We start from the raw sequence: 57,671 nt of genomic DNA on the forward strand, positions 1-57,671 counted from the left end.
CGGCGCGGGCCGCCGCGAGGTCCGCTGGTCCCGCGACCGGGTGGACCCCCGCGGCGGGCAGGTCGGAGGGGTCGAACCCGTCCGCATGGTGGGCGAGGACACGGACCTCGTCGTCGCGGGGCGGCAGTGGCAGCGTCACCTTCACCAGGAAGCGGTCGAGTTGCGCCTCGGGAAGCGGATAGGTGCCCTCGTGTTCGATCGGGTTCTGGGTGGCGAGGACTGCGAAGGGGGCCGGCAGCGGCCGCGGGACGCCCGCCACACTGACCTGACGCTCCTCCATCACCTCCAGCAGGGCGGCCTGCGTCTTCGGCGGAGTCCGGTTGATCTCGTCGGCCAGCAGGAGGTTGGTGAAGACCGGGCCCTCCCGGAAGGTGAACTCGGAACTGCGGTTGTCGTACACCAGCGAGCCGGTGACGTCGCCGGGCATGAGGTCCGGGGTGAACTGCAGGCGCTTGGTGTCCAGTGCCAACGCGGTCGCGAGCGTGCGGACCAGCAGCGTCTTCGCGACGCCGGGCACCCCCTCGAGCAGTGCGTGTCCCCGGCACAGCAGGGCGATGACGAGCCCGCTGACCGCCGCGTCCTGACCGATCACCGCCTTGGCCACCTCACCGCGCAGCGCGATCAGGGACCGGCGGGCCGTCTGCGCGTCCGGTGGTGCCGGCTGCTCTCCCGGACCCGGCGCCGCGGCGGACGACGATGCGGTCGAGGGCGGGGGGGCTGTCGTCGGCGCGTCGATGCGCGGGGATGTCACCGTATGCCTACCTGTCGATCGAGCTCGTCGAGCGCGTGGGCCAGCGCCAGCAGCGCCGCGTCCTGCGTATCGCGTCGAGGGGCGCCGACGCCGGCCCGGGGAACGCCGGCCCGGGGAACGCCCGCCGCGGCGGTCCGCTCGGATCCGCCGTCGCGATACCGTCCGGCCCCGCCGGATGCCGCCCGCTGTCCGTTCTCGGCCGGGTAGCGGCCTGACTGGTACCAGTCCCTGGCCCGCCCGAGGTGACCGGGCGGTCCGGCGGTCTGCGGCGGCATGCCCGAACCGTACAGGAGCGATCCGATCTCCGAGGGTGACCGTCCCGTCTGCTCGCTGGCAGTGGTCACCAGAGCGACGGGATCGGGGCTCAGGGAACCGGCGGGGGTCCAGATCAGGGGCAGGCCCATCCGTTCGGCCAGCCGGACGCGCGTCCCGGCCCGCAGCGCGTCGGCGGTCCTGTCCCGGGCGTGTGCCGCCGCGTACAGTCGCCCGCGTCCCTCGACCGTCTCGGCCGCCCGGACGACCACCGGAAGGGGCTCCGGCACCGGCGGCCCGAGCCGCCGGCCACGCCACAGCGCCAGCAGCGCCAGGACGACGACGATGTGCAGAAAGGTCCACCAGAAGGCGGACGGCAGCAGATCCATCATGCTTTTCGTGCCGACCCCGCCGGCCCCACCCGCGTCGGGTGTGATCCAGGACAGTACGGGTTGCCGGGCGAGCAGGCCGAGGGCCAGCGCCGCGTTCCCCGTGCGGCCGAGGTGTTCGTTGGTGAGGAACCCCGCCGAGCCGAGCAGTACCAGCCGCCCGCCACCGGCGCGTGGTGAGCCCGATCGGGTGGGGGTCAGCACGGCGAGGCGTGCCTCGCCGTGCGGGTCGCCGTAGCACAACGAGACCGCCATGTCGCCGAGACCGGCTCCGTCGCCCTGGCGGGTGAAGGTCTCGTCGGCGCCGATCGAGGTTGTTCCGGCCGTGGTCGCCTCGGGCAGGAGGCACCGTGGATCACTCTGCTCGCCGCTGGGCGCGGAGCCTGCTGTGACCACCCCGACATTTAGGGCACCGAGCACCGTGGCGTCCGGCGCCACGAGGACGACGTCGGCGCCCTGCCAGACCCGTCCGAGCAGGGCGATCAGCTCGTCATGGGTGAGCCGTCCCGGATGGACGACGACCAGCGTCGCCCTACCGCCCGCCCCGGCTGGACCGACCCCGCCGCCCAGACCACCGGGGTTCGGCCCCTGCTGCCGGCCGCCGGAAGGGTTGTCCGTGGCGGAGACGATGATCCCGCGTGCCCGCAGGATCTCGGCTAGGGCCCGGGTTCCTCCGGGCTCGGCGGAGGCCACGTCCAGGTAGGCCTGGCCGTCGGGCCGCCCGGCCAGCGCCGAGACGACCACGTAACAGAGGACCAGGACGCCGAGGACGGCCACCACGAGGATCCCGCGGCGCACCGCTGGGGGCCTGGGACCGCTGCGCAACGCGCTCGGCGACCCCCGCCCGGACCGGCCGCCGGCCGTCCCGCCGCCACCGAGATGGTCGCCGGTGATCGCCGGGGCGCCGGGGATGGTCATGCCGGGACCGCGAGGGTGCCGGTGCCGCCGGTGCCGCCGGTGCCGTCTGTGCCGTCTGTGCCGTCTGCGCCGTCTGTGCCGTCTGTGCCGTCTGCGCCGCGACGCAGCTGGATCAGGGCGCGGTCGGCCTCGACCAGGACCCGGTAGCCGGCCGCGGACCCCGGGCGCCCGCCGTACCAGATCTCGCTGAAGACCTCGACCGCCGCGGCGAGCGCCGCGGCCGGCTCGAACGCCGTGCCGGGTCCATCGCCCGCCGCGCCCGTCGTCGCGCCCGGCCGGTCCGTTCCGCCCCGGGGTTGCCCGCCGTCGGGGGACGGCGCGATTCTCGCCACCTCCTCGACGAGTTCACCGGCCGTACGGCCGGGGCGCGGATCGAGCACGCCCTTCTCCTCCAGCATCCGCACGATGGCCCGTAGCCGGGACCGAACCGCCTCCGCATAGGCTCCGCCGGCGGCGTGGCCGTCAGCCTCGGCACGCAGCTGCGCCGCGGTTGACGAACTGGACAGGTCGTTATCCTCCCGCCTGGTACGCGCGCTGCGGCGCACCGGGCCGAGCCACCACCGCAGCGCCACCGCCACGACGACGAGTACGAGGACGAGCGCGAGGACCCCGAGACCACCCGACCCTCCGCCGAGGCCGTCTCCGCCGGGGAGCAGCCAGTGGACCAGATCCCCGATCCTGTCGTCGATCCACCGGACCGCCCGGCTCCACCAGCTGGGTTCGGAACTTCTGTAGAGGTGCCTGGAAAGTTCCCGCCGAGCCTCCTCCCGAGCTCCGTCCCGAGTGACAGGACCGCCGAGCGTCATCCGGAGGGCCGCAGGCCGGCGGTGCGGGCGCGGGCCGCCTCGGCGAGGGTCACGTCCAGACCCTCGCGTCTGATCCTGAGGTCGACGTAGAGCAGGACGACGGCTCCGGAGACGATCGGCGTGGAGATCGCGGTGGCGAGCAGACTGCCGATCGCCTGGACGATGTAGCCGGTGACGGTGAGATCACCCCTGATCGGGTCGCCGAACACCGACTYGGAGGAGGCCATCACGATGCTGGCGGCGATGGCGAAGATCGCACCGAGGAACCCCGCCACCAGCATGGCGAGCAGCAGAATACCGAACGTCCGCCACCATGATCCACGCACGATCGCGATCGACCGTCGCAGCGCGTCGCGCACGGTGCCGCCCTCGAGGACGTACGCGGGCGTGGCCAGCGCCAGGTAGACCCCGACGACGATCGCCCCGACCAGCAGCGCGATCAGCCCCAGTACCACCGACAGCGCCACGATGACCGTGAGGCCGAGCAGGCCGGGCAGCCGCGGCGCGACCCGTCGGACCGCGTCGATTGTGGTGATTCGGCTTCCCAGGATCGCCTCGCTCACCACGACGCTGAGCACCCCGGAAAGAAAGAGCCCGAGGATGAGATCGAGACCGAGCATCGCGACGGTGATGGCGGCCCTGGCGCCCGGCGACGCGTCCTCGCCGCTGATCGCGACGGTGGTGGACACCGTCTCCACCACCGCCGCGGCCGCCACCGTCACCCCGACGGTCGCGCCGGGATTCGTGCGGATCGTGGCGAACGTGCCGTCCAGGATCTCGCCCAGAGCGAGGGGGCGCAGCGGGATGATGCCCGGTTTCGGGACGGCCGGGCCCCACCGCCACTGTCCCCACGGGCCCTGCGGGGCRCCGGGCGGCGGGGTGCCGGGCGAGGCCCAACCGGGTCCGTCGGCCATCGGTGTGTCTCCACTCGTCGCGGTCGGTGTCGAGGTTCGGTGTCGAGGTTCGATGTGTCGAGGTAAGGATGCCGTGCTTGTGGTGGGCATGCCGCGGCCACTGTGAGGATTCTGTGCTCTCGGCCAGGATGGATGCTGGCGATGCCGGCGGAATTACGCGGTCTGGCCGGGATGTGCTGGCCGGGACGTGCCGGCCGGGACGTGCCGGCCAGGCCGGCCCCACCTCGGCTGCGGGGCCGGTGGCCGACCGCGTCGCCCGGGATTGTCCACAGCCGCTTCGCGACTGCCGGGGGCGGTATCCACAGATCACCACTCGGGGCTGGTCGGCCCGCGGCCCGCGGCTGATCCTTCCTGTCATGCCTCGAGCCACGTTGTCCCTGCTCACCAGGAATCTTGCGATTCTCGCTGATCTGATCATGCCGCTTGCCTGCGCCGGATGCGGCGACTGGGGGGCGTCGGCGTGCCCGGCGTGTGTCGCCGAGCTTCGTGGTCCCGTGTTCCTCGCCGCCGCGGGCTCCCTGGCCACCCCGTGGCGGCGAGGGCTGCCGCCGTGCCTGGCCGCCGCCCGCTACGCCGACCGGGTCCGGGCGCTCCTTCTCGCCTACAAGGAGCGTGGCCGGCGCGACCTGGCCGGTCCGCTGGGCGGTGCGCTCGCCCGCGCGGTAGCGCGGGCGGTGTCGTCGGGCGCGGTGGGTGCCACCGACGTGCATCCCGGTCGCTGTCCTCGCGGGCGCGGTGTGGTGCTGGTCCCGGTGCCTTCGAACCGCGCCGCGCGGCGTCGGCGTGGTTTCGACCACCTCGAGCTGCTGTGTTCCGTGGCGGCCGCGGTCCTGCGCCGACGCGGGCACCGGGTCGGAATCGCTCCCGTGCTGCGGCCGGTGCGGCACACGGCGGACCAGGCCGGGCTGGGGGCGGCGGCACGGTTCGTCAACCTCACGGGCGCCTTCGGCCTGGTCGGTCCTGCCCGCACGGCCCGGCTGGTGCGGGCCGCCGACGATCTCTCGGACGGACCTCCCGCGGACCCGCGCATCGTCGTGGTCGACGACGTACTGACGACGGGAGCCACGGCGGGTGAGGCGGTACGGGCCCTACGAGCCGGCGCCCTGCGGGCGAGCGCCGTCGCGGTGGTGGCCGCTTCGGGCCCGACGCGCGGACGGGACCGCTTGCTCGCAATGACGGGGCCGTCGGGGTGAAACTACCAGTACGCACCGCCTGACCAGGCAGTCGGCGCAACGGCCGAGTGGCCCGACGGAGCGGGAGTGACCGCTTGTCGGTCGCAGTGCACTCGTCGTGCGGATACCGGGCCGRCGGACGGAGTAGCGCCGCCGCTGAAGGGAAGGGAGCCGAATGCGGGCAGCCAGCCGYAGAACGTTGGGAAGGTGCGACAACCGTAGATAGGGCGCCCGGGRGATCGTCTCGGCCCCGCGGAGACGGTTCCCTCCGGAAGTTCCGAGACACCGGCGCACGGTCGGCAGCCTTGGCGAGGGCCGTGGGCGTCGGACAGGCGAACAGGAGGTGGATCGCGTGGACATCGTGGTCAAGGGCAGGCACACCGCGGTTCCGGAACGGTTCCGCAATCATGTCCAGGCCAAGCTCGCCAAGTTGGAACGGCTGAATTCCAACATCATCCGGGTGGATGTCGAGCTGTCGAAGGAACGCAACCCCCGGCTGTCCGACGTCTGCGACCGGGTCGAGCTGACCGTGTACTCACGGGGTCCGGTGATCCGGGCCGAGGCCGCCGCGGCCGACTGCTACGCCGCCCTCGACCTGGCCGCCGGCAAACTGGCCGAGCGGCTGCGCCGGGCCGCCGACCGGCGGGTCCGCCACCACGCCAACCACGCTGGAGCCAAGCCGACCGGGATCACCTCGGTTCCGCTCGGCAGTCTCATGCCGTTGGAGGGCACGAAGCCGGCGGCTGCCCTACCGACCGGTGCCGAGGAGGCCGGTGCCGCCGGAAGGAGCGGCAGCGGCGGATCCAGGCCGGTCGTCGCCGCCCCGGCCGACGAATCCACCGCCAGGATCGGTGCGGGCGAGCAGAGCGAGCAGGCTCCGCTGATCGTCCGGGAGAAGACCCACGAGGCGGAGCCGATGTCGCTGGAGGAGGCCCTGTCCAACATGGAACTGGTGGGGCATGATTTCTATCTCTTCCTCGACGTCGATCTTGGCCTCCCCAGCGTCGTCTACCGGCGGGTCGGTTACGACTACGGTGTCATCCGGTTGTCCGGTTCGGCGGCGGCCGGCAGGTCGGGGCCGGCGGGCGCCGATCAGCGGGACGAGCGGCCGTCGCCAACCCGAGGCGCCTTCGTGAGCTCGGCCGCCGCCGTTTAGACGATCTGAAGGCCGCGTCCGCCGGCCGACGTGCGACCATTTGCCTCGGGTGTCGGAGTACACGGCGCACCGCCCCGCGTGGAGGCACGCGGGGCGGTGCGCCGCGGGCAGTGGTCCAGGGAGGTCAGATGACGGTGGAGGAGCAGCGCTCTGAGGAGATGCTGCCGACGCCATCGGAGGCGAACCCCATCCGGGTGCTGATCGTTGACGACCATGCGCTGTTCCGGCGTGGGCTGGAGATGGTGCTGGGGCAGGAGGTTGACATCGAGGTCGTCGGGGAGGCCGCGGACGGTGCCGAGGCGGTGACCATGGCTAAGGAGATGGCGCCGGACATCGTGCTCATGGATGTGCGGATGCCGCGCCGTGGCGGGATCGACGCCACGAGCGCCATCAAGGAGGCTGTCCCGAGCGCCAAGATCGTCATGCTGACCATCAGCGACGAGGAGGCCGACCTCTATGACGCGATTAAGGCGGGGGCCATGGGCTACCTGCTGAAGGAGATCTCTATCGACGAGGTCGCCGCGGACATCCGCGCCGTGTACGGGGGGCAGAGCCTCATCAGCCCGTCCATGGCGTCGAAGCTGCTCAGCGAGTTCGCAGCCATGATTAAGAACAAGGATGACCGTCCGCAGCTCCCTACCCCCCGGCTGACCGACCGGGAGATGGAGGTGCTGCGGCTCGTCGCCAAGGGCATGAACAACCGTGACATCGCCAAGCAGCTCTACATCAGTGAGAACACGGTCAAGAACCACATCCGCAACATCCTGGAGAAGCTCCAGCTGCACTCCAGGATGGAGGCGGTCGTGTACGCGGTCCGGGAGAAGCTGCTCGAGATCACCTGAGGCCCGGTCGGGGGGGCGTCACCGCGGCGCGGGATCGTCCGGTAGGAGCGATCCCACCCAGCAGTCCCTCCGGTTACCGTCGCCCAGCAGCAGGGCCCGGCGCAGGGTGCCCTCCACGGTGAAGCCGGCCTTCTCGGCCACGCGGCGAGACGCGAGGTTGCCCACCGCGGCCCGCCACTCGATCCGGGCCAGCCCCAGAGCTCCGAAACCCCAGCGGGTCAGCGCGGCAACGGCCTGGGAGGTCACTGCCCGCCCGCGCGCCGGCGCCGCGCACCAGTAACCAATCTTCGCGTCGCCGTCGCCGGAGAGATCCGTCAGTCCGACCGAGGCAAGGAGTTGCTCGGTCGTGGCATCCACCACCGCGAACAGCGCCCCGGTCCCGCTGGCCCAGCTCTGCGGCGACTGGCGTGAGACAAAGTCCACCGCGTGTTGGTACAGATACGGCGTCGGGACTCTCGTCCACCGGCTTATCTCCRGGTCCTGGCAGGCCAGGTGTACGGCGTCGGCGTCCCGGGGGTGCCAGGGGCGCAGATGCAGACGGCCCRCCGTGATCTCCGCCGGTTCGAGAGGTGCCATGCTCCAACCTTGCACCGGCCGCCACCGTTGCCGCCGATCCAGGGCACCCATCCGCGCTCCCGGTCGTTGGACAGTGCGGCGTGGCATGGGCGGACCATGCACGCCGTGTTGTCATCCCGTTCTGGTCGTTCCCGTCCGTACGACCCCTGGCCTCGCTCGCCGGCACCCCTTCCCGTCGCCCGCTCCTCACCGGTCCCAGCCGGAGGAACCGCGCGCGGATGGATGTTGTAGGCGGCTGTCGAAGGGCTAGCATCGTGGGGTCGGTGACCTCGCCGACGCGCCTGCCGGAGGAGTTTCGCCCGTGGTACTAGACAAGATCTTGCGTGCCGGCGAGGGCCGGATCCTGCGCAAGCTCAAGGCGATCGCCGAGCAGGTGAACCTGATCGAGGACGACTTCACCGGCCTGTCCGACGGTGAACTGCGAGGCATGACCGACGAGTTCCGCCAGCGGCTCGCGGACGGGAAGGAGACCCTCGACGACCTGCTGCCCGAGGCCTTCGCCGCCGTGCGCGAGGCGGCGCGGCGCACGCTGGGCCAGCGGCATTTCGATGTGCAGATCATGGGGGGCGCGGCCCTTCATCTCGGCAACATCGCCGAGATGAAGACCGGTGAGGGCAAGACGCTGGTCTCGACCCTGCCGACCTACCTCAACGCGCTGGCCGGTAAGGGTGTGCACGTCATCACCGTCAACGACTACCTCGCCCAGCGCGACGCCGAGAACATGGGCCGGGTCCATCGTTTCCTCGGCCTCACCGTGGGGGTGATCCATCCGCAGATGCCGCCGCCGGTCCGGCGGGCCCAGTACGCCTGCGACATCACCTACGGCACCAACAACGAGTTCGGGTTCGACTACCTCCGTGACAACATGGCCTGGAGTTCGGAGGAGCTCGTCCAGCGTGGCCACAACTTCGCGGTCGTCGACGAGGTGGACTCCATCCTCATCGACGAGGCCCGCACGCCGTTGATCATCAGCGGTCCAGCGGATCATCCGACCAGGTGGTACACGGAGTTTGCCCGGATCGCCCCGCTGCTCGAACGCGATGTCGATTACGAGGTCGAAGAGGGCAAGCGGACGGTGGCCATCACCGAGTCCGGGGTTGAGAAGGTCGAGGACCAGCTCGGCATCGAGAACCTCTACGAATCGGTGAATACCCCGCTCGTGGGCTACCTGAACAATTCGCTGAAGGCCAAGGAGCTCTACAAGCGGGACAAGGACTACATCGTTACCGACGGTGAGGTTCTCATCGTCGACGAGTTCACCGGCCGCGTGCTCCACGGTCGTCGCTACAGCGAGGGAATGCACCAGGCGATCGAGGCCAAGGAAAAGGTCGAGATCAAGCAGGAGAACCAGACCCTCGCGACGATCACGCTGCAGAACTACTTCCGGCTCTACGACAAGCTCTCCGGCATGACCGGTACCGCCATGACCGAGGCGGCCGAGTTCCACCAGATCTACTCGCTCGGGGTCGTCCCCATCCCGACGAACAAGCCGATGGTCCGGCTCGACCAGCCGGACGTCGTCTACAAGACCGAGATCGCGAAGTTCGACGCCGTGGTGGAGGACATCGCCGAGCGGCACGAGAAGGGCCAACCGGTCCTGGTCGGCACCACCAGCGTCGAGAAGTCCGAGTACCTCTCGAAGCAGCTTCGCAAGCGTGGTGTGCCGCACGAGGTGCTCAACGCCAAGCACCACGAGCGGGAGGCGGCCATCATCGCCGAGGCGGGCCGCAAGGGCGCCGTCACGGTGGCGACGAACATGGCCGGTCGTGGTACGGACATCATGCTCGGCGGTAACCCGGAGTTCATTGCCCAGGCCGAGCTGCGCCAGCGCGGCCTCTCGCCGATCGAGACCCCCGAGGACTATGAGGCGGCCTGGCAGGAGGCCCTGGAGAAGGCCAGGCAGTCGGTGAAGGCCGAGCACGAGGAGGTCGTCGACGCCGGCGGCCTGTACGTGCTCGGCACCGAGCGGCACGAGTCCCGGCGCATCGACAACCAGCTGCGTGGCCGGGCCGGCCGGCAGGGCGACCGCGGTGAGTCGCGCTTCTACCTCTCCCTCGGTGACGATCTCATGCGGTTGTTCAACGCGGCCGCGGTCGAGGGCATCATGGATCGGCTGAACATCCCCGAGGACGTCCCGATCGAATCGAAGATCGTGACTCGGGCGATCCGGTCGGCCCAGACCCAGGTCGAGGGGCAGAACTTCGAGATCCGCAAGAACGTCCTCAAGTACGACGAGGTCATGAACAAGCAGCGCACCGTGATCTATGAGGAGCGCCGCAAGGTTCTCGGCGGTGCCGATCTCCACGAGCAGGTGCGTCACTTCGTTGACGACACCGTCGAGGGATACGTGCGCGGCGCCACCGCCGACGGGTACCCGGAGGAGTGGGATCTCGACACGCTCTGGACGGCGCTCGGGCAGCTCTACCCGGTCGGTGTGGTGGCACCCGATGTCGATGATCGAGACGGGCTCACTGCCGATCACCTGCTCGAGGACATCCAGGTCGACGCGCAGGAGGCGTACGACCGGCGGGAACTCGACCTCGGCGACGGCCCCGACAGCGAACCGATCATGCGGGAGCTGGAGCGACGGGTCGTCCTCGCGGTCTTGGACCGCAAGTGGCGCGAGCACCTCTACGAGATGGACTACCTGCAGGAGGGCATCGGGCTGCGGGCGATGGGACAGCGGGACCCGCTGGTCGAGTACCAGCGTGAGGGTTTCGACATGTTCCAGACGATGATGGAGGGYATCAAGGAGGAGTCCGTCCGGCTGCTGTTCAACGTCGAGGTCCAGGTTGCGGGGCAGGAGGAGGCCGCCACGTCGGTGGGCGTCGAGCCGGCCGTGTCCGCTGCTCCCGCACCGCCGGCCGCAGCCGCGACCCTGCCCGCTCCGGCGGTGCCGACGATTCCGGACGGCGCCGGTCCCGTCGCGGACGCGCAGCCCGTTCGCCCCGCGGCGGCCCGTCAGACTCCGCCACCCCCTTCACCGGTTCCGTCCGCACCGCTGCCGGTCTTCGTCAAGGGGCTCGAGCCGCGGCGGCCGACCGGTGGCCTGCGCTACACCGCGCCGTCGGTCGACGGTGGATCCGGGCCGGTCACGACGGTGGATGGCAGGTCGGGACTGGGCCGCCCGGCTGGAGACGGTGCGCTCAGCGCCGCCCGCGGCGAGGCCGGCACGGCGCAGCCCGGTGCGGGCACGCGTCCCGCTCGCAATGCGCCCTGCCCGTGTGGGTCGGGCCGCAAGTACAAGCGCTGCCACGGCGACCCGGCGCGCCGCAACACCGAGTGATCCATCTCCGGGACCGGTGGCCGCACTAACCCACCTGCAGGGTCGTCACCCGCCAGCGTCCGCTGKACGACTCCATGCGCAGCGCGAGTGCGGCCACCCGGGCACCTCGGCTGATGACCGCCGAGACCTCGGCGACTCCGGGGCGCGGTTCGCTGACCCGTACGCTGCGGACCTGACCCCGCCTGCGATCCGTGGTCTGGGCGACGATGCGTTCGAGATCGTTCTGCAGGCGGGGCGTCGTCCATCCGGCGAGATGCGAGGCCGGGCGCACCCCGCCGAGCGTCTCGACGATCGCTCTGACGATGACCACCGCCGTTTCCCGGGGCGGTGGGTTCGTCCGGCTCCCGGCGGGGTGTCCCGGCCGCGGACCGGCTACCGGATCGAGACCCGGCACCGCGTGTGACGCCGCTGATCCCATGCCTGTGCCCGTGACCGTGCGCTCGGGCATGGCGAGGTGCCGAGGAGTCCGATCGACCGTCGTGCCACCGGGCTCGGTCTGGCCGTCCGCACCGCCACGGCCGCGTGGCGGCCCGCCGGGTCCCGACGGGCCGCCACGGCGGCGTCCGCCGCCTCCCGGGGCGGTCACGGGCCGGCCTGGACGATCGGCGGTGGTGCGTCCGGCCGGCCGCACCCGGGGTCGGGGCGGCCTTGTCGACGAGCCGGTCGGGGCGCCGGCCGACGAGGAGCCGGCCTCGTCGTCATAGGGCGGTTCGTGGGGGGTGATGGGAAGGCGGCGCATTCCGGGGGCCGGAACTGGACGCCGGGGCAGGGTCAGGGCGTAGGTGGCGGTCACGGCAGGCTCCGGAAGTGGTGGGCGGGGTCAGGGCCCGGGGGGTGGTTTCAGGCGTTGGCCGGGGAAGATCAGATTCGGGTCGTGGCCGATCAGGTCGGAGTTGGYGGCCCACCACCGTGGCCACTCGGCCGCGATCTGCTCCTGCGTCGCGTTCGGGCCGAGATGACGGGCCGCGATGGACCAGAGACTGTCGCCGCGGAGGACGACGATTTCCGCCGCCTCGACGCCGGGAGAGGTCCGGTCGGTACCCGGGAGGCTCATGGGCCTGCCCGTTCCACGAGGGGCCGGCGGCACGATCGGATCCCGGGCCGGTACCGATGCGATCGGAGCCGCCGGTCCGGACGATGTCGGGTTGGACGATGTCGGTCCGGACGATGTCGGGTTGAACGATGTCGGGTTGAACGGTGTCGGAGTGATGGCCGCGCCGGGCGCGGCCGGGCTGCTCGGGGAGGTGGTGGCGGGTCGGTCCAGGTCCGGCCAGCCGGCTGTGGTCGTGCGAGCCGTGGTGAGCCGAGTGAGGGCGCCGGGGTCAGGGGCGGTGTGCACCGGGTTTCCGCCGGCGGCGGAAACCGGGGCTGGGGGCGGCGTTGGCGAGCCGGCCGCCGAGGTGGTCTCGTGCAGGTCCACGACGGGGATCGCCTCACCGAGACCGGGAACCGAGATCGTTGGGGTGGGGCTGGTCGCCGGGACGGCACCGGCACCGGGTTCGGGAGAGGACGTGGAGCCGGCAGGGGAGACGGGGCCGGCAGGGGAGACGGGGCCGGTGGAGGAGACGGGGCCGGTGGAGGAGACGGGGGGTGTCGCGGGGGCGTGACCGGCGGAGGTGCCGGCCGGGGGGCGATCGAGGTCGGGGAAGCCGGCTATCGGGTTCGGGGGATGGCCGACGGTGGTGGGCCGGTCCAGATCGGGCAGTGCGGCGGTGGCGCCCGCACTGACACCGGTCCCCGCAGGTCCGGTGGCCGCGGAGGCCGGGACCGCGGCGATGATCGGCGCCACCCCGGTGACGAGTGTCACTCCGAGGCTGATCTCGAGCATCCGCCGGATCGTGCGGGGAACGATCCGGCGGGCCAGCGCCGCGCTGAGCCGGCCGACTCCGCCGGGGATAGCCGACAGCGCGCCGAGCAGAACCCCCAGGCACAGCCAGAGCAGGCACACCCAGGCGACGCCCCCGATGATCGTGGCCAGCGCCTRCTCGGGCGCGGCGGCGAACCATTCCGGGGCGGCCTCGACGCTCTCCGGCAGGTCGGCCAGCCGGGGGCCGAAAACGATCAATATGATCGCCGTGATTGCGGCCGCGGTCGCGCCGGCGAACCGCGCCAGCGTCTGTCGAGCCGCCCTCGCGATCATTGTGGGTGCTCCTGTCCGCCGGATGCTGTCGAACTCGTTCGTTTGCCTATGTTTGCTTGTGTAAACCCCTGAAATCTCGCTGTCAACCCTGCTTGTGTAGGGAGTGAGGGGCAACTGGGGGAAGTGGGCGAAATCTACCTTTATGGGAAGGGGTATCGATGCGATGGGAGGATCTGTTCGCCGACCTGGAGCTGCAGTGGGAGGCGAACGAGGCCGCCGAGCTCTCCGCCGAGCTCGCGKACCGCAGCCGACGGGAGGCTGCCTACCTGCGGTTGATCGATCGGATGCGACCCGTCGTCGGACACCCGACACGTTGCCGGGTGGTGGGTGGTCAGCGCGCTCCCGAGATCCTGCACGGCACCCTGGCGGCCCTCGGGATGGACTGGTTGCTCATCACCGAGCCCGGCGCGACGGAGGTTCTGGTACCGGTGCGGTCGCTGCTGGCCGTGGAGAACCTGCCGGTGGTCTCGGCCCAGCCGGGTCATGAGGGTCCGCTGGCGGCCAAGCTGGATCTGCGGTACGTCCTGCGCGGGCTCGTCCGGGACCGCTCGGCGTGCACGCTCATGCTGGTGGACGGGGTGACCCTGCACGGGACGCCGGTGCGGGTCGGCTCGGACTTCCTGGAGGTGGCCGAACACGCCGTCGGCGAGTTCGCCCGGCGCGGCCAGATCCGCTCCGGCTGGACCAYCCCCCTCGACGCGATCGCCTACGTTCGTCGGATCCACTGACCTCGCCGCGCCTACTGTGCCTAGTCCTCGGGCGGAGCCTCGTTACGGCTCATCGGATTGGCTGCGACGAAGGCCCGGGTCTGTTCATAGGSGCGCTGGATGTACGCCTCCAGCTCGGTGCGCTCCACCCGCCACTGGCCCCTCCCCCCGATCTTGATGGCGGGGAGCTCGCCCGAGCGGACAAGCGCGTAGGTCTGACTGGAGGAGATGTTGAGGATGTCCGCCACATCGCTGAGTTGAAGGAAGCGGTCGTTCATCAAAGTCCTCCTTCTGAGGGCGGATGTCTCTCCTCATGTGTGTATCAGAGATACCACCGCTCATCGCGTCCGGATGCGTGTGCTTGTGGATAAGTGCACGCGGATACCGCCAAAAGCCCGTGCTCGCAGGTACTGGACTGGTCCGCCACCCGCGCCTGCATGGCCCAGATGTCGACGGATCCCGTTCGGTCCGCAGCCGATTCCTCGCTGGTTTGGCTGGGCTCAGGGCCGACGACCGCGTACGCTCTGCGACCGGAAGGTGCGAACATGTACCAATGGTCCGGCTAGGAGAAGAGGGAGGTCTCCCGGTGACCGAGCTCGCCGCGGCACCGGCCCGCCCGGAGGCGTCCCCGCCACCGACATCACCCCCGGCCCGTCGGTTGACCCGCCGACGGTGGCGCGACTCCCGGCTGCTCGTCGGGGTGTTGCTCGTGCTCGTCTCGGTGGTCGTCGGGGCGCGGCTGTTCGCCAGCGCGGACGCGACYCGCCAGTGGGTGGTCGCCAAGGTGGACCTGCCGGCCGGGCACATCATCGTTGCCGGGGATCTCGCCACGGTATCGGCCAGGCTCGACGAGAGGACCTCGGGTCATTACTACCCGGGAAGCCGTCTCGACGACCTGATCGGCGCCACCCTGGCGCGGCCGGTGGACACCGGCGAGCTGGTGAGCGGACCCGACTTCGCCGGCCAGAACACCCAGCCGACGCGGCTGGTGCCGATCATTGTGAAGGCCGGGCGGCTGCCGACCCTCGGACCGGGTGACCATGTGGACGTCTTCGTGTTCCAGAGCGGCGCCGCAGCGCCGAGCACTACCGGGGGCGATCAGCAGGCCGGCCGGAGCACACCGGCCGCGCCCGCGGGTGCGGGGGCCGAGGCGCTGGTCCTGCACGACGTCGAGTTCGTCAGCCTCGAGAAGCTGACCAGCGGGGACCGTTCGCTGACGCTGCGCGTGCCGGTGGACAACGCCATCCAGGCCGTCGCGGCCTCGCAGAGCGAGCGGGTCGACGTCGTGAAGCTTGAGCGCGACTCCCGCGGTGAGGTCGGCTCGACGGGACCGACCACTGTGCCGGGGTACGGCCGGTGAGCCTGCCGATCCTCACCGCTGTCACCGATGCGATGGTCGAGGCCGGCCTGGTCTCGGCCTTCGATCGTCGCGACCTCGGGGTTACGGTGGTGCGCCGCTGCGTCGACCTGCCGGACCTGCTGGCCGCGGCGACCACCGGCGCGGCCCGGGCCGCCCTGCTGTCCGCGGACCTKCGCCGGCTCGACCGGGATGCGCTGACCCGCCTGGCCATGGCGGGCATCGCGGTGGTCGGGCTGACCGCCCCCGGCGACGAGGACGGCGACCGGCGGCTGCGGCAACTCGGCGTGGCCGCGGTCATCCCCTCGGACGCCACCGCGGAGGTCATCGCGGGAGCGGTCGTCGAGGCATCCCGGGCGCTGGCGACGAACGCGGCCGCGCCGGCGACCTGGGCGTCCGGTTCGTACAGCGAACCACTCGTCGGGTTCGGGCCGCTCGCCCCGGCCATCGACGTCACCGACGGTGTGGGGCCGATCGAACCGGGCGACGGCCGGGTGGGCCGGGTGATTGCGGTATGGGGTCCGGCCGGCGCGCCGGGACGCACCACGATCGCGCTGTGCCTGGCCGCCGAACTCGCCGGGCTGGGGACCTCCACCCTGCTGGTGGACGCCGACTCCTACGGCGGCGCGGTCGGGCAGCTCGTCGGCCTGCTCGAGGAGGCCCCCGGTCTGGCCGCGGCGGCCCGGTCGGCCAACCAGGGGCTGCTGGACGTGCCCCGGCTCGCCGTACTGTGCCGGGATCTGGGCGGCGGCCTGCGAGTGCTGCCCGGCATCTCCCGCCCCTCGCGGTGGCCCGAGCTACGCCCGGCATCCGTTGAGACCGTGCTGTCGATGGCCCGGCGTCTGGCGTCCTTCGTCGTCGTGGAYTGCGGGTTCTGCCTGGAGACGGACGAGGAACTGTCGTTCGACACCTCCGCGCCCCGGCGTAACGGAGCGACGCTAGCCGTGCTGGGCGCGGCCGACGTCGTGCTGGCGGTGGCGTCCGCCGAACCGGTCGGTCTGGTCCGGTTCGTGCGGGGACTGTCCGACCTGCGGGAGACCGTCCCCGCCGTCGACCCGCTTGTCGTGGTGAACCGGCTGCGCGCCTCGGTTGTGGGCGCGGACCCGGCCCGCGAGGTCAGTCGGGCGATTCTGCGCCACACCGGGACCGAGCCGGTGGCCCTGGTGCCCTACGACCTCGCCGGGCTGGACGCCGCCCAGGTGGCCGGACAGCTCCTGCGTGACATCGCTCCGACCTCCCCGGCCCGGCTGGCGATCAGGGAGCTGGCTGGCCGGCTGCTTGGCCGCCCGGCGGCTCCCCGCCGTCGGCGGGGGAGCCTGCGGCGCCAGGCCCGGTGATCTTGGTGGGCGGGTGGGCCGTCCCGACGTACGAGCCAGAGCCGCATCCCCTGCTGGGCCTGCCGCTGGGCCTGCTGCCGTTCGGCTGATCGCTCGCGCGGTGTCGGCAACTCACGGTTACGCCCTTGGCGTAACCGTGACATAAAGTATTCGCACCATCATCCCGGCGTAGTGGGAGCGGTTACGGCGAGCAATTTAGGGGCATCGCTATGTGGAGGGACTTCGGTCAAGTCGTGAGAGGGATCTTGCTGATAGCTTTCGATCTTATAAGATTTACTACATAGAGTAACTTTCTTAATTCATAGAGTCTGAGATGCGAGAGAAGTCGCACAAGAAAGTCGCGCAACGTAGCATCGTATATGTATCTGTGAGCGGTCTCTTTCGGCAACGTTACGTTAGTGGGAGCATGCCTCGCCAGCGCYACACGAGTCGTACCTTGATCTCCTATGGGCGCGACGAGAGGTACGTGATGCTCGTTCGAGACGGCTGGGGGTGTGTCGGGTGAGCCGAGAGTACGCGAAGGCCGTGGGCGCCCGGTTGCGGGCGATTCGGATACAGCAGGGTCTGTCGCTGCAGGGAGTGGAGCAGAAGTCGCGGGGGCGGTGGAAGACCGCTGCCGTTGGTTCCTATGAGCGCGGTGACCGCATGATCAGCGTGCATCAGCTCTCCGAACTCGCGGGATTCTACGGAGTCCCGGTCTCGGCGCTGTTGCCCAACGAGGATCAGCTGCCGCCGCGGGAGCGTCGCCCACGTACGGTGCTCAACCTGGAGAAGCTGAGCGAGGCTCCGCCGGACTCCTCTGCTCTCGTTCGTCGGTGGGTCGCCCAGATCCAGCGCCAACGGGACGACTACGCCGGCCGCGTGCTGTCCATCCGGGATGGCGACGTGCGTGCGCTCGCCCTGCTCCACGACACGACCCCCCAGGAGTTCGCCGAGCGGCTGCGGACCTGGGGAGTGCTGGAGACCAGTTTCCCCGAAGAGAGTAGCGAGGAGCCGCCGGAGTAGTCCGGTGGACTGCCCGGGCGCTTCGAGCGCCGAGAGCAGCAAGGTACGGTCAACGCGGACCGTGGACTGCTACTGGCCCATCCCCGGCCGTCCCGACGCGGCGGGCACGCCGTTCGTGGGCGGCCCGGCCCAGGTGCGACCGGGCGGCCCACATGGCAGCGAGCATGCCGGGCGGCGGGCATCCCAGCGCGATGCGTCTCCCTTCCCGGTCGCCGCGCCGGGAGGTGGACTATGACCAGGAAACGGGCCCCACGCAGAGGTCTGGTCCTGGGGGCCGGTGGAGTGCTCGGCTCCGCCTGGATGATCGGCGCGATGCGGGCGGTCGAGACCGCGACCGGCCGCGACCTGAGCGGAGCCGACCTGGTGGTCGGCACGTCCGCCGGCTCGGTGGTCGCGGCCCTGCTCGGTCTGGGGATCGGCATCGACGTGATGGCCAATTCCGAGCGGGGGATCTACGAGGCGGGTGATCCCGTTCTTGACTACCGCGACCTCGGTGCCTCCCTACCCCCGCGCCCCCGGATGCGCATGGGCTCACCGAGGCTGCTGACGGCCAGCGCCCGGCACCCCCGGCGGTCCTCGCCGATGGTCACGCTGGCGGCGATGCTTCCACAGGGCCGTGGGAAGATCTCCGCGGTCGGCGATCTGGTGACCGCGGCGATGGACCGCAAGGGCCTCGATCCGACCGAATGGCCGACCAGGCCCGCGCTGCGGGTGGTGGCCATGAACTTCGACACCGGTGAGCGCGTGCTGTTCGGCGTGGCCGATGCGCCTCGGGCGACCTTGTCCGAGGCGGTGATGGCGTCGTGTGCCATTCCCGGCTGGTACGCCCCGGTCACGGTGGACGGCCAGCGGTTCGTCGACGGCGGAACCCGATCGCCCGCATCAGTCGATCTTCTTGCCGACGCGGGCCTCGCGGAGATCCTGGTGCTCGCCCCGGCCTGCTCGTTCCAACTCGACCGACCCCGTGGCACGGTGGCCCGGGTCGAACGCCAGGTCCGCCGGGCCGCCACCCGCCGGCTGATGCGGGAGGTCGAGATGGTGGAGGCGGCGGGCACCCGGGTGACGGTGCTCTGCCCAGGTCCGGAGGACCTCGAGGTCATCGGCGGAAACGTGATGGATCTGACCCGGCGGGCCCAGGTGTTCGAGACGGCGCTGCGTACGACGGGCGAGGCCCTGCATGTCGCCGCCCGTTCCGCCCGTTCCGGCGTGGCCGGGGCCACCGACGACGGGGCCACCGACGACGCCGAGGCGAGGGGGGGCCGGCTCGGGCTCGGCCTGGCTGGCTGACCGGGTTCTCGTGGCTGACTGGGTTCTCGTGGCTGACTGGGTTCTCGTGGCTGACCGGGTCCTCGTGGCCGGCTCGCCCCGGTTGGTTGCACACTGAGCGGGTGCGCATCTATCTCCCGTCCACGCTGGCCGTCGCCCGATCGGTCTGGGAATCCGCGCGCATCCCCCCAGGCACCGGATTCGCGGTCACCCCCGCGACGCGTGAGTGGTACGCCCAGTCGGAGTCCGAGGAGGAGTTGGAGTACGCGGCGCTGCACGACGCCGGCCGGGCGAGCCTGCGACTGCTGGACGCCGACCCGTCCGCGCCGCGCCGGCGCGTGGTCTTCGTGGCCGATGTCGCGGACGGCGAGGTGCGGGTACGCGACGATCTTGAGCGGGGTGCCGTCGAGGTGGACTTCCCGGTGCCGTGGTCGGCCGCGCAGGCCATCCATGTCGACGACGGAGACGACGAGGAGGTCGTCGCGGCGGTCGCGGCGGCGGCGAAGTGCATCGTCGAGGCCGATCTCGGTGGGGATGACGCCGCCTTCACCGTGGACAGCGTCGAGGGCTTCGAACTGCTGTGGTTCGCGCCTCAGGAGCTTCCCGATCTTCTCTGACCCCGGCGGAGACGCGGATGTTGAGTGCGCGGGGGTGACCCCCGCGCGGTGGAGGTCACCCCCGCACGGGGGAGGAGACCACGCACGTTGACGGCTCGTTGGGGCATGCTGTCTGGACTGGTGACCAGCTGGCGTGAAATGTTCCCGACGGGCGGCCCTCGTGGTTGTCTTTCCAGGCTCCTCCCTGGGGTGCTGTTCGTCGTCTGACGTCCGTGAACGGTGATTTCCCACCCAGGGAGATCGACGTGGCCAACGGTTGAACCTCCCCGGGTGCGGCCGATGTCGGGCGTTGCGAATAATGCTGGGGAGCCTTGCGGCGGCGACCGGGTCACCACCTGGATGGCGCCGAGGGGGCTCCACTTTCCACAACCTTCGTACCGAGATGTCACCCCCGCTGGCAGGTGTGATCTCGACCGACCCACCGCGGTAAGGAGGCTGGCAGCCCATGCTGTACCTCGCCGGGCAGATCCTGGCGTACGTGCTGGTGGCGATGCTCATTGGTGCGGCGCTGGCATGGGTCTTCCTGATCGCGCCGCTGCGCCGGCAGGCCCGCAACGCCGACGCCGACGCCGCGCGAAATCGGGCGGGATCGGGGGAGACACCGGCCGGCACCGGACCGGACCTCGACGAATCCCGCCCCGGCGCGGTCCCGTCGGCCGATCGGGCGGCAGCCGCGAACGACGTGAACCGGGTAAACGCCGGGCCGGCGGGCACCGGCGACGCCGACACGGGTGTCCCCGATTCGGGCGCCCGCGGCACGGGCACAGGGCAGGCCGCCGAGCTGATCGCCCGGTTGCGCCKGCAGCGTGACGACGTCGCCCTGGAGAAGGCGGATCTAACTGCCCGGCTCGCTGTCGCCGAACAGCGTGCCGCGGAGTCCGAACGGCGAATCGCCGAGGCGGAGCGCCATGCTGTGATCGCAGGCGCCCGGGTCGAGGAGATCGAAACGGCGCTGCGGGCCCGGGCGTACGCCGTGACACCCGGCGCGGCCCAGGCCCTCCCGGCCGGTTCGGGTGCCGCCGGTTCGGGTGCCGCCGGTTCGGGTGCCGCCGGCCCGGTGCCGGCGGGCTCTCCGGGGGCGGGCGGTGATCCCGTCGGCCCCTCGGCTGCGCAGCTCGCCCATGAGGCCGAGCTGCTGCGCAGACAGCTCGTCGAGGCCGAGGGCCGGGCGGCCAAGTTCTCCTCCCGGCTGGCCATGGCCCGTACGGAGGCGGAGGACGCGCAACGCCAGGTGGCCACCATGACCACCCGGCTGGATCGGCACCAGGCCGAATGGGCGGCCGAACGGCTCAGTCTGCTGGGGCGGATCGCGAAATCCGAGGCGCTTCTGGGCCAGGCCTCCTCCGACGAGGAAGCCGGTGCCGAGCATCCCGAGGCCGCCCCCACTGCCGAGGCCGCCCCCACTGCCGAGGCCGCCCCCACTGCCGAGGCGGTCGGGGTTGCTGCCGCGGGCGGCGTGGTCCCGTCGAACCTCGCGGTCACCCCGAACGACGCGGGGCCGTCGAAGAGCGCGCTGCCCGCGCACGGCCTGGCCCTGTCGCCCGAGCCGAACGTCTCGGGGGCGACGGTCCAGGCGAGCGGCGTTGCCACGAAGAACCGGCCACCGGCCCTGGGCGGACCGCCGTCGAGTGGTCAGGGGAGTGGCRGCGGCGTGAAGAGCACCGGTGGCAGGAGCACCGGTGGAACGAACGGGGCCAGCGGCCAGCCGGGCACGGGTAGCCGGGTCGTGCTGGAACCCGCGCCGCGGTGGAACGGTCTCCTCGATCCCGTGCGGTCGGGCGGCGACAACCTCAAGGAGATTGTCGGCGTGGGCCCGGTGATCGAGGCCCGGCTGCGGGCGTTGGGCATCACAACCTTCAGCCAGCTGGCCGAAATGGGTGATACCGACGTCGAGCGGCTCGCTCACCGGCTGGATGGCTTCGGTGACCGCATYGTCTCCGACGATTGGGTCGGCCAGGCCCAGGATCTGCAGGCCCGGCACTACGGCGGCGTCTACTGACCGGACCGCCCTCCACCCCGCTCGGTCACAGTCCGGAGATGAGTCCCTCGATCTCAGCCTCCAGGATCCGGCGGTCGGTGACGTCGCAGTAGAGCCAGACATGGCCGCGGTAGCCGTCGGCCGCGGTCAGCGGGATGTGGCTACGCTCGAACACCCGTCCGTCGGCGAACATCACCGTCTCCCGGCGTAGCGTCCGCCGTCGGCGGAGCAGGATGTCCAGGCGCGTCGCGAATCCGGATGGATCGTCCACCAGCCCGGGCCGGGGACGCAGCTGCAGCCGGCAGTCCGTTCCGACCAGGTCGACGGGCAGGTCCGCCAGATCGAACAGATCGCAGTACACCTGGTTCACCGCCACCACACGCCCGTCCCGGTCGGCGATGAGCACGGCGGTCGTCAGTTCGGCGAGCAGGGTCGTCAGCCAGCGTTCCCGGTCCCGGCATGCCTCCTCGATCCGTCGGGCCTCGGAGAACAGGCAGCCACAGGTGTGGTTCGAGCCCCTGGCGCGTCCGAAGGGACGCAGGTCGTCGTTCTCGCTGCGATGCAGGGCCACGGCCGCGCGCCACTCCGCTCCAGGCGGGAGCGTCCCGCGGGGAAACCCGACCGTGGGCCGATCCTCGGTGGATTCACGGGAYGTCGCCCGGCCTGGCGTCGGTTCGCCGGGAACCGGCCGGCGGGGAAGCGGAACAGACCATTCCCAGCCCCGATCGCCCCGATCGGACTGGTCYGGCAGATCACAGGGGTCCGGTCCGTCGRACGGGTCCGGTCCGTCGAACGGGTCCGGTCCGTCGAACACGCCGAACCTGTCGAGATCGCCCGCGGGCACCCCATCGGCGGCGAGGGCCTGGAGGCMGAGGAGATCATGACCGAGCAGGTGTCCGTCGAGGAGGTCGGGATCGAGAGCTGCGAGTTCGAAAGCCGCCTCGCGACGGTGAAGGCGGTCGAGTTCGGCCTGCTCGTCGTCAAGGTGTTCGAGATCGGCCGCTTCGTGAGGCGCCGGTTCGCGGGAGGCGACGTCGGGTTCGGCTCGTTCCCGGACAGCGACGTCGTCGGTATCGGGCTGGTCCGCGGACGATGGGCCGATCGGGGAGCGACGCCCCTGGACCCGCGGCGAGGACACTGGCACACCCTTCATCGGCACACCCGTCACCGGCCCGGCGGCGTTCTCGAACGCACTGGCCGACGGCACGGTGAGGGTGCCGACGATCCGTCGTCTACCGTCCCCTGCCGAGGTCACCACCGTCTGCATGACCGCGTCGCAGGGTGGTTCGCCCGGTCGGATCAACCGGACCTGGATCGAAAACCCGTCGCCGTGCGTGACGAGGTGCCGCCATCGGCTGCCGACGTTCGCTACGTCGCCGGGATGGACAATGCGTTGCCATCCCCGTCCGACCGCCTCGTCGCGGGTAACGCCGGTCAACTCKGACCACAGCCGGTTCACAAAGAGATACCGGCCTGCCGTATCGGTGGCGAATACCGCGACCGGGCAGTTTTCGACAATCCGCCAGAACATTTTCCAAGCGGTCGTGTCGAACATGTCTGACGATCGGGGATCCCGGGCGCCACTCATCGTGATGCCCCTTTCCCCCCCGGGGGATCGTGCCGGGGATGCGTCGGGGGCAACGCCGCCCTGGTGGCCGAATGAGGTTCTCGCGAGCGGCTGACGACCGCGCTGGTTGTTGGCTGACCGGACACGGAAGGGACCCCCGAGGCAGGCGTTGGTGGGACGCTGGATGAGACCGGCGGGGTGGGGGGGTTCCGCCTGTCGACCCAGCGATGCGATATCGACTACAGGGATGTTCGGGTTAGGGACCGCCGAAAGGCTATCGCCTCGGCGTCGTTTCGAGGGAGAAATCGCGCGGGCGTTTCCGGGGCGGTTGGTGCACCGTCGGTGCAGTCGATATGCGCGCAGAGCGAGGATGAATGTCCGGTCCGCGGCCGCTTTTTGACTGCGGAGAGTAGCAGTCTTGGTGGTCAAGGTGGGACCCTGTACGGGCTGTGGCCTACCTGAGTCCTAMCCGCTCCACACCCTCGGTGGGGGTTGTGCGAACGTTGTTGCGTCTGCCCCCGACGTCGGGGGTTGCTTACCAGTGACCTTCTTTCTACGCTTCGTGGCAATTGTTGGGGCGGGAAGAGACGAAAGTCGGAGGAGCAGCGGTTTTCGTGGCGGTGGCACGCGGCAGTTGGCTGGACGCGACATCGTTCGTGGAGGACGAGGTCAGAGAGCTTGTCCGGCGGCGTTCTCTCGATCCCGTGCGGGACCCGGCGCAGGTGCGTCAGCTCGTTCACGAGGTGCTCGCCGACTATGAGGAACGGGCTCTCGTCAGCGACCTTCCCCCGGTCGTCGACCGGGACGTCACCGCCCGGCTGGTCTATGACGCGGTTGCCGGGTTCGGGCCGCTGCAACGCCACCTCGACGACCCGACTGTGGAGGAGGTCTGGATCAACGAGCCGGGCCGGGTATTCGTCGCCCGGGCCGGTCGCAGCGAGCTGACGACGACCATTCTGACCGCCGATCAGGTCCAGGACCTCGTCGAGCGGATGCTGAAGTCCTCGGGCCGGCGGGTGGACCTCTCGACCCCGTTCGTCGACGCCATGCTTCCGGATGGTTCCCGGCTGCACGTGGTCATCCCCGATGTCACCCGGGTGCACTGGTCGATCAACATCCGTAAGTTTGTGCTGTCCGCGTCGAGCCTGGACGAACTGGTCGGTCTTGGGACGATCACGCTGGCAGCGGCCGCCTTTCTGGACGCCGCGGTCGTCGCCGGCCTCAACATCATCGTTGCGGGCGGCACCCAGGCCGGCAAGACGACCATGCTCAACTGTCTCGGCTCGGCCATCCCGGCCCGGGAACGGGTGATCAGCTGCGAGGAGGTGTTCGAGCTGAAGCTGCGGGCCGCCGACTGGGTGGCGATGCAGACCCGGCAGGCCAACCTGGAGGGCAGCGGGGAAATCCGGCTGCGCCGGCTGGTCAAGGAGGCCCTGCGGATGCGCCCGGACCGGCTCCTGGTCGGCGAGGTTCGCCAAGAGGAGGCGCTCGACCTGCTGATCGCGCTCAACTCCGGGCTGCCCGGTATGTGCAGCCTGCACGCGAACTCGGCTCGCGAGGCCGTGACGAAGCTGTGCACCCTGCCCCTGCTCGCCGGCGAGAACGTCAGCCATGCCTTCGTGGTGCCCACCGTCGCCGCCAGCGTGGACCTCGTCGTCCATCTGGAGAAGGACGTCTCGGGCCGGCGCCGCGTCACCGAGGTCGTCGCGCTGCCCGGCCGGACGGAGGGGGATGTCATCGAGATTGCCCAGATCTACCGCTCGCGCGCGGACGGACTGGTCCGCGCCGACGGCTTCCCRCCACATCCCGAACGGTTCGCCCGCGCCGGCTACGACCTGCCCGCCCTGCTGGCCCAGAGCGACCATGATTACCATCATCATCGGCCCGGCGGGGGCTGGCCCGAGATCGCCGCGGAGCGCTGATGGGCATCTTCCTCGGCCTGCTGTTCGGTCTGGGTCTGTTCCTTATCGTCACCAGCGGCCGGCCGCGGTTCCCGGCCTGGTCGGCGACGGCGCGCTGGGAACGGTCGACGAGCGACCTGCTCGCCCAGGCGGGCATCCGCGGCGTGACCCCGCGCCAGTTCGTCATGATTAGCCTGGGTCTGGGCCTGTTGGTCGGCCTGGTCGTCCTGGCATTCACCGAGACCGTGTCGCTGGCCGGCGCCTTCGTCGTGTTTGCGAGTCTGCTGCCCCGAGCTCTCGTGGTCCGTCGGCGGCATGCCCGCAGGCATGATCTGCGGGAGCTGTGGCCGGACGTCGTCGACAACCTGTCCAGCGCGGTGCGGGCCGGGATGTCGCTGCCCGAGGGCCTGGCCGCGGTGGGGGTGCGGGGGCCGGTGCAGCTGCGACCGGCCTTCACCCGGTTCGGCGAGGACTACAGCGCCACCGGGTCGTTCTCGGCCTGCCTGGACCGCCTCGCCGACGAGCTCGCCGATCCGGTGGCCGACCGCATCATCGAGTCGCTGCGGATGGCCCGGGAGGTCGGCGGGACCGACCTCGGCCGGCTGTTGCGCACGCTGTCCACCTTCCTGCGGGAGGACGCCCGCACCCGCGCCGAGCTTGAGACGCGGCAGAGTTGGACGGTGAACGCCGCCCGACTCGCGCTCGCCGCCCCCTGGATCGTGCTGCTCCTGCTGGCCACCCGGGGGCAGAACGTGCGGGCCTACGACAGCCCGACCGGGGTCCTGGTGCTCGTGGTGGGCGGCGCCGTGTCGGCCCTCGCCTACCTGCTCATGAAGCGGATCGGCCGGTTGCCGGAGGAGGGCCGGGTGCTGCGCGGGGGAGCGGCAGCCGGCCGGGGGGCGGGATTGTGACCACGGTCGCCAGCGGTGCGCTGATCGGGTTCCTCGTCGGGCTGGGCCTGGTCATCATCGTTTACCGCTCCCCCCGGGCCCGGCGCATCCACCTCGCTGACCGAATCGATCCCTACCTGCGGGACACCCCCACACCCTCGAGGCTGCTCGACGACCGGCCGCGGGGGGTGCCGCGGCCGGGCCTCGCCGCGGTCGAGGCGCTCGCGCGCCCGTTACTCGCGGACGCCGCCGGTCGACTCGACCGTTTCCTGGGGGGCCGGGCCGCCCTGCAACGCCGGCTGACCCAGGCCGGCGGACGGACCAGCATCGAGGAGTTCCGCGTCCAGCAGGTCATCTGCGCGGCCAGCGGGGCGCTGATCGGCGCCTTCCTGCTGGCGCTGCGCGCGCTGCTCGGCGTCGGCCCGCCGGCCCTGGTCAGTGTCGCCTTGATCGTCGCTGGCACGGCCGGTGGGGTGGTGGCCCGGGACTACTGGCTGTCGCGGGCGATCTCCGAACGCGAGGACCGGATGCTGCTGGAGTTCCCGACGATCGCGGAGCTGCTGGCGCTCGCGGTGACCGCGGGGGAGTCGGCCATCGGGGCGCTGGAGCGGGTCAGCCGGTTGACCCACGGCGAGCTTGGGCGCGAGCTGCGGCTTGCGCTGGCCGACGCCCGCGCCGGGGCCACCCTCGTGCAGGCGTTGGAGGGCATCGCGGCGCGTACGGCGTTGGCGCCCCTAGTGCGGTTCGTCGACGGGATGGCGGTCGCGATCGAACGGGGGACGCCGCTGGCGGACATCCTGCGCGCGCAGGCCGTCGACGCGCGTGAGGCGGGCAAGCGGCAGCTGCTGGAGGCCGGTGGCCGCAAGGAGATCGCGATGATGATCCCGGTCGTGTTCCTCGTCCTGCCGACGACCGTGATTTTTGCCTTCTACCCGGCCCTGGTGAGTTTCACCGTGATCGCGCAGTGAGTGTCCGGGGGCGCGCAGGTGGCCGCCCGCGGGGTGGACGCGTCCGTCCGGCGAGGTCGGATCAGCCAGCCTGAAGGAGGAGACATGGGACGAACAGGGCAGGCCGTGAAAGCGAGATGGCGGGCCTGGCGGTCAGCCGTCGCATCGGGCAGCCGCCATGATCGCGACCGGGGGGACGTCCCCGGCTGGGTCATGATAACCGTCATGACGGCGGCGCTGGTGGTCGCGATCGCCACCCTGGCGACGCCCGCCCTGCAGAACCTGTTCACCTCGGCCATCAACTCGGTGTCGGGTATCGGCGGTGGCGGCTGAGCTCGCGGCCGCCGCGGGGCCGGACGGGATCGACGGCGGCCCCAGGGGAACCGGGCACCGACCGGACGCGGTCGAGGACGGCGTCGAGGACGCCTCGGACGCCTCGGACGCCTCGGACGCCTCGGACGCGGCTGACGCGGCTGACGGCGGATCGGCCGTCGTCGAGTTCATCCTGGTGGGGACGTTGTTGCTCTTCCTGATCCTGGGGATCATCCAGGTCGGCCTGGTGCTGCACATCCGCAACACGCTCGCGGCGGACGCCGCGGAGGGAGCCAGGCACGCGGCCAACCTCGGCGTACCGGCGAGCGAGGGCGGTCCCTACGCCCAGGCCCTCATCGCGCGGACCATCCCGGGACGGTCCGACGCCGTCTGCACCGGGGCGCAGGTCGATGGGCCGGGTGGCACGCCGCTCGCGGAGGTCACCTGCCGGGTTGCCGTGCCGCTCGTCCTGGTCCCACTGGGCGACGGCATCACGATCACGGTGAAGGGCCATGCGCTCAAGGAACTGCCGTGACGAGGGGTGGCGTGGCGGGAGATCGGGTCGCGCGGGCGATCCTGCACTCCCTGCCGCGGGCGATCATGATGATCAGGACAGGTTGTGTGGCTTTCGTGCGCCGCGTCGGTCGCATAGGCCGCGTTGTCGGGCCCGGACAGGAAGGCCGGGCGACCAGGGCCGACGACGGTTCGGCGATGATCGAATTCGTTGGATTGTCCGTCGTGCTGCTCATCCCGTTCGTCTACCTGTTCCTGTGCGTCTTCGCGGTGCAGCGCGCGGCGTTCGGGGTGACCCAGGCCGCCCGGGAGGCCGGGCGGGCGTTCGCCACCGCGGACAGTGAGACGCAGGGCATGGACCGGGCGCGGCTCGCCGCGCAGCTCGCCCTCGCCGACCAGGGCGTCCCCGGCGCGCCACAGGTCCGGTTCGCTCCCGAGGGCGCCGACTGTGGTGCGGGGGATCCCGGAGACGGCGCGGCAACCCTGGAGCCGGGCGCGTCGTTCGTCGTCTGTGTCCGTACGGTCGTGGCGCTGCCGGGAACCGGCGCCTTGTTCTCCGGCATTACCGATGTCACGGTTAACGGCCAGTTCACCGTAGTGATTGATCAGTTCCGCGCCGACAGGCGGGAAACCCAGCCCTAGCAGGGGTTTCGTACGTTCACGKGGTTACGCGGGATCGCAAGGTTTTACGGGGTCCGGTGGACTTTTTGGCGGCGAAGGACTTGTCCGGCTCGGGGAGCAACTCGGCTCGGCGCGCCAGGTCGGCGAATTTGGGGGAGCAGAGTCCGGTCTGCGGTCCCTGAAGCGTGACTGGCTCCCCAAAACTCGRCCGCCACGCGATGTACACCACGTCCGTGGACTCCACTGATGTCGATCCGCGCGGACACCTGGCCGTTCTTGCTGGGCTGGCTATCGGCGTCTGCCGGCCCACTGCTGTATGAGGGCTGCGGCGGCCTCGTGGTCGATGGTAACTCGGTTGCTGAGTACGGCGTGCGCGGCGGCGAGTTTCCTGACGAGCTTGTCGATGAATGCATGTGTGTCATCGCGGCTGAGGTTTCCTTCGGTGATGATTTTTGTGTAGCGGACGGTGTCGACGATGGCGGACTTCACCCGTTCGTGGGAGAGGTAGGTGTCGAGGTCTGACTGCCATCCCTCGGTGGCCGGACCGTTGACAACGGAGGTCCACCCATGGACGAGTGCGGCTGACTCGTCGGGCTGGTAGCTCATCTTGTGCAGGTGGACCGCAAGATCATAGACCGGATCGCCCCACAGGGCGAGTTCCCAGTCGAGGAAGTAGGCTTGGCCATCCGAGATGATGATGTTCTTGCGGTGGATGTCGGTATGGAGAAGGCGGAAAGGCCGCGGGTGCAGCGTCGTCCATCGACTGTTGATCTCGGTGAGCGCGTCGATGGGGATGCCGAACTCGGCGTACAGATCGCCGAAGTCGGGAAGGAACCGGGAATGCACGCCTGCGGTGACAGCGGACAGGCGGCGGGCGAAGTCGGCGGTCCGCCCGTCCGCCGGCCAGCCTGGCGGCGATTGCGGCAGGCGTTCGCGCGGGACGAGGCCGAGCTGCCCGAAGAGTTCCACGACGTCGCCGATGACGTGGTCGGGGACACGGGTGCCGCGTGGTGCGGTGTTGTCGAGGAGCTGACCGGGAAGGAATTCCACGATCTGATAGCGGGGCTGCATGCGGGCGTAGAGCAGACGGGGCGCGTGGGTCACGGTCCCGCGGATGGCGCGCAGCACGTCCCCTTCCGGCCAGATCATCAGGTCCATGATGTCGCTGCCCGGAATCGGGATACGAACAATCACGTCTCCGGCCGGCGTGTCCATCCGGATGTTGTGATTGTAGAAACCCGACGCGGCATCGGGGCGCCCGACCGCCTGCCGGTACAGTTCGTCGGGCCGCCACGTGTGCCCGTTGAGYAGGTCGGCGACGAAGTCCTCGACGCGGGCGTCAAGATCGGTAAGCGTGCCGAACGGCTGGATTCCTGCCCGTGCCCGGCTCGCGGCGGCGGTCACCTGCCCGTCATCGATGCCGAGGATGGACAGTGCGTGCGCCGAGCAGAGGATGATTGTCGGGTAGACGTCGGCTGCTTCCAGCTCGCGGACGCTCCACTGGAGCGAGGAAACCGCTTCGTCGAGCTGACCCCGGCGAGCATGGACCAGGGCGCGGTAGAACTCGGCGCGGGCTCGACCGGAGCGATACCCGACCCCATCGAGGGCGGCGCACGCGGACCGTAGGGAGGTCTCGGCCTCGTCGAGCTGRCCGCATCGGAGCTGCCCGATGGCGAGAGCGGTATACGCCTTGCCGAGCTCGTGATRGGCGCCGATCTCGCGTTGGATCTCGATCGCCTGGCCTGCCTCGACGATGGCCTCGGCAGGGTGGGTATAGGCGAGGAGTTCGGCCCGGTTGGTCTGGATGTTGGCCAACCCGAGAACGCTATCGGCTGCGGCGTAGTGGGCGGCGGCCTCGTCGAGATAGCGGGCGGCGGCGTCGAACTCGAACGCGAACCGGTGGGCGAGGTGACGCATCCGGGCCACGTCTCCGTGAAACTCGGTGTCCTGCCCCGGAGCGGACGCACTCAGGTCGGTGGCGAGTGCTTCCGCGTCTCGGAACCGGCCCTGGGCCATGTGAAGGTCGGCGGCCCACAGGCCCGCGGTCAGCCGGGATGCCCCCGTGGCGTGGTCCCAGACCTGGGTGTAGGCGTCGAGCGCGGCCCGGGTCTCACCGGCGATGCGTCGACCATGTCCGGCGGCCACGGCGAGCCGCGCGCCGACCATTGTGTCGATGGCCAGAGCGGTGACCGGTTCGGGAACCAGCGCCGTGACCGTGGCCGCGTCGCCGAGGCGAATCGCCGCCTCAGCCTGCAGGCACCGCAGCGCTTCGGGCAGGTTGTCGTGGTCGGGTTGGTCGTTGAGCCGGGCGCGCAGGTCCTCGGTGATGCCTTGGGCTGCGCTGTGTCCCCCACGGCGAACCGCGTGGTCGGCATAGCCGAGGATGCTCTCGCCGCTGATCTGCCGACCCCGCAGGGCGTGATACGCGGCCTCCCGCAGGGCGCGGGCGGCATGAGCGCCGCTGTCCTGGCCGGTCGCCTGGTCGGCCCGGTTCTCCCACAGTCCCTGTAGCAGGGCGTGGATGTCGGTGGTAGTGCCCGGAGAAAGCCGTTCCCGCAGGGCTGCGGCCATGAGCTGATGAAACCGCAGCGCGGTGTTCGCCGGGTATACGAATGAATATGCGGTGAGGGATTCCCAGGCGATGCGATGTCCCGGGAGATGGAACGTGGCCGTCAGCATCCGAAAAATATCATAGTCGAAGATTCGCGCCGGGCTCAGGACCTCCAGTGATCGAATCTCTTCCGGGGCGACATGCTGAAGAAAGCGCGCCAAGATCTCCTGCTGGGACACGAGGGCACCGCTGACCCGCCCACCGGTCTGCAGGTGCGTGTCCACCGCCAGGTTCAGATAGAATGGGAGACCTGCGCTGGCGTCCGCAATTGTCTGGCGCTGGAACGGATCGGTGATCCCACCGGTGTCGAGGASTTCCAGCCGGGCTTCCATGGGCAGGCCGCCGATGTCGCATATCTCGATGAGGCCGTCCCAGTCGGGATCCGTCAGTTCCCACCGCAACGGTTCCCGGCTGGCGATGACCACCAGGCCGCGGTCGAGCTGTGCCACGAGATCACGTAGCCAGGCATCCGCGAGTTGCGCCCGTCCGGTGCGTACCGGGCTCGGCACCAGTGCCTCGTGGCTGTCAAGGATGATCACATACTGTCTGTCCTGGCTGGCAGCCCGAAGGTCTTCAGCGAACAGAAACGTGACGGCGTCGGCGAGCTCACTGTTCGGCAGGTCGTCGAGTGTCGCCAGGGTGGGATCGCGCCGCACCCGCAGGCGGCGGCGTATGTCGCAGCCGCCACGCTCCAACAGCTTGATAAGGCCGCGGGCCGTACCGAAAATCGGAATTCCGGTCATCGTGTCGGCGATATCCGCGAGAATGGAACTCTCGTCGACGAATGCCAGTTCCGAACGGTTCAACCGCAGATGTGGGTGTAGCCGCTGCCACAGCACTGCGTAGGCGATGTCGAAGYGATCGAAGTGTACCCCTTGCGACCCCAGTTCGTTGCGTAGCACCGCCAGCGCGTCTTCCTGCTGGCGCAACGAGTGCACCTGCAGATCGAGTGATGCCGTTCGATACCGGGTTGCCGCCCGGTCCTTCAACTCGCGCAGTAGTCGTGACTTACCTATACCGCCCACGCCGATGGCGTTGAAGACCCGTGGACCGTCACCTAGATGGGTCAGCTCTTCGGCGAAAGCCGCCAGCACCGGTTCGCGGTCCACGAAACGCCGCTGCAGTGCGGCGACCMGATGAAACCGTGGCGCAGGCGCCATGTAAACCTCCGACCATCACAGACCGCGATACCGTCGAGGACGATGCAATCATAGTCGAGCTTGACGACGCACGATGGACCAGCACATCGTGCTGCGGCGCGATCCGATCCTTCCGACCCGCACCCGGGGGGCGAGCCCGGGTGCGGGACCGCGACCACGGTTCCGCACCCGGGTAGGCGTGCGCCGTGGGATCCGGTCGGCTAGTCGTTCTCGAGCGGAATCTCGTCGAGCGGGATGTTCAGGTAGGACGAGGAGCCGTCGGTGGACGAGATCTCGATTTTGCTGTTGGTGACGGTGGCGTCGCCGAAGAACCTGTCCTTGGTGTCCACGACCAGCTGTATCTGGTGGCCCGGCGTGATGCGGTAGTCGGCCGGCTGTAGGTGGATGTCGATCGTTTGCGTCTCTCCCTCGCGGTCGTTGAGCAGGGTGAAGGGCGCGCTGGTGATGATTTTTGCCTTACCGGTACCCGGGTCGACGTCGAACAGGTGCGCCACGAGCGTCGCGCTCTTCGCGGACGGGGTGACCGTGAGATGCGCCGAGACGGTTCCGGTGATCTGACTCGGTGCGGTGAGCGGTTCGGTCGACCACACCGCGGCGTCCTCGCGGGAGATCTCCGAGGTCTCGTACACGATCGGAGCCCCCAGTCTTTCGAGGACGCCGGTMTTTACCAGGGCCGGGGCTATCAGTGCTGGGGTGTCCGTGCCGGCCCGGAAGGTGTGGCTCCACCCGGAGTTGGGCTGAGGCGTCAGTGAGCCGTCCGATGTCCCCGGCAGCGGCRCGTTCAGGTAGTAGCGTCGCGGCGGCAGCGTGTACGAGTCCCAGTCGGCGAGCTTCTTGATCGTGAACAGGTTGTGCATGTACTCGGTGTGCACGTCGCCGTCGTTCTCCACGCCGTTCTCCTCGTCGGCAACGAAGCGGTCCAGCCAGCGGAAGGTCGTCGCTGTCGGACGACTGATGCCGCCGAGAAATCCCTTGATCTCGTCGCCGCCGTGATCTCCGATCAGTACCAGGAGACGTTTGGGACCGATCAATGCGTTGAAGAACTCCACCACCGCGGGTACCGAGAAGATGGTCTCGTGCCAGTAGGTGCCGAGGAAGATGGGGACCCTCCTGGCGTTGAGCTCGTTCAGATAGGTAACCGGTGAACGGACCGCGCTGAACTCCAGCAGCCGTTCGATATTCCGATTCGCCCGGAAGTCGTCGAAGATTTCCCTGACTTCGGCGGAGAGGTTCTCCTCGCCGAACAGCTTGGCGAGCTCCTCGAACGCCAGCAGGTGTCGTGTCTCGTTCTCGTACAGCGATCGGCCCAGATCGGCCCAGGYGCTCTGCGCGCACACGGCCCGCACCCGGTCGTCATGCGCCGCGATGATCAGGCTCTGGCCGGCGCCGTAGGACGACCCCGCGAACCCGATCCGATCCTGATCCGCGCGGTCGGGATAGGTGTTCAGTACCCAGTCGATCACGGCCGAGCCGTCCGCCCGGTCCCGCGGACCGGCGACGTCTATCTTCCCTGTGGAGTCGGCGATCCCACGCTCGCTGTACGCGACCGCCAGATATCCCTTGAGCGCGAAGTTCAGGAGCATCCCCGGATACGACTTCCATCCCGTCGGCGCCAGCGGAGCCGGCATGATGACAACCGGGTGCGGCCCCGGCTTGAGGGGGACCAGCACGCCGGCGTCGAGTTGGACGTCGGCATCGGCTCCGGGGATCCTGGTCGCCGTGAAGGTCCCCGCCCCCCGCAGTTCCCCGAACTTTGCCACGGTCGCCGGCGGGAGATTCTTGAAGTCGCCGCTCTCGAGATTCTCGAGAGCGGCGATCTCCGCGTCGAGCAGTGTTCTGTCATTGGGCGCGAAATCGAACACGTTCGTGGTCTTGGCAGCCGTGGTCACTTGGATGATCCCCTTCTGGGTATGGGAAAAGGAGCCTGCCGGCGAACCTGGCCGACGGACGCGCGATCGTCCGCGGCCGTGACGAGGTGAGATCCGGATATCGGATCCGTGGTGCGGAAGTCTCCCGGTGCACGGGTTCGGAGCCTAGAGGTGTACGCGATCGTCAGGGGTGAGGTGAGTACTTTGTCCGCGCGCCGTACGGCAAGATGGTTTTGACCCGCACGCGGCTGCTGGTTACGAGCGAAGCCCTGCAGCCAGGACAGCGAGAGTACGAACAGCGCCAGCACGCCCACAGCGGCGAGCCACCGCCCGAGRCCCGCGGGCGAGCGGAAGCCGATGGCGAAGGCCACGCCGAACACCAGCGMCGTCGAGACGAGATTGCGAGCACGCTCGCCACGACGTGTCCCACGATCAGTGCRCCGCCGTTGACGTCCATCGAGYGGAACCGGTCGATGACTCCGGTAGTAAGGCGGATCAGTGCCGCATGACCGTATTCTCCCGCAATGGGGCTGCTATTCTTCCACAATAGGGTTGCTAATAGGGTTGCTGGGGCAGTGGGTTTCCGGCCTCGCCTGTTCGGCCTTCCGGCAGGAGCGTCAGCAAGGAGAACGCGTGCCCGTGACCAAACATGTGCCTGTGACCAGCGGCGGGACGGGGTCGGCCGGAGCAACGGGGTCGGCCGGAGCAACGGGGTCGGCCGGAGCAACGGGGTCGGCCGGAGTAACGGGGTCGGCCGGAGTAACGGGGTCGGCCGGAGTAACGGGGTCGACCGGAGTAACGGGGTCGACCGGAACACCGGACGGAGTCGTCCGCCCGGACGGAGTCGTCCGCCCGGACGGAGTCGTCCGCCCGGACGGAGTCGTCCGCCCGGACGGGACCAACCGCGCGGACGGCGGGACCATTCTCGTGCTGACGTTGGGGTATCTCATGGTCGCGGCGATGCTGGTGGTCGTTGTGACCGACGTGTCCGCCGTCTACCTCGCTCGTCGGTCGGTGGCCTCGGCCGCCGACGGCGCCGCGCTGGCCGCTGCCCAGCGCATCGACGAGAACGCGATCTACACCACCACCGACGCCTTCGAGCGCCTGCCCCTCGCCGACATCGCCACGACCGTCGATCAGTACCAGCGCCGGGCCGATCCGAGTGGCCGCACGATCCTCACCTCCACCCTCGTCGACGCGACGACGGTGGAGGTGGAGGGCACGCGTGTGGTCGACCTTCCGGTCGTCGGCTCCCTCGGGGTGGGTCCGGTCACGGTACGTGCCGGAGCGCAGGCACAGTCGGTGGTCCGCCAGCCCGCTGCACCATGACGCCGGCCGGCGCCGGAACGCCGAACCGCGCCGGTTGCGTGCGCGTCACCCGTTGGCTTTCCTCCGACCCCTGATGCAACCAGGTCGAGGTGGCGTCCATGAGATCGTCGAGACCGTGGCCGGTGCGGCGCTCGGCCAGATCCGACACGTCCCGGACCAGCCGGGCCACCCATTCGGCCGGCCGCCCGGCGGACAGCGCCACCGCCTGAGCGGCGTGCTGGGCTGCCTCGTCGCGATCCGGGACCTCCCGGGCCAGCGCGGCCCGGGCCTGCGCCATCCGCACCGAGACCACCATGCCCGTCTGGCCGCTGCCGGTGATCAACGTCGAGGCGCGTTCCAGGTGAGGCGTGGCCTCGTCGGCCGCGCCGACGGTGGTCAGGGCCTCGGCGCAGGCCAAGGCCAGATCCGCCGGGGAGTAAGTGTCGAGCGAGAAACCCGGCGAGCCGTGGGCGGTGTCGTCGAGCCGTTCCATCGTCTGCCAGGCTCTGGCGACGGCGTCCCGGACGCCTGCCCGGTCGCCGGTCGCCGCACAGGCGCTGGTGACGACCTTCCCGGCGATGAGGGCCCGGGTGGAGCTGTGCCCCGCGATCCGCGCCGCCGCCCCGGCGATCTGCAAGGACACCGCCGGGCTGTGTGGGCGGACCACCCGGGCGCGCAGGGCCAGGGCGCGGGCGGCGAGTGGCCCGTCCCCGGCCGCCCGGGCGAGCGCCGCGGCCCGGTCGGCCCGCGCAGCGGCGTCGGAGTGTTTGCCGCGGTCGTAGGCGGTGGCAGCAGCCACCGTCGTGACCGCCGCGTGCAGCCGCATCCACTCCAGCGCCGGCCGGCCGCGCAGCCGGTGCTCCCGGGGCACGGTCTGTGTCGTGCGCTCCAGCGAGACCAGGGCGGACGTGGTAGTGATCAGATCAGACGTCTCGTAGGCCCTGACCGTCGCGGTCAGGGCTGCCATGCAGGCTTCGTGCAGGCCGGACGCGTCGCCGCGCAGACTCACGGAGCCCACCGCCGCGAGGCCGGTGGCAACCAGGACAGAGCGTCGGTCTGCGACCTCCGGGACCTCCGACACGATGGGACCCTCCGTGCTCCTGCGGGAATGATCGCGGCCTTCCGCTGGCACGCGACGGGGCGGTGAGTCGCCGCCGCTAACGGCGTGATCCGATCGCTCGGACGACGGATCCGGTTATTCACGGCGGCCTTCCTCCTCTTCCCGTGGTAGTGGTCGGTTTCCCGTGGTAGGGGTCGGTCCTTGAGTCTTCGTCCCGTCCCGGCGACATCGACCGGTGCACACGCGCGCACCGGTCGATGCGTCCGAGCTCTCCGCATCCGGGCTCTCCATGGCCGACACCCATATGGTCGCGGGGCCGCACTGTCCCGACGAAACCCGGCGTTCACGTATTCGTGCGCGAAGCGCCGCCTTCGAAGGTATCGTTTGGGGGCCGCGGACGCGTCGAGTTGTGCGCACTCGGCGATGTGGTACGTGTCTCTTCAGGGATTGGTATCGGTTGTTGTCGGAGGTTGTTGTCGGACGGCTGAACCGCCTGACCGCCCGGGGCCGCCGTAACGATTGTCCGCAGTGCGGGCGTCGGTTGGCCGAAATGCTCGTGGCATCCCGCGAATGTTTCATCCTCGTGTCGTCGAGCCATTGCATGTTTCGCCACGATGATGTTTCCCGGTCGAGGCGTCGTCGGGATGCCGTCGGGATGCCGTCGGGAGGTCGCGGGGATGCCGTCGGGGCTCGGCGCGACGCCGATGCGAACTCGGCCGGCTCCCGTCCGGGCGGACAAGATCCGTTGTGGCGGTGGCCCCGGGCGCCGCCGGTAAGGTGAACAGCATGGCCGTCGACCTGTCCGAGGAGATCAAACAGCTGGATGCCACGTTGACCGGCATCGAGACGGTTCTCGACGTGGAGGGGTTGCGCCGTCGCGCCGAGGATCTGGAGCGTCAGGCCGCGGACCCCGACCTCTGGTCCGATCAGGACCGGGCCCAGGCTGTCACCCGCCGGTTGTCGTCGACGCGCGGGGACATCGCCAGGGTGGAGGGGCTGCGTCGCCGTCTYGACGACATCGCCGCCGCCGCGGACCTCGGCGATGAGGATCTGCTCGCCGAGGCCGCAGCCGATCTTCCCAGGCTGTCCAGTGACATCGCCGGTCTCGAGGTTCGGACCCTGCTGTCCGGCGAGTACGACGAGCGGGACGCGATCGTGCAGCTCTCGGCCGGGGCCGGCGGGGTGGACGCGGCCGACTGGACGGCGATGTTGCTTCGGATGTACCTGCGGTGGGCCGAGCGGCACGGCTACGCCACGGAGGTCTTCGACACCTCCGAGGCCGAGGAGGCGGGTCTGAAGTCGGCAACTTTCCAGGTCAAGGCGCCCTATGCGTACGGGACGCTGCGCAGTGAGCACGGGGTGCACCGGCTCGTCCGGATTTCGCCGTTCGACAACCAGAACCGGCGGCAGACCTCCTTCGCCGGGGTCGAGGTCACCCCGGTCGTCGAGCTGTCCGACCACGTCGACATCGACGACAAGGATCTGCGTATCGATATTTTCCGTTCGTCCGGTCCGGGTGGGCAGGGGGTCAACACCACCGACTCCGCGGTCCGCATCACGCATCTGCCCACGGGCATCGTGGTGACGTGTCAGAACGAGCGCAGCCAGCTCCAGAACAAGGCCGCCGCGATGATCGTGTTGCAGGCGAAGCTCCTGGAGCGGCGGCGGGCCGAGGAGGCGGCGGAGAAACAGCGCATCACCGGCGGGCCACAGGACGTCTCCTTCGGATCGCAGATCCGTAACTATGTCCTCCACCCGTACCAGATGGTGAAGGATCTGCGTACCGACACCGAGACCTCGAACACCAGCGGTGTTCTCGACGGCGAGCTCGATGATTTCATCGACGCGGAGATCCGGTGGCGGCGGTCGGTTGAGAACCAGGCGTGAGAGGGTTCTTCGGAGCTTTTGTCGACGCCTGGGATGTGTCTGGTTCCGGACTGAGCGGGCAAGCCTCGCCGCACCGTCCGGGCGCTCGTGGCCCGGCGAGACGATGAGCGCCYGGCGCCCGGCGCTCCGGTTCCGGAGTTCCGGAGTTCCGGAGGTTCGGAGTTCCGGGGGTTCGGGGGTCTGGAGATCCCCCGTTTCCGGGACGRCATCCGAATGTCGCCTGCCTCTCGGGGAACGGACGGTGAAAAGACAAAGATCCGGCCGTGGTGGGAACGTCGGTGTGACGTAGGCCCGGCCGGCGGCTCGGCCCGGCCCGGCGTCGGGGAAGGACTCCACCGGATCTCCTGACGCCATTGGCATGCCGGGTATACACGTGTAGAGTTCCGGGTAGTTCGCGGACCGTTCGATTTTTTAGTTTCGGTGTCTTGATCTGGTCCGCCTACTGCTTCACCCGATGGGATGTACGCCCGTGTCACCTGGTCGTTCACAATTGCGAACCGCTGTCGCGGAGGGAGTGCGGTCTGTGTCCCTGCACACGAATGCACGCATGTATATGTGTGGAAATAACGGTGCAAATCCGGGCAAGATGGCCAGTCTCGCCGGTACGGGAACGCCGTGACCTCCCTGGCGCCTGCGGCGTCCGGCGCCGCAGGCGGCGTGTTCGAGGGTGCGCCCACGATGCCCCTGCCCGTCCTTATGTACCACGGCGTCGGTGATTCGGTGAGTGCGGACTTCCGACGCTGGGAGGTCCCTCCCGGTGCCTTCGCCGAGCAGCTCGAGGCCCTCGTCGAAAGCGGCTACCACCTCACCGGTCTCACTGACGCGCTGGCACATCCCACCCGCCGCCAGGTGGTGATTACCTTTGAGAACGGCTTCGAGGACTTCGTCACCACCGCGGTGCCCGCTCTGCGGGCGATCGGGGCCAGCGCTACCCTGTATGTGCCGACCGCCTTCGTCGGCCGGCGCGCCACCTGGCTGGATGGCTACACCGAGCGCAACCTCCCCCTGTTGGACTGGTCCGACCTCGCCGCGCTCGCCGGGGAGGGCATCGAGCTTGGCTCGCACGGTCACCGTCATCTGGAGCTCGACGTGGTGCCGACCGCTCTGGCGCGGTACGACGTCACCGCCAGCCGGCGGCTGATCGAGGAGAGAACCRGCCGGCGTCCGGACAGCTTCTGCTACCCCTTCGGTTATCACTGTGCGGCGGTGCGCCATGTCGTCGCGGCCGCCGGGTTCGAATCAGCCTGTGAGGTCGGATACCGCATTCATCAACCGACGTTGTCCCGGTTCGCCATCAGCCGATTGATCGTCAATCGGGCCGCTGGGGCGGCCGACATCCTTCGGCTCGTTTCCCAGGGGCATCGCGACGCCCTGCTCAGCGTCCGGCGAGGACTGCAGTCGGGGTGGCGGACATATCGAGCGGCGCGCTGGCGGCTCGGCCGAGGCGCCTGACGACGGGGGCGCGGGAAACTGGAGTCCGGGGCCCGGCGGTTACCGCGTGCTCTCTCACACGACCGCGAGCCGATAGCCCCGCTTGATGACGGTCTCGACCGCGCAGCCGGCCGGTCCCAGCGCGGTGCGTAACCGGGCGACGGTCATCTCGACCGCGTGTTCGTCGGTCAGCCCGGCCGTGCCCGTCCGGCGCAGCAGCTCGGCTCGGGACAGCACCCGGCCGGGACGCTCGGTCAGCGCGTCGAGGACTGCCGCGGTCCTGGGTGCGAGCATCACCGGCTCGCCGTTGACGATCACTGCCCCGCCCTGGACCCGCAGCACGTGCCCCGCGGCCTCGACGGTCCGCACCCGGCGACGCGGGAGCTCGTCGGACAGCGTGCGCACGAGTGCTCCGAGCCGGAACCGGTCCGGGGTCACCGTCGCCACGCCCTGCCGTTCGAGGGGGGCGGCACAGACCGGACCCACGCACGCGGGCAGTACCTCGCCACGCAGCGCGGTCAGCAGTTCGTCGAACTGTCCCATCTCCCGGGCGATCCGTAGCAGGCTCACCACGGCGGGYGCGCTGGTGAAGGTGACCGCGGAGACCMCGCCGGTGACGATGAGCTCGACCATCCGGCGGACCGGCCGCAGATCGTCCGGTGGTTCCCACCGGTACACCGGTATCTCGACGACCTCGGCACCCGCCGCGCGCAGTCCCTCGACCATGTCTGGCAATGGCTCGCCGTGTAGCTGCACCGCGATGCGCAGCCCGGCCAGGTTCTCCGTGAGCAGATGGGCGACGAGCTCGGCGCCGGATTCCGAGCGGGGCGACCAGCACTCGGTCAGCCCCGCGGCCCGGACGGCGCCGGTGACCTTCGGCCCGCGGGTGAACAGCCGGGCGCCGTCCAGCCGGTCGCGCAGCCGCTCGCCGAGCCCCCAGCCCTCGGCGGCCTCCACCCAGCCGCGGAAGCCGATTGCCGTCGTGGCGATCACCGCGTCCAGCGGCCGGGTGAGGCACTCCCGGGTCGCGGCGAGCAGCAGGCTGTCGTCGGCAAGCGGCACTATGCGCAGGGCCGGGGCATGGACCACCCGGGCTCCGCGCCGTTCGAGGAGGTTCGCGAGCTCGTCGCGGCGACGCGCGGCCGTGACCCCGACGGTGAAGCCGAGCAGCGGTGGCAGCGCGGCGCTGACGGCCGGCTCCCTCGATGTCGCCGACGCCGGGAACATCCCGGGTGCGCTGGTGGTTTCGGGCGGGCTGGTGGTTTCGGGTGTTCCGGCGGTCCCGGGTGCGCCGGACCGGTCGCCAGCGTCGGGCCGCCCGGGACTACGGATTGTCACAAGGCTACCTCCTGGGCTGGGGTCCCGCGCCGATCCCCCGGTCACCGCAGGATCGGACACGGCCATGTCCACGCGCTTGCCGGTGTGCAACGCCGGTGTTAACCGGCACCGTTGCGTATTCACGACGTCCGCATCGAGCGTTCGTCGGGCATCTCACATCCCGTCGTGTCGTGGAGTGCATGCCTTGTAGCCGGACCGACCTGACTTCGAGTCAGCGTTGACATCCTGGGTTCGTACGGTTCTGGCCGTAGCGGGTGCCCGTTCGGACCGGCACCCATCGGTTCGGACGTGCGGGTGGTGCGCGGATGTCTTCTCGATCACTGGTGGTCGTCGGCCACGGCATGGTGGGGCATCGGTTGTTGGCGGYGCTGYGGGACCGCGACGTCGAKGGGCGATGGGATGTCACGGTCCTCGCGGAGGAACCTCGGCCCGCCTATGACCGGGTGGGCCTCTCGGCGTACTTCACCGGGGCCACCGCGGAGGACCTCAGCCTCGTCGAGGACGGATTCCTTGAGCACCCCCGGCTGCGAGTGCGTCTCGGTGAACCGGTCGTCGCCGTCGATCGGGCCGCCCGGACGGTGACCACCGGTGCCGGCCGCACCTACCGGTACGACGCGCTGGTGCTTGCGACCGGTTCCTACCCGTTCGTCCCACCGGTACCCGGCCGGGAGGCCACCGGCTGCCACGTCTACCGCACGATCGAGGACCTGGATGCGATCTCCGCCTCGGCGCGCGGCAGCCGGACCGGGACCGGTGTGGTCGTCGGTGGCGGCCTGCTCGGCCTGGAGGCGGCGAACGCGCTGCGTAGCCTGGGGTTGGCCACCCACGTCGTCGAGTTCGCGCCCCGGCTGATGCCGGCCCAGGTCGACGAGGCCGGCGGGCAGACACTGCGAGCCCACATCACCGGGCTCGGGATCGGCGTCCACACCGACACGGCCACCGAGCGGATCGAGGCCGATGCCGACGGGCGGGTCGCCCGAATGGTCTTCGCCCGTCACCCCGAGGGGCTGGCCGGCCTCGACACCGACGTCGTCGTGTTCTCGGCGGGGATCCGCCCGCGGGACGCTCTGGCCCGCGAGTGCGGACTCGACGTCGGGGATCGCGGTGGCATCGTCGTCGACGAGGGCTGCCGCACCAGCGACGAGCACATCTATGCCGTCGGCGAGTGCGCCCTGGCGGCCGGACGGGTGTACGGGCTGGTCGCGCCCGGATACGCGATGGCCGAGGTCGTCGCGGACCGTCTGCTTGGCGGCGACGCGACCTTCACCGGCGCCGACATGTCGACCAAGCTCAAGTTGCTCGGCGTCGATGTCGCGAGCTTCGGGGACGCCTTCGGGACGACTCCCGGTGCGCTGCCTATCACGTTCGCCGACCCGGTGGCCAAGGTCTACAAGAAGCTGGTGCTCTCCGACGACGCGCGTAGCGTCCTCGGTGGCATCCTTGTCGGCGACGCGGGGGAGTACGGAACGCTGCGGGCCATGGTCGGCTCCGCCGGGGTCGTGCCGGACGATCCCGCGCGGCTCATCCTGCCGGCCGGCGACGTCGCCGGGGCCGGCGGCTCCGGGGCCGGGGTGGCGCTCTCCGCCGGGGCGCAGATCTGCTCGTGCAACAACGTCACCCACGGTCAGATCTGCGCCGCGATCAGCGCGAATGGCCTTACCGACGTCGCTGGGATCAAGGGGTGCACCAACGCGGGCACGAGCTGTGGCAGCTGCGTGCCGATGCTCAGGACGATCCTCGGCCAGCAGCTCGCCGCCGCGGGCCTCGAAGTGTCGAAGGCGCTGTGCGAGCACTTCGACGTCAGCCGGGCCGAACTGTTCGAGATCGTCCGGGTGCGGGGGATCACGACGTTCTCGCAGCTGATCGCCGAGCACGGTCGGGGCCGGGGCTGCGAGGTCTGCCGGCCGGTGGTGGCCTCGATTCTTGCCTCCCTCTACAACGGGTACGTCCTAGTCGGCGAGCAGGCCGCCTTGCAGGACACCAACGACCACCTGCTCGCGAACATGCAGAAGGACGGCACGTACTCGGTCGTCCCCCGGCTGCCCGGCGGCGAGGTCACGCCCGAGACGCTCATCCTGATTGGCGAGGTGGCCCGGGACTTCAACCTCTATACGAAGATCACCGGCGGGCAGCGCATCGACCTCTTCGGCGCCCGGGCCGAGCAGCTGCCGAAGATCTGGAAGCGGCTGACCGACGCCGGACTCGAGTCCGGACACGCCTACGGCAAGGCGTTGCGGACGGTGAAGTCCTGCGTCGGGGAGACCTGGTGCCGCTACGGCGTACAGGACTCCACCACGTTGGCCGTCGACCTGGAGCTACGCTACCGCGGCCTGCGATCCCCTCACAAGATCAAAATGGCGGTCTCCGGCTGTGCCCGGGAATGCGCGGAGGCGCGGTCCAAGGACGTCGGGGTGATCGCCACCGAGCAGGGCTGGAACCTGTACCTGGGCGGCAACGGCGGTCATCGGCCCCGGCACGCGGAGCTGTTCGCCTCCGACCTCGACACCGAGACGCTCGTCCGCTACATCGACCGTTTTCTGATGTTCTATGTGCGCACCGCCGATCGCCTCCAGCGCACCGCGCCGTGGGTGGAGAGCCTCGACGGCGGCCTTGGGCATGTCCGCGAGGTCATCGTCGACGACTCGCTGGGCATCTGCGCCGAGCTTGACACGGCCATGGCTTACCACGTCGCGACCTATCAGGACGAGTGGAAGACGACGCTGGCCGATCCGGTCGCACTGCGCCGGTTCGCCTCGTTCGTCAACGCCCCCGAGGGGGCCGACCCCGACGTCATCCACGTCCTCGAACGCGGCCAGCCCCGGCCGGCCCGCCCGGCCGAGCGGGCGGCCCTCATCGCCGGTGCCACGCTACCCGTGGTGGCTGACCGTTTCCTTGCCTATCCAGGCTCCTTGCCTATCCAGAGGGACGAAACGGACACAAAAGCCTCTGGATAGGCAAGTAGGCGCATCACGGACGATTTGGAGGCCGCCATGATCTGGACCGACATCTGTGCCCTGGACGATCTGACTCCCGATCGCGGCGTGGCCGCGCTCGTCAACGGCGCCCAAGTGGCCATCTTCCGGCTGAGCGACGGTCCCGTGCTCGCCGTCGGCAACGCCGACCCGATCGGCCTGGCCAACGTGCTCTCCCGGGGTCTCGTCGGCTCCCGCGGAGACCRGGCCGTGGTCTTCTCGCCGTTGCACAAGCAGGCGTTCGACCTGGCGACGGGGGAGTGCCTCGATGCCGAGGGGGTGCGCATCCCCGTCTACCCGGTGCAGGTGCAGGACGGTCGGGTGCTGGTCGGCCCCGTCGCGGCGGCCCGGCCGGTCAGCTGAGGCGATCAGTCGGGCGATCAGCCGAAACGGTCGGCTACGGTGATCGGCCCCGAACGGGCTGGTCAGGCCGCACACTGGGAGAAAGCCGACGCGGGAGGGGACGAAGATGACCGGTGCGCAGACAGCCCCGGGCGGATGGGTGGCCCTTGTCGGTGGCGGTCCCGGGCGGGCGGATCTGATCACCGTACGCGGTCTACGGCTGCTCCAAGCTGCGGATGTCGTGGTGGTCGACCGGCTGGCTCCCCGTGAACTGCTGGACGAGGTGCGACCCGGTACCGAGATCATCGATGCGGGCAAGGCGCCGCACGGTCACAACCTGACCCAGGACGAGATCAACGCGGTGGTCGTCGATCGGGGACTGCGCGGGTTCGGTGTCGTCCGGCTCAAGGGCGGCGATCCGTTCGTCTTCGGTCGTGGCGGCGAGGAGGCTCTGGCCTGCGCCGCGGCCGGCCTGCCCTGCGAGATCGTCCCCGGGGTGACGAGCGCCGTCGCGGTCCCCGCGCTCGCCGGGATCCCGGTGACCCACCGGGGCATCACCCAGGACGTGGCCGTCGTCAGCGGCCACATCGATCCTTCGCATCCCGGTTCCACTGCCGACTGGGACGCGCTCGCTACCGGTCCGGGCACGGTCGTCGTGCTGATGGGCGTCGGGGCACTCTTTGAGATCAGTCACGAGCTGGTGAAGCGGGGCCGCCGGCCGGAGACTCCGACCGCGGTGATCCACGCTGGCGGGACAGCCGATGAGACGATTATCATCGGGCCCCTGGTGGATATCGCCCAGCTCGCGGCCGAAGCCGCGATCAGTTCTCCCGCGGTCATCGTAATCGGAGATGTGGTTACGCTACGTGATCGACTTGCAGGCGTGATAGGTACCGTCGGGGCGGTCCCAGCGTGGCCGGGCTCAGGAGACGTGACGGGCGGCGAGGACCGCCAGTAGCATCACGATTGCGATCAGTGCGACGATCACCTGCGGTGACATCTGGAAGAAGTTCTGGCGCAGATACTCGCGCGAGGCGCGGCAGGTGGGACACCGGCCTTCGACCACTAGTCCGGCGCAGCGCGCGCAGACGAGATCCTCGCTGCCCATGGCGCCTCCTTCCCACCCGTGACGGATGCCATGATCGGGCGATCGTCGCACTTCCCCGGGATGGGGGACAACACCCGGACGTTCCGGATGGAGCACGACCGCTGGCGACGCGCACGATCGACTTCCACGTTACGCCCGCGCACGGTGGCGTGCCGCTCCGTCAAAGGTYGATCGGGCGGGCGGCGACCCGTCCGGGCTGTTCCCGGAGATTCCGGTCGGGCGTAACCTGCGGTCCCCGACCTTCGTCACGCCCTACCATACGGCTACTGAAAGTCATAGGCGTGCGGGAAGGCGCAATGATTGTTTTGAGTTCCGTGAGCAAGCGGTACCCGAACGGCGACCGGCCGGCGCTGGTCGATGTCACCGCGGAGATCGGTGTCGGTGAGTTCGTCTTCCTCGTGGGTCCGTCCGGATCGGGTAAGACCACATTGCTGCGATTGCTGCTGCGGGAGGAACGAGCGACGTCCGGCCGGGTGCTGGTGGCTGGCCGTGACGTCGCGCGGATCCCGGACCGCGGGGTGCCCCAGTTGCGCCGGCTGGTCGGCTGTGTCTTCCAGGACTTTCGCCTGCTACCGAATCGGACCGTAACGGCGAACATCGCGTTCGCCCTTGACGTGGTCGGCCGTCCTCGGCATGTCGTGCGCAGCGTCGTGCCGGAGGCACTCGACCTGGTCGGCCTCGCGGAGAAGGCGGACCGGTATCCCGACGAACTCTCCGGAGGCGAACAGCAGCGGGTCGCGATCGCCCGGGCGTTCGTTGGCYGTCCACGGATCCTGCTGGCCGACGAGCCGACCGGCAACCTCGATCCGAACACCAGCATCGAGATCGTGAACCTGCTCGACACTGTTCATCAGGCCGGCACCACCGTCGTGATGGCCACCCACAACGCGTCGCTCGTCAACGCGATGCGCCGCCGGGTGYTCGAGCTGAGCGACGGCGCGCTGATCCGGGACGAGGCTCGCGGACGTTACAACCAGGATGATCTGGCGGTGCCGATGATTCCCCGGCCCCGGCCCAGGGTGCCGGCCGACCGGGTCCGCTGATGCGACCGGGTCTGCTGGCGTCGCTGCTGTGGACGGGCCTGCGCCGCAACCTGGCGATGACCTGTGCCATGATCATAACTGTCACGATCTGCCTGGCGTTGCTGGGGTCGGGCCTGCTCCTGCGGGCGCAGGTGCACACCATCGACGACTTCCTGCTCGACCAGATCGAGGTCGTCGTTGATCTCTCCGATGGCATCACCCCGGGCGAGCGGTCTGCCCTCGATGCCGAGATCGCGGCGGATCCACTGGTCGCCGACGTGCGGTACGAAAGCAAACAGCAGGTGTACGACCGTTTCCGCYGGGACTTCCGTGGATCGCCCGACGTCCTCGCCGGTGTCGGACCCGACGACCTGCCCGCGGCGCTACGACTCACGCTTACCGATCCGCGAGYGGCCCGCGACATCGTCGTCACCTACACCGGCCTCGACGGGGTGGAAGCTGTTCGCGACCAGCGCRGCCTGCTTGACCCGTTGTACCGGTTCCTCGACGCCTTCACAGCGGGCGCTTTCGCCCTCGCCGGCGTGCAGGCCCTGGCGTCCTTCGCCCTCATCTACACGATGATCCGGATCTCGGCGCACGCCCGGCGACGGGAGACTTCGATCATGAAGATGGTCGGTGCTTCCAACGGAACAATCCGGGCTCCGTTCGTCTTGGAGATCGCGGCGGTGGGGCTGGTTGGCGGGCTGCTCGCCACGGGCGTGCTTGCGTTGGYCAAGATCTACCTGGTGGACGGCCGGTTCGCGAAGCAGACGATGTTCCCCCTGTTCGGTTGGTCGGCGGTCTGGGAGACCGCGGCCGTCGTGCTGGGGGTCGGTGTGCTCGCCGCCGCCGTGATGGCTTCGGTGGCGCTCCGCCGTCATCTGCGGGTCTGAGGCGTCATCCGTCGCTCGGCCCCGGTTCGCTTCGATTCGATTCGATTCGATTCGAACTGGACATCATCCTMGATGAATACTTCCTTGAGATAATCTTTGGGTGACACCTCATATTGGCGTCCCTCCGGGCTCGTCCAGGTGAAATGTCCAGGCCTGGGCTGGCACACGGACCATCCCTTCTGCGTGGATTGATCAGGAGATGATGTGCCCGGCCGCCCCGGTCTTCTCGTAGCTCCTTGCTTGGCGTCACGCCTAGGCCGCTTTTCACCCGAGTGTTTCAGCCGGTGATGCCTCCGGCATTTTGGCCCGAGGTTCTGCTCGCTCGTCTGGCCACCTCGACGATGCGGCCTGGTATGATCAAGATCGCAGTGAATGGAAGGCTGCTCGCATCCCGGAAAGACACATGTAGGGTTTCGAGTTCGAACATGACGAGCCAGGGCGGCCGAGGGAAAGCGACGCCGGCTGACCTCCAGAACTCGTCCTTCCGGCGGATCCATCAGTATCCGCCGCCATGTGCACCGGGGGTTCTCGGCCATCTCGCGAACGAGTCCGGCCGGTATCGGGCCATAACCGGGAAGTTCCGCCGGCTGTTCCGACATACCCAGCAGACAGGAAGCCGACACGACCACCTGCATCTCGATACTTACACGGTCACGATCCCGCCCCATCAGCAGGTCGTAGAAAACGTCGGCCCGACGCTGCTCGAGCCCGCGACCGTCCTGCGCACCGCCCGCCCTCCTCGCCAGAAGGTCCACTCGTCGAAACGCCGCGAGCATGCGGTCCGCCGGAAGCGAGGCCGAGATGCGGCCCATACCATCCGGCTCGGCCCGCACCGTCACCCGACGCGCCTTCGTCGCCCTGCGGCGACGCTGTTCCGCGCCCTGAGGGTCTACCAGCACCACACGCCGTCGAACGGCGGCCGCGAACGCTGCGTGGCTCGGCCGCCCACCCCGACGCAGAACCGTCTCCGCCACGTCCGCGGCCTGGTCGTCCGACAGGTTGGCTGTCAGTCGTTCCAGCACGGTCAGCCGCTGGGAATCTAGCTCACCATGTTCCAGGGCAGTCAGCGCGGCCGGCATGCGGCGGACGACGCCGACCGCGAAACCCAACTGTTTGTTTYCCGCCGCTGATGACATTCTCAGCTCGGCGGCCAGTTCGTCTCCCGCGAACTCGTGAAATCCCCTAGCAACCCCGCTCTCATCCTCTTCCGTGGGCGGCCGTAGCTGCGCGAACCTCGCTCTCACGAGCAGCCGTGCCGCCTCCCAGCGCGCGATCTCCCGACCGATCTCCACATCTGCCCGGAGACATCCGTCCGCGTCGAGTTCAGCTACACGACGACCATAAACCATCGATGAGTCCAGATGACGGGAAAGAGAACCACGGTCGTCGACTCCGGTGTCGCGGGGGCCCAGAGCCTCTGCTTCCTCGCGCGGGCTGGACTTGCCTGAACTGGACTCGCCCGGACTGGACTGTGAGCCGGGCCGAAGCGATGAACCGGGTCTGGTCACTGGATGCATCATGCCGCCTGTCATGGGCGCGTAGAGGGAGCGGTTGGATCTGCCGGCAGGAATCGCCGCCGATCCGCCTGAACACTCTGGCCATCGAACTTGTGTTCGAGTATAGTACTCGCTGGCACCGTTCATCAAGTCCATCGTCATCAAGTCCATCGTCTCGACGGCCGAGCAAGCTCGACAGCCGAGCAAGGAGGTGGAAGGTGCTGAACGCCCAGGTCGCGCCGCCGCGGCGGCTCCTCCGCGGGGCGCGCTGACGGCGCTCGTCGCCCTACGGAGCGCTCGGCGACGTCACCCGGGCCACGCCGGCGACCGACGATGGCGCTCACATGATCGATACCATGGGTGTCCTCGCGGTGGAGCCGGCGTGTCACCGACGCGGGAGGCAGGACGTAGGTTCGGAGAAGATTTCGCGAACGGTGTGGGAAGAGGGACAGGACAGTGCCGAGGGAGACGGGGCGCAGACTGATCGCGCAGAACAAGCGCGCCCGGCATGACTACGACATCCTCGACACCTACGAGGCTGGGCTGGTGCTCCGTGGCACCGAGGTGAAGGCGCTGCGGGCCGGGCGGGCCTCGCTCGTCGACGGGTTCGCCCAGATCAGCGATGGTGAGATCTGGCTGCACAACGTGCACATCCCCGAGTACACCGAGGGGACCTGGACGAACCACGCTCCCCGCCGCAAGCGCAAGATGCTGCTGCACCGGGCGGAGATCGAAAAGCTGGTCGGTAAGACCCAGGAGGGTGGGCTCACGCTGGTCCCGCTCTCGCTCTACTGGAAGGACGGGCGGGCGAAGATCGAAATTGCGCTGGCGCGTGGCCGCAAGTCCTACGACAAACGGCACGCGATCGCGGAGCGGGACGCGGCCCGGGAGATCGGCCGGGCGATGGGCCGCCGAGCCAAGGGGCGCTACCTCTGATAGCCAGCCGTCCATGACACCGTCCGTGGTGCCGCCGATGTTCCTGTCGACGTTTCTGTCGATGTTCCCGTCGTCGTTATTTCGTCGTCGTGCCGCGGATTCGCCGGTTCCGGCAGCATCCGGGTCGCCGTGACCGCCTCCGACGGCGACCGGCTGGCGCAGTTCGAGGCCCTGCTGAGCGCCCAGGGTAAGGCGGTGCTGGCGGCGGCGGTCGCGGCATTTGCCGAGGATGAGCGTGCCGGTGGAGGCGCGGCCCGGGAACTGGCTGTCGGTGCCCGCCTGCGCGCCGAGGGCGTGTCCCCCGCGCTCCTCGCCGCCGCGTTCACTCAGGCGGAGCTGAGGCGGCGCGCGATGGTCAAGTTTGCTCGGGCCGATCGGATGTTCTTCACCCGAGCCGGGTTGGAACAAGCGTCCTCGCAGGCGGCGGCCGAGCATCGGGCCGCGCGGTTCGCCGGTCTGTGCCGGCTCGCCGACCTGTGCACGGGGATCGGCGGGGACGCGTTGGCCCTCGCGCGGGGCCGGGAGATCATGCTCGTCGACCGGGATCCGGTTCATCTGCGGATGGCCGCGCTCAACGTCGCCGTCCACGCGGTCGAGGGCACGACGGTGCTGCCCACGACGGTGCTGCCCACGACCGCGCCGCCCACGGGATCGACCGTGCCGACGGGATGCCTCGAGACGCGCCTGTCCGACGTGCGGGAGGTGGACCTCTCCGGATGCGACGCCGTGTTCGTCGATCCGGCCCGGCGTGCCGGCGACCGTCGGTTGGTGTCGCGGGCGAGCGAGCCGCCGCTGGCCTGGTGCTTCGGGCTTGCCGACAAGGTTGCGGCCGTCGCGGTGAAGGCCGCGCCAGGGCTGGCGACGGAGCTGGTTCCCCCCGGCTGGGAGATCGAGTTCGTGGCCGACGGACGGGATCTCAAGGAGGCCGTACTGTTTTCACCGGCCCTCGCGACCKCCCCGCGTCGCGCCACTGTGCTGCCCGGGCCGGGCGGCTCGGCGTCCCTGCGGGCCAGGGGAGCGCCGGTGAGCCTCACCGGGACCCCGGATCCAGTCGTCCCGGCGGATACAGGTCGGGCGGGTCGGGTGGGTCGGGTGGGTCGGGTCGGCGAGCTAGCCGGTCGGGTAGCGGCTCCGGGCCGGTTCCTCCACGATCCGAGCCCGGCGGTCACTCGGGCGGGCCTGATCGGCGAGCTCGGGCGGCGCCTCGGAGCCTGGCAGATTGATCCGATGATCGCCTTCCTGACCTCCGACGAGGCAGTGACGACCCCCTTCGCCCGCCTGCTGTGCATCGAGGCCGAGCTGCCCTTCGACGTGCGCCGGATCGCGGACCTGTTGCGGTCTCGTGAGATCGGGTCGCTGGACGTCCGGCGACGCGGTCTCGCCGGCGACGTCGAGGAGATCCGTCGCCGGTTGCTACCCCGCCGTCGTGATCTGATTCCCGGTGGACCGGCCGTCACCGTGGTGATGACGAGGCTGCGTGGAGCTCCCTGGGCCTTCGTCTGCACCCCGGTATCGGATGTCGGGGGTATCGGATGTCGGGGCGGTGGCGACCGACTCTCATGACCGACCGACTCTCATGACCGACCGATCCCGGTGGACGCCATCGGGGGCGAAACAGGAGTGACGTTCATGCGTGTTGCCTTCGTCGGACTGGGCACGATGGGATTTCCCATGGCCGGTCACCTGGTTCGGGCCGGGTTCTCCACCACCGCGTTCAATCGCACGGCCGCGACCGCGGCACGCTGGGCCGAGGAACATTCCGGCCGGATCGCGCCGTCGCCCGCCGCCGCGGCGACCGAGGTCGACGTCGTCTGCCTCTGCGTCGGTGCCGATGACGACGTCCGCGAGGTCGTCCTCGGTGCCGACGGGGTGCTGGGGGCGCTTCGGCCTGGTGCGATCATCGTCGATCACACGACGACCTCCGCGGAACTTGCGGAGGAGATCGCGGCGCGCACCGCCGAGGTCGGCGTCGGTTTCGTCGATGCCCCGGTCTCCGGCGGGGAGGCGGGTGCCATGGCCGGCCGGCTGAGCATCATGTGCGGTGGGGATCCTGAGACGATCGAGCGGGCCAGGCCGGTGCTCGCCGCCTACGGCGCGACCATCACGAGGATCGGGCCGGTCGGTAGCGGACAACTCACCAAGATGGTCAATCAGATTCTGGTGGCGGGAGCCGTCGAAGGGGCGGCCGAGGCCATCAACTTTGCTATTGCCGCCGGTCTGGACACCGATCTGGTGCTTTCCGCCGTGGCCGGCGGCGCCGCCAACTCGTGGTACCTGGCGAATCGTGGTCAGACCATGGTGCGCGACGAGTTCGATTTCGGGTTTGCGGTCGACTGGATGCGCAAGGATCTGCGGATCTGCCTTGCCGAGGCGGGCCGGCGTGGTATCCCGCTGCCGATGATCGAGCTGGCTGAGCGGGATCTCGCAGCTGCCCAGGCGGACGGCGAGGGCGGTCTCGACACGACGGTCGTCATCCGGCAGCGGCGCCGTGCGACCAGGCCGGGCGGCGCGGGTGGCGAAGTCTCTCCGGCTTCCTGATCATGGCGCCGCAACGGTGCCGGTCACGGTGGCGATCAGGCAGCCGGCGACGGTACCGGTCGCCAGGACGAGCGGGACGATCCGGCCGAGATGGAGCAGGCACAGGCCCCCGATCAGGGCTCCGGCGAACATGGCGACGGGGCCGGCGAACCGCCGCGTCCGCCGCGCCCCACCGCGGCCCGTTCCTCCGCCGAGCCGGGAGTCGATGATGATCCCGGTCAACGTGCTGGTCAGCACATTCGTCGGGATGTCCGGAACGGCCATCCGCCGAGCCGTCGCGTGCTGCAGGCCCATCGCGAGGGCCAGCGGGAGGATGACGGCATAGGGCCGGGCCCCGGGGATCTCGGGGATCTCGGGTTCCGTACCGAGTCCCTGGGTGACCAGCGTGGCGATCAGCGCGCCGGCCATCAGCCCGGTCTGCGYGGCCATCGCGATGATCAACCACGAGAAGCGGCGACCGCCGATTATGGTCACCGTGCCGATCCGTCCGGCGATGACGGCTCCGGCCAGGAAGCCAGCCAGGGCCAGCGCCGACAGGTCGGCGGACAGGCCCGGGGCCCCGGCCAGCGCAAAGGCCAGCAGGACGACGTTTCCGGTCATGTTGGCCACGAACACCCGGCCGAGTCCGAGAAAACTGACCGCGTCGACGAGACCGCTGAGGATCGCCAACGCCACCAGCAGAGTCGGCAGCCGCCGACGCTGGTCGGGGGACGGTCGCATGGGCACAGTTTCACCGAGCGACGGCCCGTGCGGCGGAAGGCGGGAACTCCCGGCGCCTCTGATTTCGGCGGCTCTGATCTGATCTTCTGATCTGATCAGAGCCGCAACGGACGGACCGGAGCCGCGGCGAGCGCGGGAGTGCTCCGCCAGTCGACCCCGGGAACGTCGATGTAGAGCTCGATCTCGTTGCCATCCGGGTCGAGGATGTACAAGCTGTGGGTGACCGTGTGATCCGACGCGCCGACGACGGTCACATCCGCGTCGTGCAGACGGRCGAGCACCGCGCGCAGCTCGTCGTCGCTGTCGCCAACCTTCAGCCCGAAGTGGTACAATCCCACCCGCCGGCCCTGGGGTATGGCCGCCGCGTCCTCGCCGACCTCGATGAGGAGCAGCTCGTGGTGGGTGCGTCCGGAGGAGAACGCGGCGGCCGGGGCCCGCAGTGGGTTGCCGTCCGCGCCCGCCGGGTCGGGAAAGATCTGCCGCCAGCCGAGTACGTCCCGGTAGAAGGCGCTGGAACGCTCGATGTCCCGGACGTAGAGGACGAGATGTCCCAGTTCCTTGATCTCCACGGTGATCTCCCGAGGCGCTGGTCGTCTGGTAGCCGTTATCCATACAACAACTCCGTACAACGACGTTGCCCGCGACGGCATGCCCACGGRGCCGGGCCGCTGTGACGCGCGGCCGCCACGCCCGCCACAGCCGCCACATCGGAAACCCGTTGGTACGCGGGGTGYCCGACGTGGGAACATGGAGCCGGCGTCCGAGCGTTGGACGCAGTGACGCGCGCGATGGGTCGGGTTGGCAGGAGCGTCTGTTGGCTGGTGCCGGCGTCTGCGTCTGCGTCTGCGTCTGCGTCTGCGTCTGCGGTACACTGAAACGTCGTAACTGATCAGAACTTGGGGGTGACCGGCTTCGACTCCGGACGTCGAGGCAGGGGAAGCGGGCCGAGGATGAGCGGTTATCTCGTTAACGATCCGTTCAGAACAACAGCTGCCAACAAGACGCAGCCCACTACCCCCACTTACGCGCTCGCCGCTTAAGAGGGACTAGGTAGTCGTCAGTCTGGGAGAGCCTCCGGCCCAGAATCTGACGTCGCTAGGAGGATCACCGGCTGACCTGGTCGCGGGGTCGGTCGGGACATCAAACAGCGACTGAGCCTATGTCGGCTTGCCTGCGTGTCCGACGAGGCTGAGAAACAAGTAGCAGGATGCGCCCGGAGAAGCCCTGTGTCGGGGCCGGAGGACGCGGGTTCGATTCCCGCCACCTCCACGAGAGGCCCGGCCTTTGGCCGGGCCTTTTTCGTGCCCTGACCAGCATCGACGCCAGCCGGCCGCACCACGCGGGGTCCGGCCGGAGGCTCGCTGGGCGATGGCTGGGCGACGCGCCTACGGCGAGGGATCGCCGCGGCGACCGCCTCGGCCGCGGCTTGGCCCGTCGACCGAAGCATGTGCGCGTAGATCTTCCCCGTGATCGCTGGCGAAGAGTGACGAAGCCTCTTCGAGATGATCGTGATATCGAGGCCTGCGGCCAGCTGGATGCTGGCGCTTCCGTGGCGCAGATCGTGGAGACGACGGCGGGGGAGCAGCCCTCGGCCAAGCTCGGTCCCCGCATCGAGGACGACCGACAGCGGCTCGGCGAGTGTGAGGAGATACCGGCCGCCTACCCGGTGCGCGCCCACGACCCGCACCGTGTGGCCGGCGTCCTCCCGGCCGACGTAGACGTTCCAGTCGCCGGCGGCCTTCCGGTAGAGGTTCCCGATCGCTACCTCGGTCGCACCGACGGCCGCGGCGACCTTCACTGTGCCCAGCAGGCCGGCCCGCTTCGCGATGACGTGCATGTGCCGGGTCACGTATTCCGGGTCCAGGTGGCGCCCGTCTGGCCGCGTGAAGATCAGGTCGCGGAGCTGCGTCGGGACGCCGTGTTCGTTCGGCAGCGTGCCGTTGTTCCACGCCAGGCCAACATCGGCGCGCTCCTGCTCCTGGGCGACCTGCCAGGCGAGCAGGCTGTCGACTGTGCCCGCGTCGACATCGACCTTGTTCTTGCTGCCTGACGTCTTCGGTGGCCCGACGTGCGTCTCCTTGCCCGACCGGGTGATCTGCTGGCGAATCCGTAGGACCCCGGTGAGCACGTCGAGGTCGGGCCAGGTCAGCCCGCACAGCTCGCCGCGGCGCAGCCCATGCAGTGCGGCGAGCTCGTAGAGCGCGAAGAGCCGCTCGCCGGCCGCCTCGTCGAGGAAGACGCCGACGTCTTCCGCCTCCCAGGGCTCAACCTCGGGTGCCGCGTGCTCGGGCAGTTCGACAGTCACGGCGGGGTTGAAGGGGATCATCCGCTGGCGTAGCGCGTGGTTCAGCGCCGCCCGCAGCATGTCGCGGATGTCGCCGAGCGTCGCCCGCAGCATGTCGCGGATGTCGCCGAGCGTCGCCGGCCCGACGGGGTTACGCCGGGTCGGGTTGGTCTCCTCGATCCGGCGGAACATCGTGTCGATGTGATGGGACTGGAGTCCGGCGAGCGGCAGGTCGCCGAGGTACGGGACGAGGTAGAGCCGGATGAACTGCTCGTAGCGCGCCCGGGTGGACGGCCGCAGCTTTCGTTTCGATGGCAGCCACTGCTCGGCCAGGTAGGTCCTGACGGTGAGGCCGCCGGCGTGGCGCTGCCCGGCGCGGACCGTCCCGATCGCCTCGTCGGCAGCCTTCTCCGCCGCCGTCTTCGACGGCTCCCTGCCTTTCAGCTCCTTTTTGCCGACGAGGGTCTGCAGTTCTTTGGGCACGTAGACGCGCCATTCCCAGAACCCATGGCCCCGCTGTGACAGCTTCGGGCACTGCCCGTACGGATATGCCGTCCGGGTCTCGGGGTCGCGGCACCCACACAGATGCTTGACCGTCGGCTTCACTCGCCTTCCTCCGGCTCGGAGAGGAGTACACGCAGCCAGTCGGAGCCGCTCGGTGCTGGACCCCCACCCACGTTCTCAGGCATGCCTGGATCGAGGCTGTCGACATCGGCGAGGCTGGGCGGCAGCGGCGGCGGGGTCAGGCCGGTCGCCCGGATGGCGTCCCGAAGCCGCTTCAGGTACTGAGCCGCCCGGCGAGCAGTCTTCTCCGCAATGAAACGTTCGCTGGTCGCGCTTTCGAGTGCGCGGCTGGCAGCCATTCTCGCAGCGTGATATTCACCGTCCGACACGCCGCCGGGCACCATGCGGGCTCTCGCGCTCGCMACCCTCTCAGCGACGCGCTCAGCCTCACCTCGCGCGGCGATGGTGTAGTTGATCTCGGCTGCGTGCCTACGAAAGATCTCCTGCGTGCTGACCTGAGCCCACGGCGGTAGGCCATCCGGCGACGCATCGCCAGCGAACCACCGCGCCGCGTCCCAGGTAGGGACCACTCGGCCGGGCATAGCCTCGACGGTCTCGACGTGGCCGAGCGGATACAGCAGTTGCAGGGGCGGGACCCCGAGCACCGCGGCGAGAACGACCAGCTCGGCGACGGTCACGCCCGGCCGTCGCTCGTTTTCCGTGTTCGCGATCAGCGATCTGCTGATCTGGAGTCCCAGTTCCGAGCAGCGGTCGRCCACCTGCTGCGCGCTCAGTCCAAGGCGGGTCCGTTGGCGCCGGATCTCAGCGCCGATCACTCGGGCCTGCCTCTCCGACCAGTCGGGGTTGTGCATACAGGCACAGTAGGCGATCGCGCCCGGTCCTAGTTGACATGTGGCGATCGTACGGGTAGTTCTGGGTCTGTACTCACAGATGCTCATAATTTGATCCAATTTGACCGGGGAGGCTGCGCGTGGGAGCACAGGATGCCGGGGCGGGAGAGATGGGGCAGCGGGGTCGGCTGAGTGTGGCCGAGATCCGGGCGCGCAGGGGCAGTGGAGCGCTGAGCAGTTGCGTGCGCTGCCGGTCATCGTGGACGTCGAGACGGCGGCGTCGATCCTCGACATGGGGCTGACCAAGGCCAGGGCCATGGTCCGCGCCGGTACCTGGCCGACCCGCGTCATCCACAACGGCGATCGCTGGCTGGTCCCCGTTCGGCCCTTGCTGGAGCTGCTCGGTATCGAGCCGACCGCCGCGTGACCTCGGCCAGGCCCTCGACGGCCGGCTGGTCTACCTGGGAGGTCGAGGACCGAGCGCTGTGKGAGATCGGCCTCGACGTGGTCTCCAGCGCGCCTGCCACCCGCTGGCGCAGGCGCCGGCCGCGCGGCACCGACGGCACGGCCAGCCGGTGAGCACCGCCGACGAGGACGAAATCGTTCACGCCGAGCGGGTCGTGCTCGGCGCGCTGATGTACGCCGACCCCACGACGATGGTCGACGCGATCGCCCGGCTCGACCAAGGCGCGGACTTCCGGTTGCCATCCCACCGGGTGATCTACCGGGTGATCGTCGAGCTCTGGGCGGCCGACGTCCCACCCGACCCGAGCGCCGTGTGGGCGGAGGTCGGACGCCGCGCGGCAGCGGATCGGGCCACGCCCCATCACGGTCTTCAGAGCACCGATCTGACGGACATGGTCGCCGTGGTCCCCAACCTGGCGATGGTGCCGTACTACGTCGCCAAGGTGGCGGCTGCAGGCGACCGGCGCCGGACGGCCGAGGCGCTCGCGCTCGCCGCCGAGCGGATCGGGAAGGGCGCTGACGTCGACCAGGTCGCCGGCGACGTCGTCAAGGTGCTCGCCTCGCGGGGCCGCCCTGCTCGTTCGGGCCGGCGCGCCCGCGTGACGTGGGCAGACACGATCGACCCTGAGCCGGTCGTGTGGGCCTGGACGGACGAGG

Annotated in this window: 49 protein-coding genes, 1 other RNA gene and 1 pseudogene (2 of these 51 running past the window's edge); 32 read left to right on the forward strand and 19 right to left on the reverse strand. The window is 69.7% G+C overall.

What is annotated here, in order from left to right:
* The 4 genes in view from CcI156_RS06760 to CcI156_RS06775 are tightly spaced (each overlapping or abutting the next) and all read right to left on the reverse strand, a layout consistent with a single transcriptional unit that may run on beyond the window.
* A protein-coding gene (locus CcI156_RS06760) for a MoxR family ATPase (RefSeq protein WP_076804803.1) crosses the window boundary here: on the reverse strand, window positions 1-751 show its 5' portion. It extends 305 nt beyond the left edge of the window; only the first 751 of its 1,056 coding nucleotides appear in the window; it begins with the start codon at window positions 749-751; its stop codon lies beyond the left edge, outside the window.
* Entirely contained in the window at window positions 748-2,310 is a 1,563-nt protein-coding gene (locus CcI156_RS06765; RefSeq protein WP_023839912.1) for a DUF4350 domain-containing protein, read from the reverse strand. The genes CcI156_RS06760 and CcI156_RS06765 overlap by 4 nt, the downstream gene beginning before the upstream one ends.
* Window positions 2,307-3,116: a DUF4129 domain-containing protein gene (locus tag CcI156_RS06770; protein WP_023839913.1), complete on the reverse strand. Its 810-nt coding sequence runs from the start codon at window positions 3,114-3,116 to the stop codon at window positions 2,307-2,309. Before CcI156_RS06770 ends, CcI156_RS06765 begins: the two co-directional genes overlap by 4 nt.
* Complete coding sequence (locus CcI156_RS06775) at window positions 3,113-4,030, reverse strand: hypothetical protein (protein ID WP_254847296.1); 918 nt, start codon at window positions 4,028-4,030, stop codon at window positions 3,113-3,115. Before CcI156_RS06775 ends, CcI156_RS06770 begins: the two co-directional genes overlap by 4 nt.
* 356 nt (window positions 4,031-4,386) lie before the next feature.
* Here CcI156_RS06775 and CcI156_RS06780 point away from each other — a divergent pair, with 356 nt between their 5' ends.
* From CcI156_RS06780 to CcI156_RS06790, 3 genes are all read left to right on the forward strand, one after another.
* Entirely contained in the window at window positions 4,387-5,223 is an 837-nt protein-coding gene (locus CcI156_RS06780) for a ComF family protein (RefSeq protein WP_011435216.1), read from the forward strand.
* 331 nt (window positions 5,224-5,554) lie between these two features.
* A complete protein-coding gene (hpf, locus tag CcI156_RS06785; protein ID WP_011435217.1) occupies window positions 5,555-6,358 on the forward strand; it encodes a ribosome hibernation-promoting factor, HPF/YfiA family in 804 nt (267 codons plus the stop codon).
* Window positions 6,359-6,486: 128 nt separating this feature from the next.
* The gene (locus tag CcI156_RS06790; RefSeq protein ID WP_011435218.1) at window positions 6,487-7,200 is read left to right on the forward strand and encodes a response regulator transcription factor; all 714 of its coding nucleotides are present in this window, start codon (window positions 6,487-6,489) and stop codon (window positions 7,198-7,200) included.
* Window positions 7,201-7,218: 18 nt separating this feature from the next.
* Here the strand turns inward: CcI156_RS06790 and CcI156_RS06795 are convergent, their stop codons facing one another.
* Window positions 7,219-7,776 carry a GNAT family N-acetyltransferase gene (locus CcI156_RS06795; RefSeq protein ID WP_076804805.1) on the reverse strand — a complete coding sequence of 186 codons (558 nt, stop codon included), beginning with the start codon at window positions 7,774-7,776 and terminating at the stop codon, window positions 7,219-7,221.
* 301 nt (window positions 7,777-8,077) lie between these two features.
* Between CcI156_RS06795 and secA the strand changes: the two genes are divergently transcribed.
* Window positions 8,078-11,062 carry a preprotein translocase subunit SecA gene (secA, locus tag CcI156_RS06800; RefSeq protein ID WP_011435220.1) on the forward strand — a complete coding sequence of 995 codons (2,985 nt, stop codon included), beginning with the start codon at window positions 8,078-8,080 and terminating at the stop codon, window positions 11,060-11,062.
* A gap of 25 nt (window positions 11,063-11,087) precedes the next feature.
* On the opposite strand, the gene CcI156_RS06805 is transcribed toward secA, so the two are convergent.
* Both CcI156_RS06805 and CcI156_RS27465 read right to left on the reverse strand, forming a co-directional pair.
* Entirely contained in the window at window positions 11,088-11,801 is a 714-nt protein-coding gene (locus tag CcI156_RS06805; RefSeq protein ID WP_371681772.1) for an Rv3235 family protein, read from the reverse strand.
* Window positions 11,802-11,882: 81 nt separating this feature from the next.
* The gene (locus CcI156_RS27465; RefSeq protein ID WP_076804810.1) at window positions 11,883-13,202 is read right to left on the reverse strand and encodes a LysM domain-containing protein; all 1,320 of its coding nucleotides are present in this window, start codon (window positions 13,200-13,202) and stop codon (window positions 11,883-11,885) included.
* A 158-nt stretch (window positions 13,203-13,360) separates the two neighbouring features.
* Between CcI156_RS27465 and CcI156_RS06815 the strand changes: the two genes are divergently transcribed.
* On the forward strand, window positions 13,361-13,930 hold the full coding sequence (locus tag CcI156_RS06815; RefSeq protein ID WP_076804812.1) for a hypothetical protein: 570 nt from the start codon (window positions 13,361-13,363) through the stop codon (window positions 13,928-13,930).
* A gap of 20 nt (window positions 13,931-13,950) precedes the next feature.
* Here CcI156_RS06815 and CcI156_RS06820 read toward each other — a convergent pair whose 3' ends face one another.
* Window positions 13,951-14,187, reverse strand: coding sequence for a helix-turn-helix domain-containing protein (locus CcI156_RS06820; RefSeq protein WP_076804814.1), 237 nt, complete (start codon window positions 14,185-14,187; stop codon window positions 13,951-13,953).
* A gap of 308 nt (window positions 14,188-14,495) precedes the next feature.
* On the opposite strand from CcI156_RS06820, the gene CcI156_RS06825 reads away from it, so the two are divergent.
* The 6 genes from CcI156_RS06825 to CcI156_RS06850 all read left to right on the forward strand — a co-directional run bounded on the left by CcI156_RS06825 (window position 14,496) and on the right by CcI156_RS06850 (window position 21,490).
* Window positions 14,496-15,269, forward strand: coding sequence for an SAF domain-containing protein (locus CcI156_RS06825; RefSeq protein WP_011435225.1), 774 nt, complete (start codon window positions 14,496-14,498; stop codon window positions 15,267-15,269).
* Window positions 15,266-16,603, forward strand: a complete 1,338-nt coding sequence (locus CcI156_RS06830) for a chromosome partitioning protein (protein WP_011435226.1) — start codon at window positions 15,266-15,268, stop codon at window positions 16,601-16,603. Before CcI156_RS06825 ends, CcI156_RS06830 begins: the two co-directional genes overlap by 4 nt.
* Before the next feature lie 501 nt (window positions 16,604-17,104).
* Window positions 17,105-17,608 (forward strand): transcriptional regulator, encoded by a 504-nt coding sequence (locus tag CcI156_RS06835; RefSeq protein WP_011435227.1) that lies wholly within the window; start codon window positions 17,105-17,107, stop codon window positions 17,606-17,608.
* 231 nt (window positions 17,609-17,839) lie between these two features.
* Entirely contained in the window at window positions 17,840-18,895 is a 1,056-nt protein-coding gene (locus CcI156_RS06840; RefSeq protein WP_011435228.1) for a patatin-like phospholipase family protein, read from the forward strand.
* Between the two features lie 101 nt (window positions 18,896-18,996).
* Window positions 18,997-19,491, forward strand: coding sequence for a hypothetical protein (locus tag CcI156_RS06845; protein WP_023839918.1), 495 nt, complete (start codon window positions 18,997-18,999; stop codon window positions 19,489-19,491).
* A gap of 445 nt (window positions 19,492-19,936) precedes the next feature.
* On the forward strand, window positions 19,937-21,490 hold the full coding sequence (locus CcI156_RS06850) for a hypothetical protein (RefSeq protein ID WP_076804817.1): 1,554 nt from the start codon (window positions 19,937-19,939) through the stop codon (window positions 21,488-21,490).
* A gap of 25 nt (window positions 21,491-21,515) precedes the next feature.
* On the opposite strand, the gene CcI156_RS06855 is transcribed toward CcI156_RS06850, so the two are convergent.
* Window positions 21,516-23,024: a PAS domain-containing protein gene (locus CcI156_RS06855; RefSeq protein WP_371681769.1), complete on the reverse strand. Its 1,509-nt coding sequence runs from the start codon at window positions 23,022-23,024 to the stop codon at window positions 21,516-21,518.
* Window positions 23,025-23,650: 626 nt separating this feature from the next.
* Between CcI156_RS06855 and CcI156_RS06860 the strand changes: the two genes are divergently transcribed.
* The 6 genes from CcI156_RS06860 (at window position 23,651) to CcI156_RS06885 (ending at window position 28,241) form a co-directional block, all read left to right on the forward strand.
* A complete protein-coding gene (locus CcI156_RS06860) occupies window positions 23,651-24,958 on the forward strand; it encodes a CpaF family protein (protein WP_011435232.1) in 1,308 nt (435 codons plus the stop codon).
* Window positions 24,958-25,848: a type II secretion system F family protein gene (locus tag CcI156_RS06865; RefSeq protein ID WP_011435233.1), complete on the forward strand. Its 891-nt coding sequence runs from the start codon at window positions 24,958-24,960 to the stop codon at window positions 25,846-25,848. Before CcI156_RS06860 ends, CcI156_RS06865 begins: the two co-directional genes overlap by 1 nt.
* On the forward strand, window positions 25,845-26,795 hold the full coding sequence (locus tag CcI156_RS06870) for a type II secretion system F family protein (protein WP_011435234.1): 951 nt from the start codon (window positions 25,845-25,847) through the stop codon (window positions 26,793-26,795). The genes CcI156_RS06865 and CcI156_RS06870 overlap by 4 nt, the downstream gene beginning before the upstream one ends.
* 84 nt (window positions 26,796-26,879) lie before the next feature.
* Window positions 26,880-27,107, forward strand: coding sequence for a hypothetical protein (locus tag CcI156_RS27615; protein WP_023839919.1), 228 nt, complete (start codon window positions 26,880-26,882; stop codon window positions 27,105-27,107).
* A 28-nt stretch (window positions 27,108-27,135) separates the two neighbouring features.
* Window positions 27,136-27,621: a TadE/TadG family type IV pilus assembly protein gene (locus tag CcI156_RS06880; protein ID WP_369808133.1), complete on the forward strand. Its 486-nt coding sequence runs from the start codon at window positions 27,136-27,138 to the stop codon at window positions 27,619-27,621.
* A gap of 176 nt (window positions 27,622-27,797) precedes the next feature.
* Window positions 27,798-28,241: a hypothetical protein gene (locus tag CcI156_RS06885; RefSeq protein ID WP_035730816.1), complete on the forward strand. Its 444-nt coding sequence runs from the start codon at window positions 27,798-27,800 to the stop codon at window positions 28,239-28,241.
* Between the two features lie 267 nt (window positions 28,242-28,508).
* Here CcI156_RS06885 and CcI156_RS06890 read toward each other — a convergent pair whose 3' ends face one another.
* Complete coding sequence (locus tag CcI156_RS06890) at window positions 28,509-31,940, reverse strand: aminoglycoside phosphotransferase family protein (protein WP_254847297.1); 3,432 nt, start codon at window positions 31,938-31,940, stop codon at window positions 28,509-28,511.
* Between the two features lie 251 nt (window positions 31,941-32,191).
* Entirely contained in the window at window positions 32,192-33,880 is a 1,689-nt protein-coding gene (locus tag CcI156_RS06895; RefSeq protein WP_076804824.1) for a CocE/NonD family hydrolase, read from the reverse strand.
* A gap of 900 nt (window positions 33,881-34,780) precedes the next feature.
* On the opposite strand from CcI156_RS06895, the gene CcI156_RS06905 reads away from it, so the two are divergent.
* Window positions 34,781-35,188 carry a pilus assembly protein TadG-related protein gene (locus CcI156_RS06905; protein ID WP_049761044.1) on the forward strand — a complete coding sequence of 136 codons (408 nt, stop codon included), beginning with the start codon at window positions 34,781-34,783 and terminating at the stop codon, window positions 35,186-35,188.
* Here the strand turns inward: CcI156_RS06905 and CcI156_RS06910 are convergent.
* Entirely contained in the window at window positions 35,130-36,248 is a 1,119-nt protein-coding gene (locus CcI156_RS06910) for a hypothetical protein (protein WP_011435242.1), read from the reverse strand. The genes CcI156_RS06905 and CcI156_RS06910 overlap by 59 nt on opposite strands.
* A gap of 765 nt (window positions 36,249-37,013) precedes the next feature.
* Between CcI156_RS06910 and prfB the strand changes: the two genes are divergently transcribed.
* Together prfB and CcI156_RS06920 are read left to right on the forward strand one after the other, a co-directional pair.
* Window positions 37,014-38,114: a peptide chain release factor 2 gene (gene prfB / locus CcI156_RS06915; RefSeq protein WP_011435244.1), complete on the forward strand. Its 1,101-nt coding sequence runs from the start codon at window positions 37,014-37,016 to the stop codon at window positions 38,112-38,114.
* A gap of 615 nt (window positions 38,115-38,729) precedes the next feature.
* On the forward strand, window positions 38,730-39,566 hold the full coding sequence (locus tag CcI156_RS06920) for a polysaccharide deacetylase family protein (RefSeq protein ID WP_076804827.1): 837 nt from the start codon (window positions 38,730-38,732) through the stop codon (window positions 39,564-39,566).
* Between the two features lie 54 nt (window positions 39,567-39,620).
* Here the strand turns inward: CcI156_RS06920 and CcI156_RS06925 are convergent, their stop codons facing one another.
* Complete coding sequence (locus CcI156_RS06925) at window positions 39,621-40,772, reverse strand: uroporphyrinogen-III synthase (protein WP_076804829.1); 1,152 nt, start codon at window positions 40,770-40,772, stop codon at window positions 39,621-39,623.
* A 416-nt stretch (window positions 40,773-41,188) separates the two neighbouring features.
* Here CcI156_RS06925 and nirB point away from each other — a divergent pair, with 416 nt between their 5' ends.
* The 3 genes from nirB to cobA all read left to right on the forward strand — a co-directional run bounded on the left by nirB (window position 41,189) and on the right by cobA (window position 45,155).
* On the forward strand, window positions 41,189-43,837 hold the full coding sequence (gene nirB / locus CcI156_RS06930) for a nitrite reductase large subunit NirB (protein ID WP_076804886.1): 2,649 nt from the start codon (window positions 41,189-41,191) through the stop codon (window positions 43,835-43,837).
* A gap of 36 nt (window positions 43,838-43,873) precedes the next feature.
* Entirely contained in the window at window positions 43,874-44,218 is a 345-nt protein-coding gene (gene nirD, locus CcI156_RS06935; protein ID WP_076804831.1) for a nitrite reductase small subunit NirD, read from the forward strand.
* 106 nt (window positions 44,219-44,324) lie between these two features.
* Window positions 44,325-45,155 carry a uroporphyrinogen-III C-methyltransferase gene (gene cobA, locus CcI156_RS06940; protein ID WP_011435249.1) on the forward strand — a complete coding sequence of 277 codons (831 nt, stop codon included), beginning with the start codon at window positions 44,325-44,327 and terminating at the stop codon, window positions 45,153-45,155.
* On the opposite strand, the gene CcI156_RS06945 is transcribed toward cobA, so the two are convergent.
* Entirely contained in the window at window positions 45,120-45,305 is a 186-nt protein-coding gene (locus CcI156_RS06945) for a hypothetical protein (protein WP_023839929.1), read from the reverse strand. The genes cobA and CcI156_RS06945 overlap by 36 nt on opposite strands.
* A gap of 296 nt (window positions 45,306-45,601) precedes the next feature.
* On the opposite strand from CcI156_RS06945, the gene ftsE reads away from it, so the two are divergent.
* Window positions 45,602-46,348, forward strand: a complete 747-nt coding sequence (gene ftsE, locus CcI156_RS06950) for a cell division ATP-binding protein FtsE (protein WP_076804833.1) — start codon at window positions 45,602-45,604, stop codon at window positions 46,346-46,348.
* Window positions 46,348-47,220 carry a permease-like cell division protein FtsX gene (ftsX, locus tag CcI156_RS06955; protein WP_076804835.1) on the forward strand — a complete coding sequence of 291 codons (873 nt, stop codon included), beginning with the start codon at window positions 46,348-46,350 and terminating at the stop codon, window positions 47,218-47,220. Before ftsE ends, ftsX begins: the two co-directional genes overlap by 1 nt.
* On the opposite strand, the gene CcI156_RS06960 is transcribed toward ftsX, so the two are convergent.
* The gene (locus tag CcI156_RS06960) at window positions 47,205-48,887 is read right to left on the reverse strand and encodes a DUF222 domain-containing protein (protein WP_371681770.1); all 1,683 of its coding nucleotides are present in this window, start codon (window positions 48,885-48,887) and stop codon (window positions 47,205-47,207) included. The genes ftsX and CcI156_RS06960 overlap by 16 nt on opposite strands.
* A 285-nt stretch (window positions 48,888-49,172) precedes the next feature.
* Between CcI156_RS06960 and smpB the strand changes: the two genes are divergently transcribed.
* The 3 genes from smpB (at window position 49,173) to CcI156_RS06975 (ending at window position 52,190) form a co-directional block, all read left to right on the forward strand.
* Window positions 49,173-49,652 (forward strand): SsrA-binding protein SmpB, encoded by a 480-nt coding sequence (gene smpB, locus CcI156_RS06965; protein ID WP_011435254.1) that lies wholly within the window; start codon window positions 49,173-49,175, stop codon window positions 49,650-49,652.
* A 129-nt stretch (window positions 49,653-49,781) separates the two neighbouring features.
* The gene (locus CcI156_RS06970) at window positions 49,782-51,215 is read left to right on the forward strand and encodes an SAM-dependent methyltransferase (RefSeq protein WP_076804840.1); all 1,434 of its coding nucleotides are present in this window, start codon (window positions 49,782-49,784) and stop codon (window positions 51,213-51,215) included.
* A gap of 66 nt (window positions 51,216-51,281) precedes the next feature.
* Window positions 51,282-52,190, forward strand: coding sequence for an NAD(P)-dependent oxidoreductase (locus tag CcI156_RS06975; protein ID WP_011435256.1), 909 nt, complete (start codon window positions 51,282-51,284; stop codon window positions 52,188-52,190).
* Here CcI156_RS06975 and CcI156_RS06980 read toward each other — a convergent pair whose 3' ends face one another.
* On the reverse strand, window positions 52,191-52,910 hold the full coding sequence (locus CcI156_RS06980) for a YoaK family protein (RefSeq protein WP_076804843.1): 720 nt from the start codon (window positions 52,908-52,910) through the stop codon (window positions 52,191-52,193).
* Between the two features lie 95 nt (window positions 52,911-53,005).
* Window positions 53,006-53,479 (reverse strand): VOC family protein, encoded by a 474-nt coding sequence (locus CcI156_RS06985; protein ID WP_076804846.1) that lies wholly within the window; start codon window positions 53,477-53,479, stop codon window positions 53,006-53,008.
* A 329-nt stretch (window positions 53,480-53,808) separates the two neighbouring features.
* On the opposite strand from CcI156_RS06985, the gene ssrA reads away from it, so the two are divergent.
* Window positions 53,809-54,182, forward strand: a transfer-messenger RNA (tmRNA) gene (gene ssrA, locus CcI156_RS06990).
* A 277-nt stretch (window positions 54,183-54,459) separates the two neighbouring features.
* Complete coding sequence (locus CcI156_RS26665) at window positions 54,460-54,960, forward strand: hypothetical protein (RefSeq protein ID WP_070982750.1); 501 nt, start codon at window positions 54,460-54,462, stop codon at window positions 54,958-54,960.
* A 489-nt stretch (window positions 54,961-55,449) separates the two neighbouring features.
* Here CcI156_RS26665 and CcI156_RS27620 read toward each other — a convergent pair.
* A pseudogene (locus CcI156_RS27620) lies at window positions 55,450-55,800 on the reverse strand (site-specific integrase); the annotation flags it as partial.
* Entirely contained in the window at window positions 55,797-56,867 is a 1,071-nt protein-coding gene (locus CcI156_RS07010; protein ID WP_139341433.1) for a helix-turn-helix transcriptional regulator, read from the reverse strand. The pseudogene CcI156_RS27620 and the gene CcI156_RS07010, both read right to left, overlap by 4 nt.
* Between CcI156_RS07010 and CcI156_RS07015 the strand changes: the two genes are divergently transcribed.
* Together CcI156_RS07015 and CcI156_RS07020 are read left to right on the forward strand one after the other, a co-directional pair.
* On the forward strand, window positions 56,788-56,976 hold the full coding sequence (locus tag CcI156_RS07015; RefSeq protein ID WP_023839933.1) for a hypothetical protein: 189 nt from the start codon (window positions 56,788-56,790) through the stop codon (window positions 56,974-56,976). The genes CcI156_RS07010 and CcI156_RS07015 overlap by 80 nt on opposite strands.
* 148 nt (window positions 56,977-57,124) lie before the next feature.
* Window positions 57,125-57,671, forward strand: the start of a protein-coding gene (locus CcI156_RS07020; protein ID WP_076804851.1) for an AAA family ATPase. The gene runs 1,118 nt beyond the window's last position; 547 of the gene's 1,665 nt are visible here — the first part of the coding sequence; the start codon lies at window positions 57,125-57,127; the stop codon falls past the right edge of the window.

This window comes from Frankia sp. CcI156 (assembly GCF_001983015.1).
GTDB classification, from domain to species: domain Bacteria; phylum Actinomycetota; class Actinomycetes; order Frankiales; family Frankiaceae; genus Frankia; species Frankia casuarinae.

Coding starts and splice junctions, on each gene's coding strand:
- CcI156_RS06975 (WP_011435256.1), top strand. CDS start 51,282: ATGCGTGTTGCCTTCGTCGGACTGGGCACGATGGGATTTCCCATGGCC.
- CcI156_RS06765 (WP_023839912.1), bottom strand. CDS start 2,310: ATGACCATCCCCGGCGCCCCGGCGATCACCGGCGACCATCTCGGTGGC.
- CcI156_RS06780 (WP_011435216.1), top strand. CDS start 4,387: ATGCCTCGAGCCACGTTGTCCCTGCTCACCAGGAATCTTGCGATTCTC.
- cobA (WP_011435249.1), top strand. CDS start 44,325: ATGACCGGTGCGCAGACAGCCCCGGGCGGATGGGTGGCCCTTGTCGGT.
- CcI156_RS06865 (WP_011435233.1), top strand. CDS start 24,958: ATGGGCATCTTCCTCGGCCTGCTGTTCGGTCTGGGTCTGTTCCTTATC.
- CcI156_RS06770 (WP_023839913.1), bottom strand. CDS start 3,116: ATGACGCTCGGCGGTCCTGTCACTCGGGACGGAGCTCGGGAGGAGGCT.
- CcI156_RS27615 (WP_023839919.1), top strand. CDS start 26,880: ATGGGACGAACAGGGCAGGCCGTGAAAGCGAGATGGCGGGCCTGGCGG.
- CcI156_RS06790 (WP_011435218.1), top strand. CDS start 6,487: ATGACGGTGGAGGAGCAGCGCTCTGAGGAGATGCTGCCGACGCCATCG.
- CcI156_RS06840 (WP_011435228.1), top strand. CDS start 17,840: ATGACCAGGAAACGGGCCCCACGCAGAGGTCTGGTCCTGGGGGCCGGT.
- CcI156_RS06945 (WP_023839929.1), bottom strand. CDS start 45,305: ATGGGCAGCGAGGATCTCGTCTGCGCGCGCTGCGCCGGACTAGTGGTC.
- CcI156_RS06885 (WP_035730816.1), top strand. CDS start 27,798: ATGATCGAATTCGTTGGATTGTCCGTCGTGCTGCTCATCCCGTTCGTC.